This is a genomic window from Pseudomonas sp. GM41(2012) (assembly GCF_000282315.2).
In the GTDB taxonomy this organism is placed as follows: Bacteria; Pseudomonadota; Gammaproteobacteria; order Pseudomonadales; family Pseudomonadaceae; genus Aquipseudomonas.
Genome location: NZ_AKJN02000006.1, coordinates 568,849 through 625,044 on the forward strand (window position 1 = coordinate 568,849; position 56,196 = coordinate 625,044).

A 56,196-nucleotide genomic window follows, 5' to 3' on the forward strand; every position below is an offset into this window, starting at 1 on the left:
GGCGACACCAGGAAAATCACCGCCACTGGCACAAACGCCACCCAATCGAAGTTAAAGCCGTACTTGAACGGCACCGGCACGCTCATCAGGGGGACTTCGGGCAGGCTGGCGAAATTGACGTCACCCATCAGCCAGGCCACGAGATAGCCGAGGGTCAGGCCGATGACAATCGCACCGAGGCGCAAGAACGGCACATCGACCCGGTTCAACACCACAATCGTTCCGAGCACCAGGGCCGCCAGGGCCAGATGACTCCCCGCGCCGAGGTCCGCCGCACCGAAGCCACCGGCGATGTCGGTCATGGCGACTTTGATCAGTGACAGGCCCATCAGCGTGATGATCGTGCCGGTCACCACCGGGGTGATCAGCATCCGCAATTTGCCGATGAACTGGCTCAACACTACTTCGATGAAGGCAGCGAAAAAGCACACACCGAAGATGGTCGACAGGATTTCATCGGTGCCGCCGCCCCGGGCCTTGACCATGAAACCGGCACTGAGAATCACGCTGATGAATGAGAAACTGGTGCCTTGCAGACACAGCAGGCCGGAACCGATCGGGCCGAAACGTCGTGCCTGAACAAACGTGCCCAGCCCCGAGACGAACAGCGCCATGCTGATCAGGTACGGCACTTCACTTTGCAGGCCGAGAGCGCCGCCCATGATCAGGGTCGGGGTGATGATGCCGACGAAACTGGCGAGCACGTGTTGCAGGGCGGCGAAGACGGTGGCGGTCAGGTGCGGGCGATCGTCGAGGCCGTAGATCAGGTCGGAACGGGGCCGGGGTTTTGCGTGTTCGGATGAGGTCACGAGGAATGCGCCAAGGGGGCAGGTCAAAAAATGGAGGCGCAGGATGCCAGAAACCGGCAAAAGATCAAAAGATCGCAGCCTCCGGCAGCTCCTACGCCAATCTCCTGTAGGAGCTGCCGGAGGCTGCGATCTTTTGATCTTCAGGCAAACGCTGCCAACAAATCCTCTTCAAAGGCTTTCTGCGCATCCCCCGGTACCTGGGCGCGATGTCGGGCTAGATGGAATGCCACCTCGAAACTCATATCGGCACGGCGCACGGCGCGCAGCAATCCTTTGTCTTCCCAGCTGCGGGCAAAGTGTTCGGGTAAATAACCGACATGCTTGCCAGAGAGAATGAAGGCGAGGGTGCCTTCGACCTGTTCCGAGCGCGCCGAACACATCTTCCCCTGGAAGGGCTCGTCGCTGCGCAGGAAGCGGTAAGGGTGATCGACCCGATCGCAAGCCTGTAGCGCTTGATCGTCAGGCGCATCATGGGTGAACAACGGATGGCCGGCCGCGCAATACAGGTGCTGGGTTTCGGTAAACAGTTCGCGGTAGTCAAAAGCGCTTTGCACTTGTGAGAAATAGCCGATCGCCAGGTCCAGTCGTTGTTGCAGCAGCAACCGTTCCATTTCGCCGGGCATGGCGCTGATCAACTCGATGCGTACCGATTCGTCCCGACCACGAAAGCGTCGGATCGCATCGGCCACCCGTTGCAACACGGATTGATCGAGCGCTTCGGAGAGCCCCAGACGAACCTCGCCAATCAAGCGCCCGGCCACACCATTGGATTGATGGCGGAAGGCTTCGATGGACTCGAACAGGCTGCGAGTCGCACTCAGCAGTTGCTCGCCCTTGGGCGTGATCTTGAAACCACCCTTGCCACGACTGCACAGGCGATAGCCGAGTCGGGTTTCCAGTTTGGCCATTTGCTGGCTGATGCTCGACTGGCTCAAGCCCAACTCCCCCTGAGCCGCGCTGAAACCGCCGCACTCCACCACGTTGACGAACAGGCGCAGCAGTTGCAGATCGAGATCGTGGAGTTGGCTGAGCATCAAACATTATTCCAGGATAAAGTCAGGATAATTAACTTGGTATTTTACCAATGTATCCGACGACGCATTCTGCATCCACTTCATCTGGTCAGGTGTTCCGTCATGGCTCCCATGTTCAAGCTGTGTTTACCCGCGCTGTTCCTCGCCATGGCTGTATCGGCCCAGGCCGAGGAAAAAGTCCTCAATCTCTACAGTTGGTCCGATTACGTAGCGCCTGAAACCTTGCAGCGGTTCGAGCAGGAAACCGGTATCCACGTGCGCTACGACACGTTCGATTCCTCGGAGGTGCTCGAAACCAAGTTGCTCACCGGTGGCAGCGGTTATGACGTGGTCGTGCCGTCGTCCAGTGTGCTGGCCCGTGGACTGGCCGCCGGTGCGTTGAAAGAGATTCCCCACGAAGGCCTCAAGGGTTACGCCAACCTCGATCCGGATTTGCTGGAAAAACTCGCCGCCGTCGACCCCGGCAACCGTTACGGCGTGCCCTACACCTGGGGCACCCTGGGCCTGGGGATGAATGTCGAAGCGGTGAAACAGCGCTTGCCGAATGTGCCGCTCAATAGCCTCGATTTGCTGTTCAAGCCTGAGTACGCCAGCCAATTGAAGGACTGTGGCATCGCCATTCTCGATTCGCCTCAGGAAGTGTTTGGCCTGGCGTTGCATTACCTGGGTAAAGATCCCTACAGCACCGACAAGGCCGATCTGTCAGCCGCCGAGGCGTTACTGCATCAGCTGCAGCCGAATGTGCTGTACGTCGCGACCGGTCGGCAGATCAGCGATCTGGCCAATGGGGATGTTTGCCTGGCGCTGACCTACAACGGTGACGCCAGCATGGCCGCCGACCAGGCGCGCAAGTCCAACAAACCGTTCGAAGTGGCGTACCGGATTCCGAAAGAGGGCACGCTGGTCTGGCAGGACAACCTGGCGATCCCCAAGGACGCGCCTCACCCCGAAGCGGCCCGCGCCTTTATAGAGTTCATGTTGCGCCCGGACTCCGTCGCGGCACTGACCAACACACTGTTCTTTGCCACGGCCAACCAGGCAGCAACGCCGCTGGTGGATGAGGCGGTGCGCACCGACCCGGACATTTACCCACCCGCCGACGTTCGCGGTTTGCTGTACGCCGACCGCAGCATGAGCCTCAAGGACCTGCGCCAGCGCACTCGCTTGTGGACCACTTTCCGTAGCCGCCAATAAGCCAATAACAAGGAGCACCTGATGGACGTCCCGATGCAAAACGATCAGGCCATGACCCGCGACAGCCTCTACGGCACCGCCGCCGAAAGTACCTACGCCGGAATCACCAGTTTCATGCGTCGTCGCTACAGTCGCGACTTGCGCGGCGTCGACGTAGCGGTCAGCGGTGTCCCGTTCGACACCGCCACCAGCAACCGCCCCGGTGCGCGTTTCGGACCACGGGGCATTCGTGCCGCGTCCACCGGGATTGCCTGGGAACGCCATTGGCCGTGGGCCTTCGATCCGTTCGACCATCTGGCGGTCATCGACTACGGCGATTGCGACTTCGATTACGGCACACCGCAGTCGGTGCCGGAAAGCATCGAAGCCCATGCCGAACACATTCTCAACGCCGGCAGCGCGATGCTGACGTTCGGCGGGGATCACTTCATCACGTACCCGCTGCTCAAAGCCCATGCGCGTAAACACGGTCCGCTGTCGTTGATCCACTTCGACGCCCACAGCGACACCTGGCCGGACGAAGACGGCAAGCGCGTCGATCACGGCACGATGTTCTGGCACGCGGCCAAGGAAGGGTTGGTGGATCCGTCGCGTTCGGTGCAGATCGGCTTGCGCACCACCAATGACGATCACCAGGGCTTTCAAGTGCTGGATGCGCGGCAAGTGCATCGACGCGGTATTGATGCGATTGTCGAGGCCATTCGGGCGCGGGTCGGTGATCACCCGGTGTACCTGACGTTCGACATTGATTGCCTTGATCCGGCCTTCGCTCCAGGCACCGGAACGCCGGTGTGCGGTGGCCTGAGCACGGTGCAGGCGCTGGAAATCCTGGGTGGCTTGCGCGGGATCAATCTGGTGGGGATGGACGTCGTGGAAGTGGCGCCGGCCTACGACAGTGCGGACATTACCTCACTGGCGGCGGCGACGTTGGCGATGGAAATGCTGTGCCTCTATGCCGCGAAGCATAAGGTCGATCGGTAATACGCCATCGCGGGCAAGCCTTGCTCCTACAGGATTGTTGTCGAACACAAAGTGTGTGAACGCCACAAAACCTGTAGGAGCAAGGCTTGCCCGCGATGCTTTTTCAGGCAACCGGGATTTTTGGTAGATCCAACGTCTCAGTCCCGGTAAATCGCGCCATCGACCCGGCAATGGATTCATGGGGCACGCCCATCGCCACACCACTGACCCCATCAAGTCGCGACAACTGATCAGCACTCAATTGCACATTCAACGCCCCCAGCGTCGCATCCAATTGCTCACGGGTGCGCGAGCCGAGAATCGGAATCAGCGCCGTGGTCGAACGCTTGGCTTTTTCCCGCAGCCAGGCTACGGCCACGTGCGTCGGGCTGGCGCCCAGTTCTGCGGCGACGGCCAGCAAAGTGTCGAGCAGGGCGGTTTCACGGGCGCTTTTCTCGGCATGAATCAGCACGCCGAGTTTGGCGGCGCGGTTGTCGCCATCGTTGGTGCGGTACTTGCCGGTGAGGAACCCGCCACCCAACGGTGACCATAACGTAGCGGCCAGGCCCAAGGCTTCGGCCATCGGCAGTTGTTCACGTTCGGCGGTGCGTTCGGCGAGGCTGTATTCCACCTGAATCGCCGCAATCGGTGAGAACCCGCGAACCTCGGCCAGCAAATCGGCCCGAGCGATGCGCCACGCCGGGAAGTTCGACAGCCCGGCGTAATGAATCTTGCCGGCGCGCACCAGGTCGTCGAAACCGCGCAGGATTTCTTCCATGGGCGTCACGCCATCGCTCATGTGGGCCCAGAACAGGTCGATGTGGTCGGTGTTGAGTCGTTTCAGGCTTTCTTCCACGGCGCGAACCATGTTCTTGCGGTTGTTGCCGGTGTGGGAAATGCCCGCAGCCGGTGTAGTCCCCAAGGTGTATTTGGTGGCGATGACCAGGCGATCCCGTTCCGCTGCGATGAACTCGCCGAGCATGGCTTCCGACTGGCCCGCCTGATAGCCGTTGGCAGTGTCGATGAAATTGCCGCCGGCCTCCAGGTAGCCATCAAAGATACGTTTGGCTTCGTCGCGCTCGGCGCCATGACCCCAACCGGTGCCGAAGTTACCGGCGCCCAGCGCCAGTTCCGAGACCCGCAAGCCGGTTTTGCGGCCGAAGACTTTGTAATGCATAGGATGACTCCTGAAGGAAAAGACGTTGGGGTCGAATATAAATGTCTAGCGACATGTATTTAATATGATGCGAGTAATATTTACCGTCAAGGCGCTTTTCCGCTCACAAGAGAAAGGCCGACCACCGGCCTGATTGCTACTGCCACTTTCTGACAGAGTCCTCTGCTAAGCTCCGACAACTTTTACGGACAGAGCCTGCCGATCGTGTCGCGTACCACTCGTTTATTGACCTTGTTGCAAGTGCTGCGCGGCAAAAGTCGTCCGGTGACCGCGGCAACACTTGCCGGCGAATTGGAGATTTCTGAACGCACGCTGTACCGCGACATCGCCGAACTCACCGCCCTTGGCGCGCCAATCTATGGCGAAGCGGGGATCGGCTACGTGCTGCGCAGCGGTTTGTTTCTGCCGCCGCTGATGCTCAACGCCGATGAAACCGAAGCCATCGTGCTGGGGTTGCGCTATGTGGATCAGCGTGGGGATGAGGTGTTGAGCAAGGCTGCGGCGGATGCGCTGGCCAAGATTGCGGCGGTATTGGCGCCGGAAGCGCTGGACGCGTTACGCAACCCGACGGTGTTGCCGGGCCCGCCCGGCTATGGCTTTGCGCCCAACGCCGTGCCACTGAATGTATTTCGCCAGGCCATCCGCGATCAGGCCAAGCTGCACATCGATTACGCGGACGCCAACCAGGTGCCGAGTCAGCGGCTGATCTGGCCGCTGGCCCTGGGGTTTCTGAACGAGGTGCGAATCATCGTCGCCTGGTGTGAATTGCGCAGCGCCTATCGCACCTTTCGCACTGACCGGATCTCGGCAGCGAACGAGCAGGGCGAGCGTTATCCGGGGCGGCGCAGCGACCTGTTGCGCACCTGGCGCAAACAGATGCAACTGGACGAAGCAGGGCGCTTCACTCCTGACAAGAACTGACACAGGCTTGTTTTAGCATGGCTCCAGAATCAACAAACAAGGAGCCGTAACCATGTCCAATCCCGCCTCTTCACTGGCACCCGCCATCGCCGCCTACATTGCAGCCGCCAATGCCCGCGACACCTCACGGGTGGCCAGTTTTTTCGCTGAGGATGCCAACGTGTTCGATGAAGGCCAGCACCAGGTCGGCACCCAGGCCATCGCGCAATGGATGCAAGACACCGCCCAGCGTTACCAGCCACGGGTTGAAGTGCTCGACGTGCAACTGCGCACCGGCAAGGTGCTGGTGCATAACCTGATCTCCGGAACGTTTCCCGGCAGCCCTCTGGAATTGCGCTACATGTTTCGCCTGAATGAACAGGGCAAGATCGCCCGACTAGACATCTCTCTCTAATCGACAACGAGATCCCCTGTGGCGAGGGGATTTATCCCCGTCCGGCTGCGAAGCAGTCGTAAAACCTGAATGCACGATCTATCTGATGCAACGCGTTGTTTGAATTCACGACTGCTTCGCAGCCGGACGGGGATAAATCCCCTCGCCACAACGCAACTGCTACATGGACGTATACTGCCGCGCATGAATGTCGACTCCCCCTTAAGCGCCTGGCAACAGGCCATCGAACAGAAGGGCTTCGTCCAGGACGAAGCCCAGGAACATGCCGTGTGGGCGCTGCAGAAATGCTATGAGGCGCTGCATGAAGGGCGCACGCCGATCACTGGCGTGTACCTCTGGGGTCCGGTCGGGCGCGGCAAGACCTGGTTGATGGACCAGTTTTACCAAAGCCTGAAGGTCCCGGCCCGGCGCCAGCATTTCCACCACTTTATGGGCTGGGTGCATCAGCGTTCGTTTCAACTGACCGGCACCGCCGACCCGTTGAAGGCGCTGGCTCGCGAACTGAGCGAGGAAGTGCGGGTCCTGTGCTTTGACGAATTGTTCGTCAACGACATTGGCGACGCGATCATTCTCGGGCGTTTGTTTCAGGTGATGTTCGAGCAGGGTGTGGTGGTGGTCTGCACCTCCAATCAGCCGCCGGACCAGCTGTACGCCGATGGCTTCAACCGCGACCGGTTCGTGCCCGCCATCGAGGCCATCAAGAAACATATGCAGGTGATTGCGGTGGATGGCGGCGAAGATCATCGCCTGCACCCAGGCAAAGGTTTGCAACGTTACTGGGTGGCGGCACCGGGGCAACCCAGCGCTCTGGGAGAAGTGTTCAAGGCACTGACCGTCGGCCAGTCGGTGTCCAGTGACCCGATCAAGGTGGGCTACCGCTCACTCAATGTCGTGCAGGCCAGTCCAACCGTACTCTGGACTCGTTACGCCGACCTCTGTGAACAGCCGTTTGCCGCCATGGATTTCATCGCCCTGTGCGACACCTTCAGCGCTATTCTGTTGAGTGACGTGCCCAACCTCAGCGCGCAAAAGCGCGAAGGGCGCATCGCCCGAGGCACTGAAGACGGCGTCGAGCGGGTGGTGGCGGGCGATCGCGAGCTGCCGCAACTGTCGGTGCATGACGACGGTGTACGGCGTTTCATCGCCCTGGTGGACGAGTGCTACGACCGCAAGGTGCCGCTGTGCCTCGAAGCGCAGGTACCCATGGAATCGTTGTACACCGAGGGTTATCTGGAGTTTCCGTTCCGCCGCACCCTAAGCCGTTTACAGGAAATGCAGCTGCAACGTTTCGCTGAAGCTTGAACAAGGAGCCGCGAACATGAATCAGCCTCTGTCGCACCATTTGCTGACCATGGCCTATCAAAACGCCTGGGCCAATCATCGCCTTGCCAAGGCCTGGAGCCAGTTGAGCCCGGCCGATCTGGTGGCGCCGCGGGTCAGCTTCTTTCCCAGTCTGCGCGCTACCCTCAATCACATCCTGACCTGCGACTGGTTTTACGTGGATGCGCTGGAGCGGGAGTTGCGCGGCGATGACCCGCATCCCGAGTGCTACGTGTTTTTCAACCTGGATGAGCCGTTTACACAAGCGGTAGACCTCAAGCGCGAACAAGCGCTGGTGGACAGTCGACTAATCGCCTACTGCGAGCAAATGCGCGACGCAGACCTCGGGAAGATCGTGACCATCGCCCGGGACACGCCGCAACATGACAGCCGCTTGCGCCTGCTGTCCCATTTGTTCGAGCACCAGATTCATCATCGCGGGCAGGTTCACGCCATGCTCAGCGGCACCTCGGTCAAACCACCGCAACTGGACGAGTTTTTCTGCGCCGGTGAGTCAGGCTTGAGGGCTGAGGATTTTGCCGAGCTGGGGTGGACCGAGGCGCTGATCTGGGGCGCTTGAACGAAAAATTACAGCAGGATCCGGTTGTCGACACGGCTGTGCTCGCGATATTGTCGGGTGGCCTTTCAGAGCGAGATGCACTGGGGCAACTTAATGTGTGAACGAGGGTGGAAATGGAATCCGCAGAAATTCTTGTGCTTCAGGCCAGTTACACCAATCCGGTGCATGCCGAGGCTATTGGGCTGGTGCTGAATGCTTACGCCGAAGACCCGATGGGTGGCGGCCACTCGTTGCCCGCTGACTTGTTGAAGCAACTGCCGGCGGAACTGGCCAAACGTCCCCACGCGTTCAGCGTTCTGGCGTTTGTCGGTGGCGAGCCGGCCGGGCTGGTCAATTGCTTTGAGGGCTTCTCGACTTTCGCCTGTCGGCCGTTGGTCAACGTGCACGATGTGTGTGTGGTGTCGAAATTTCGTGGCTTGGGGTTGAGCCAGAAGATGCTGCAAAAAGTCGAGGACATCGCTCGCCAGCGCGGTTGCTGCAAAATCACGCTGGAGGTGCTGGAAGGTAATGCAGTCGCCCAGGCGTCCTATGGCAAGTTCGGTTTTGCTGCAGGCATGTTCGATCCGGCGCACGGTCGGATGTTGTTCTGGACCAAGGCGCTTTAAGGTAATACGAGCAATGAAAAAGGGCGTCCATCAGGACGCCCTTTGTCGTTACGGTTTGTAGTGCTCTGTCACTTGCGCGGTTTGATCATTTGGAACCCGGAGTTCATTGCTCTGGGTAACTTGGCCCTGGGCCTGTTGTTGGCTGAACCGCAGGCTCTCAAAGTAGTACCGCATGCGTTCAGCGCCACCTTCGGCGAATGCCGCGGTTGAACTGATCAGCATCAGGCCGGCGAGGATCATGGTTGTACGTTTCATGGTGTGCCCCACTACGAGTTGTCGGGTCCTTTCGTCCATGAAGCAATGTCGAAGAGACATTATCCGCCGATTCCGTCATATGGGAATTACCTGCGTCTAGAGCTTCCAGTCCAGGCTCAGGGTCACCGTGCGCGGGTCACCCCAAAACACACCGTTATAGAACCCGACGTTGTCGTAATACTTCTTGTCGAACAGGTTATCGACGTTCAGCGAGGCGGACAGGTGCTTGTCGAACTCATACCGCGACATCAGCTTGACCACGGTGTAGGCCTCTTGCCGGATGTTGCTCCTTTCGGTGATTACCGCACCGTTGGCACTTCGTCCCACCGGGCGGCTGGCGGCGCGGAACACATCGCTCTGCCAGTTCACCGCGCCACCCACGGTCAGGGCCTGCCAGTCGCCGGGCAGACGATAGGCCGTGGAGAGCCGGAACATATTCAGCGGCTGGTTGGTATTGGCGCGTTTCTTTTCGCCATTGACCGAGTGGGTGTAGGTGTAACCGGCCGTCATGTTCCAGCCGGCCATGACCTCGCCCGCGACCTCGGCTTCGAAGCCCTGAACCTTGTTGCCTTTACCGCCTGACTTGAAGAACTCCTCACCGGTCACCGGGTCCGGTGGCACCGAATCGTCGAGTTCGGCAACGTTGTCCTGTTTGCTCCAGAACAGCGCGGTGGCGAGGTTCAGACGTTCTTCAAGCAAGCTGCCCTTGAGCCCCAGTTCATAGTTACTGCCCACCACCGGTTCGAGGTATTTGCGATGGCTGTCGCGGTTGTCTTGCGGCTTGAAGATGTCGGTGTAGCTGACGTACGCGGTGTATTCGGGGGTGAGGTCGTAGAGGAGCCCGGCGTAGGGCGTCCACATGTCGTTGTGTTCCTGGCTGCTGGCATCGACGCTGCTCAGTTGCAGGTTGTTGTCGTACTTGTTGGTCTTGCTCGACACCTTCCAGCTGCCATAACGACTGCCGAGTACGGCGTGCAGGTCATCCGTCAGGCTCAGGCGAGTGGCCAGGTAACCGGCCTTCTGGCGGGTACTGTCTTTTGAACCTGAAAGGCGGGTGACCGTGTCGGGAAACTTGGCGATGTCGCCCATGTACTTCCAGTCGCGGATGTTTTCGTAATCCGCCGCCCTCGGGCCGTCCACCATGTAGGGGGAATCTTCCCGGCGCTCGGCCTCGCCGTAGCCGATCATCATTTCGTGTTCCTTTCCGAACAGCGAGTAAGGGCCTGCCACGTTGAAGTCATAAGCCTTCATTTTTTGCGTACTGAGCATGTGGCTGACGTTGGCGCTCATGCCACTGCGATCAGCTTCAGGGAACCCTCCGCCGCCGTAGTAGATCTTGCCATCGGTGTCGCTCTCGCGATGGGTGTAGGCGGCCTTGGCGTGCCACCCGGCACCCAATTGGTGTTCCAGCGTGGCGAACGCGGTTTTGTCCTTGAGCGGCCAGGAACTCCAGGAAGTGGCCATGTTGGTCGAGCGTCCGAGGTTGGCCTTGCCACCGTCGGCGTTCCAGTACGGCACCGTGCCCCAGGACGTGCCCTGGACGTGTTTGTTCTGATAGTCGTAACCCACGGCCAACACGGTGTCATCGGTCAGGTCGGCTTCGAGAATCCCGTAACCGACTTCCCGTTGTTGCTGGTACTTGTCGCGGAACGAATCGCTGTCGCGATAGGCCAGCACGCTGCGTCCGCGCAGGCGGCCGTCGAACGCCAGCGGGCCGCTGACATCCAGATAACTGTAGTAGTCGTCATAACTGCCGCCGCTGACACCGGTCTGGACTTGCCACTGCGACGTCGGCCGTTTACGCACCATGTTGATGGTGGCGGAAGGGTCGCCCGCGCCAGTGGTCAGGCCCGTTGCACCGCGAACCACTTCGATGCGGTCGTAGATGATGGTGTCGGAATCGGACTTCATGAAGCTGAAGGTGTTCAGCATGCCATCGATCTGGAAATTGGTGATCGAGTAACCCCGGGACGAATAGCTGACCCGGTCTGAATCGTTGTGCTGAACCACCACGCCGGTGGTCTGGCTCATGGCTTCGGACAGCGTGCCGAGCTTGAAATCGTCCATTTGCTGGCGCGTGACCACGGACACCGATTGCGGCGTTTCCTTGATCGACAGGTTCAAACGCGTCGCAGTGCTCATGGCGCCCGTGGTGTACGACTCGGTGTTTTCGGTGGTGCTGCCCAAGCCTTGGGCGGTGACATGGGTGGCGCCCAGTTCGAGGGTGCGGCCGGGCTCTTTCTCAGAGCCGGTTTCAGCCAGCAAGTCGGGGCACAGGGCGGCACTGCACAGGCCCAGGGTAAAAGTCATGGAACGGGTGATAGGCGCGAACATCGCAGCCGACTCCTTGTCTTCGAGGGAAAAATTCCGTTTGTTCAAAGACGAAGGGGAGGGGCAGGATTTAGCCGTAAACGAGAATAATTATTATCTTCGCGAGTGCCGGGTTTGTTCAAAAGGGGGGGATAGCAGGTCGGAAACAGCAGTGGGCTGTTTCCGAATCAAGCGAGGGGATCAGGCGTGAGGCACACGGTGAGTGACGGGCAAAGGCTGGGCCTGATTGCTTTGTGTCAACAAGCGCAATTGCGCGAGCTCCTGCTTCAACTGGTCACGCTCGTCTTTCAACTGGCGTAATTCATCGCGACGGATCGTGACGTAAAGGGTTTGTGCTGGCCGTGCTGCTTGTACTGTGCCCATTGCTCACCTCGCAAATGGCTGCCTCAACTGTAAACCTGCCCCCGCCATCGGGTGCTGACTTACTATCGGCGGTGATTTTGATTTCTTTTGCCCTGGAAGGGAACTTTTTTATTTTTAATGGTCGTTGTGTCTTCGGCTCGATTACCGACGTTATCAATCTGGATCGGGCACAATGCCCGGAAACTATGTGCCAGCGCTCTGGACTAACCCTCATTAGTCGCGTTTGGGCTATAACCTTTGACACACATTATTTGTAGTAGGGAGCATCAGAACATGCAACTCGGGATTATTGGACTGGGCCGCATGGGCGGAAATATTGCGCGGCGCCTGATGCTCAACGGGCACACCACCGTTGTTTACGACCGCAATACCGCCTTTGTCGACACCCTGGCCGCAGAAGGCGCCTCTGGCGTCATCGACCTGCCGGCGCTGGTCGCTGGCCTGGCCAAGCCACGTGCGGTGTGGGTCATGCTGCCGGCCGGCGCACCGACCGAAGACACCATCGACACCCTGAGCACCTTGCTCGAAGCGGGCGATACCATCATCGACGGCGGCAACACCTTCTATAAGGACGATATCCGCCGGGCGAAAACCCTCTCGGAAAAAGGCCTGCACTACGTCGACGTCGGCACCTCCGGCGGCGTCTGGGGCCTGGAGCGCGGCTATTGCATGATGATCGGTGGCGAAGCCGAAGTGGTTAAACGCCTTGATCCGCTGTTCGACAGCCTTGCACCAGGCCTGGGCGACATCCCTCGCACCAAGGACCGCCAGTCCGAAGATGATCGCGCCGAGCGCGGTTACATCCACGCAGGCCCGGCCGGTTCGGGCCATTTCGTGAAAATGATCCACAACGGCATCGAATACGGAATGATGCAGGCCTTCGCCGAAGGCTTCGACATCCTCAAGACCAAGGCCAGCACCAACCTGCCGGAAGACCAGCGTTTCGACCTGAACGTAGGCGACATCGCTGAAGTCTGGCGTCGTGGCAGCGTCGTGTCGTCCTGGTTGCTCGACCTGACCGCCGACGCGCTGGCCAGCGATCCGAAACTCGACGGTTACTCCGGGTCGGTCGCTGACAGTGGTGAAGGTCGCTGGACCATCGAAGCCGCCATGGAGCAATCGGTGCCTGTACCGGTGCTGTCGAACTCGCTGTTCTCCCGCTACCGTTCGCGCGGGCAAGGCACCTTTGGCGACAAGATTCTCTCGGCCCAGCGCTTCGGTTTCGGCGGCCACGTGGAGACTTCGAAAAAATGACCCGCTTGATCCGCAATAAATCCAAGGCAGAACCCGCACCACCAACCACGCTGTTTCTGTTCGGTGCCCATGGTGACCTGGTTAAGCGTCTGCTGATGCCGGCGCTGTACAACCTGAGTCGTGACGGTCTGCTTGGGGATGGACTGCGGATCATCGGCGTCGACCACAACGCCATCACCGATGAAGCCTTTGCGAAAAAACTCGAAGACTTCATTCGGGCCGAAGTGGCCGCCAAAGTCGGCAAGGGCGATCAAGCCCTTGATCCAGACTTGTGGGCCAAGTTGGCCAAAGGCATCAGCTACGTCCAGGGCGACTTCCTGGACGACAGCACCTATCAAGCCCTGGCGGCGAAAATCGCCGCCAGTGGCACTGGCAACGCCGTCTTCTACCTGGCCACCGCGCCACGTTTCTTCAGCGAAGTGGTGCGTCGTCTCGGCGCCGCCGGCTTGCTGCAAGAGGCGCCGGAAGCGTTCAGAAGGGTAGTGATCGAAAAACCCTTCGGTTCCGATCTGCCAACGGCCGAAGCCTTGAACGCTTGTTTGCTCAAGGTGATGACGGAAAACCAGATCTACCGGATCGATCACTATCTGGGCAAGGAAACCGTGCAGAACATTTTGATCAGCCGGTTCTCCAACAGCCTGTTCGAAGCGTTCTGGAACAACCACTACATTGACCACGTACAAATCACCGCCGCCGAAACCGTTGGCGTGGAAACCCGTGGCAGTTTTTATGAACACACCGGCGCCTTGCGGGACATGGTGCCCAATCACCTGTTCCAATTGCTGGCGATGGTTGCAATGGAGCCGCCGGCCGCCTTTGGCGCCGATGCGGTACGCGGCGAGAAAGCCAAGGTGGTCGGCGCGATTCGCCCCTGGTCGGTCGAGGAAGCGCTGGCCAATTCGGTACGTGGCCAATACACGCCCGGCGAAATCGACGGCAAGCCATTGCCGGGTTATCGCCAGGAAAACAACGTGGCGCCCGACAGCAATACCGAAACCTACGTCGCGCTGAAAGTCATGATCGACAACTGGCGCTGGGTCGGCGTGCCGTTTTACCTGCGCACCGGCAAGCGCATGAGCGTGCGCGATACCGAGATCGTCATCTGCTTCAAACCGGCGCCGTATGCGCAGTTCCGCGATACCGAGGTCGATGAACTGCAACCGACCTATCTGCGAATCCAGATTCAACCCAACGAAGGCATGTGGTTCGATCTGTTGGCCAAACGGCCCGGCCCGGCCTTGAAAATGGCCAATATCGAACTGGGCTTTGCCTACAAGGATTTCTTTGAAATGCAGCCGTCCACCGGCTACGAAACCCTGATCTACGATTGCCTGACCGGCGATCAGACGCTGTTCCAGCGCGCCGACAACATCGAGAATGGCTGGCGCGCCGTGCAGCCATTCCTCGACGCCTGGCAGCAGGACACGAGCGTGCAGAGCTATGCCGCTGGCGAAGACGGCCCACAGGCTGCAGAAGATCTGCTGACTCGCGATGGTCGCGTCTGGCACGGCCTCGGATGAGTGAGACAACGTCGCAACCCATCCGTTTTCTGCTCAGTGACATGGACGGCACCTTGTTGCTGCCCGATCACAGCCTCAGCCAACGCACGATTGACGCAGTTCGTTCCTTGCGCGAGGCAGGCGTGTTGTTCAGCCTGGCCACCGGCCGTCCACCCAAAGCCATGTTGCAGCAGATTGAAGCCCTGGGCGTCGACTTGCCAACGGCAGCCTTCAATGGCGGCACCATCGTCAATCCGGACGGCAGTTTGCTGGTCGCGCATTACTTGCCGGCGACGGCTGCGTTGACGGCATTGGCGCTGTTTGCCGACCGGCCGGACATCGAAATCTGGGTGTTCAGTGATGGCGACTGGTTGCTGAAAGATCCGAACGGCCCAATGGTGCCTCGTGAACAGTACGGCCTGGGTTATCCGCCAGTGGTGGTCGAGAGTTTTGAGCCGTACCTGGAACGCATCGACAAGATCGTCGCCACCAGCAACAACACGCAGTTGTTGATCGAGCTGGAAGCGCTCCTGCTGCCCAAAGTGGAAGGCCAGGCACAGGTCTCCCGTTCACAGCCGATTTATCTGGACGTGACCGCGATGCAAGCCAACAAGGGGGCGGCGCTGGCGACACTGGCCGAATTTCTCGGTGTACCGCTGGAGCAGACCGCGGCGCTGGGCGATGGCGGCAACGACCCGGCGATGTTTCACCGCGCAGGCTTGTCGATCGCGATGGGGCAGTCGGAAGAGGCGGTGAAGCGCCAGGCGGACGTGGTGACGGGCACCAACACCGAGGACGGCGCGGCGCAAGCAATCGAGCGCTACATCCTCCCTCACTAACAACACAAAACCCTGTAGGAGCTGAGCTTGCTCGCGATGGCGGCATTACAGTCAACATCAATGTTGAAAATGACGGCCTCATCGCGAGCAAGCTTTGCTCCTACAACGGGTGGTGTTACAACCAGTAGCTCACTGCATACCAGCCAAGAACACCCATCACCACGGTGTACGGCAACGCCATCCACACCATCCGCCCGTACGACAGGCGAATCAGCGGTGCAATCGCCGAGGTCAGCAGGAACAGAAACGCAGCCTGACCATTGGGCGTCGCCACGCTCGGCAGGTTGGTGCCGGTGTTGATCGCAATCGCCAGCGTCTCGAAATGCTCACGGCTCATGTGGCCAGAGATGAAGGCCTGTTTGACTTCGGTGATGTAAATGGTCGCGACGAACACGTTATCGCTGATGGCCGACAGCAAGCCGTTGGCAATAAACAGCATGCCCGGCTGTTGATCCGCTGGCAGCGCCAGCACCCACTGAATCAGTGGCGTGAACAGTTGCTGATCGTGAATTACCGCCACTACCGCGAAAAACACCACCAGCAGTGCTGTGAACGGCATGGCGTCCTTGAACGCGTTGCCGATACGGTGTTCGTCGGTGATGCCAGTGAAGGCGGTGATCAGCACGATCACCATCAAGCCGATCAGGCCGACCTCAGCAATGTGGAACGCTAGCCCCGCAATCAGAATCAGCGCTGCCAATCCCTGCACGATGAGCGCTGCACGTTGACGCGAGGTGCGTTCGGCATTGTCTTCGGCGGCGTAATTGGCCAGAACCGCACGCACGTTGTCCGGCAGCAGCGTGCCGTAACCGAACCAGCGAAGTTTCTCCAGCAGGACGCAGGTCACCAGGCCTGCCACCAGCACCGGCAATGAAACCGGGGCGACTTTCAGAAAAAACTCAGAGAAATGCCAGCCCATCTCGTGGCCGATCAGCAGGTTCTGCGGCTCACCGACCAGTGTGCAAACTCCGCCCAGTGCGGTACCCACGGCACCGTGCATCAGCAGACTGCGCAGAAAGGCGCGGAATTGTTCGAGGTCGGCGTGATGGAGTGTGGGCAGGTGCTGGTCATCGCCAAACTCACTGTCCTGACGCGGGTCGTTGCCGGAGGCGACGCGGTGATACACCGAGTAAAAGCCGACGGCTGCACTGATGATCACGGCGGTCACGGTCAAGGCATCGAGAAACGCCGACAGAAACGCCGACAGGAAGCAGAACATCAACGCCAGCAACGCCTTGGAGCGAATCCCGAGCAGCAGCCGTGAGAACAGAAACAGCAGCAGGTCTTTCATGAAGTAGATGCCGGCCACCATGAACATCAGCAGCAGAATCACCGGGAAGTTGTGCACCAGTTCGTCGTAGAGTGCCTGGGGCGTGGTCATCTTCAGCAACAGCGCTTCGATCAACAGCAGGCCACCGGGCATCAACGGATAACACTTGAGCGCCATGGCCAGGGTGAAGATGAACTCCAGCACCAGCAGCCAGCCGGCCACCACCGGGCCTACAGTCCACAGCGCCACTGCGTTGAGAATCAGGAAACCGACAATGCTTGCCTTGTACCAGCGGGGTGAATGCCCGAGAAAATTGTGCGCGAACGCCTGAGCCATTGAACCGGGCATCGGCTACTCCTTGTATTAAGAAGCGCGCAACTTGCCGTAAGCGGAAGGGAAGATCAAGTGTAGGAAACTGTGCGGGCCTACCCGAGATAGCGTACGACGACCGCTCGATAGTTGCCGTCCAGTGAATAGCCTCCGACGACGATGTTTCCATCGGCCTGCATGACCACTGAAGTCGCGGTATCCAGGCTGCGGCCAAGGCGGGTGCGAACCCAGCCGATGCCATTGCCGAATCTGCGATCGAGTTGCCCGTCGGGCAGATGCCGCGCCAGAATGAAATCCGCCTCGACGCCGCCAATCGTGGCTCCGACTGTGACTACGCTGCCGTCCGGCAGTGCCGTTGCGTCGGTCCACTGGCAGCCGCTGTGACCGATTCCCAGCAATCGGGCCTGGCCTCCATTGCAATGAATGTCCGGGCGGCCGTTGCTGTGTACTTTCAGTGCCAGGCAATGCATCGGGTCGCGGCTGCTGCCAAAACACTGCACATCGCCATTTTCGTGTTGGACGATCTGGCTGACCTGAGCGCTATACCCCTGTGCCTTGAAGGTCATGAAACCATCCACGGCGAAACAATCGTCGAGCCTGCCGTCGATGTGATAGCGGGCCAGCAGGCCTTCTTCAGGGAAGTTGATCGACCCGCCCACCAGAATCCGGCCGTCTCGTTGCACCATCAGGCTGCTGAGCCAGGTGTTCATCAACAAGTGCCTGACAATCACGAAGCCACGACCGTTGAAGGTGTTGTCCAAAGAACCGTCGGTGTTGAGCCGTATCAGCATGCCGACATGATCGGACAGTTCGAAGTGATGATTGGCCTGCAGCAGGATTCGACCATCCTCCTGCACGCAGACATCACAGGCTTCTGCGCCCGGTACGCCGGGGGGGAGCCAGGAGTCACGCACGCCTTGGGAAAGATCGCCCGGCAGGCGCACGACGCAGCGGCCATTGTCGCCAAAACATTGAGCCGGCCGACCATGCTGATCAAACAGGGCGAGGGCGGGCAGTGTCCGGTGAGCATTTTCGTAGTGCAGCCCGGCCACCAGAATGTGCCCATCGGGCAGTACGTGGACTTTGCCGGCCATGGCCTCGAAGCCGTGTTGAAATTGCCCGATGACGCTGCCTTGATTGCCGAACGCCAGATCCGCCGAGCCATCCTCGAGCAAGCGAGCCAGACCGAAGCGGCTGCCGCCTGGCGTTCCGACCTTGGCCGCGACTAACAACCTGCCACATGAATCAATCGCGACCCCGTTGGCGATGCTTGAGAGGCTGCCAGCGAAATACACCTGGGTTTTGCCAGACGAGGCAAAGGTTGTATCAAGTTTCCCGGCGTCACTCAGGGTTGCCGGTAATGCAAACGCGGTCTGGATTGACATGCACGCAGCTCCTTGCGAGTCGTCCTGAACCGGGAGTTTGGGTGGCGACTGTATAAGGAAACATTCAATCCCTGAACGCCTGAATGCACAACTGTCATAACTAACAGGCGGAGGGTCGCTGTGTGCCAGAACAGTGTCTTTTCGAACCACTGACAAGCCTGCCAAGTAGTTAGGCGCGTGCAAGTTCGAATAATAATCGGGGGAGGGCGCGGGTTACCGTTGGGCAACCCGCAAAACGCTTAGTGTGGCATCGACCACGATTGGAGTTTGTAACCCTCCTCGCTCAATTCCGCACGTGCCGCTTCAAGCAGGCATTCAAGTTGCGCAGGATCGGTATAGGCGCTGCTTGGGATCTGCTTGCGGCCGATGCTGCGGGTGTTGGTGCGATCGATAACGGTCAGGCTGAGTTCGCCATTGCCGTCTTGTGGGGCCCAGGCCACGCATTGGAACGGTTGGAATGCGCGGTCGGCAATCAAAAGAGCTTCGTTGATGCGGAGCGGGGCGTTCATGGGTTTTCTCTCTGTATGCCCAATCAAGTGATGTGCCGTCGGTTGGGCTTACCGTTCGGCTGGTTACTTGTACTGATGCCCGCAACCGGGGGGCGGGTCACATACGATTAAAAGAAATATCAACTTTCTTTCATTGGCTCAAGATTCGGACAGGATTTGAAAGCTGAATGAAAGGAAGGACTCGTCAGGTAACTGACTAAACGCTTCTTATAACTAATAACGCAACCGCTCTATAGTCAAACGGTACAAGGTCGCGTCAAATTATTGCTAACGTTACAGCCAGGTCTGCCAAACGACTGTTTTTAATAATATTCATAAATTTGGCGCCAAGGAACAGTCATGATCGAAGTGCCTGCCTTACGACGTCTGTTAGTAGTGGACCCTTGCGACGACTGTTATCGTCTGCTGCCGGGTTTGCGCTCTGTGGGTTGGGACGTTGACAGCTGCACCCTGGAAAACGTTGCCAACAAAACCTGCGATGTCGGCCTGTTGCGTTTGCAGCCCTTTCAACTCGAACACCCGGAAGCCGTCAAAGAGCTCATCAGCCGTAGCGGTACCGAGTGGATCGCCGTACTCAACCAGGAAGTCCTGCGATTGCAGAATGTCGGGGACTTTGTCTGCGAATGGTTCTTCGATTTCCATACCTTGCCATTCGATGTGTCCCGGGTTCAGGTGACGCTGGGCCGAGCGTTCGGAATGGCGCGCCTGCGTGGGCAGGGCACGGTTCACATTGATCAGCCTGAACACGAGCTGCTTGGCGACAGCAAACCCATTCGCGAACTGCGCAAGTTGCTGAGCAAGCTGGCGCCCACCGAGTCTCCGGTATTGATCCGTGGTGAAAGCGGTACCGGCAAAGAACTGGTCGCCCGCACGCTCCATCGACAATCCCAACGTCACAGCAAACCCTTTGTCGCGATCAATTGCGGCGCAATTCCCGAACACTTGATCCAGTCCGAACTGTTTGGCCACGAGAAGGGGGCTTTTACTGGCGCCCATCAACGCAAGGTCGGGCGGATCGAAGCGGCTAACGGCGGCACGCTGTTTCTCGACGAAATCGGTGATCTGCCCCTGGAGCTGCAGGCCAACCTGCTGCGTTTCCTCCAGGAAAAGCATATCGAGCGGGTGGGCGGCAGCCAGCCGATTCCCGTGGATGTGCGGGTGTTGGCCGCGACCCATGTCGACCTTGAGGCCGCGATCGAGAAGAAACGCTTTCGTGAAGATCTGTATTACCGTCTGAACGTGTTGCAGGTCGTGACCGCGCCCCTGCGTGAGCGCAATGGTGATCTGTCGATGCTGGCCAACCACTTTTCCCATTTCTACAGCCATGAAACCGGCCGCCGTCCGCGCAGCTTCAGTGAAGACGCCTTGATTGCCATGGGCAAGCACGACTGGCCGGGCAATGTGCGCGAGCTGGCCAACCGGGTACGTCGCGGGTTGGTACTGGCCGAAGGCCGGCAGATCGAAGCGCGAGACCTGGGGCTGATCAGACCGCAGGCCATTGCCGCGCCGATAGGCACACTGGAAGACTACAAGCACCGGGCAGAACGCCAGGCCTTGTACGATGTACTTAACCGCCACAGCGATAATTTGAGTATCGCCGCCAAGGTGCTTGGGATATCCAGGCCTACCTTCTACCGTTTGTTGCACAAGCATCAGATACGTTGAGCGATTACAGACAGCATAAAAAAACCCGCCGAAAAGCGGGTTTTTTGTGGGTGCCGGATTAGAAGTAGTACGGGAATTTCAGGCTGAAGGAAAAGTCTGGCGAGTCGTCGGTCAGGCCGATGGCCAGGTTGGGTACGATCGTCAGGTTATTGGTTGCTGCCAGGGTCATGCCGATGTTGAAGTTGGCCGAGTTGTAATCGCTGTTGGTAATCGACTGCCAATCGCCACCGTCCGGCTTGATTTTGCTCTTGCGGGCGAATTGATCGGTGAACGAGAACGACATACTCATCTTCTCGTTCAAGGCGAATGCAATGCCGGCGCCGACCTGCCAGGAATTGCCCAGTTTCACGTCCCCGGGCACCTTGGAGTTGACCTGAGGGCTGATGTCGCTGAAAGAGTCTTCAAGGTTGTAGGTGTAGGCCAGGCTGCCGAACAGCACGGCCGGGTCGAAGGTCTTGACCAGCGAGATACCCGGGGTGATCGACCAGACACCGTTGCCGGTTGGCAAGTCCTCAGGTACCGAGAGGTTATCGTTGTTCGATTCCTGGACCAGCTTGATGCCGTATGGATCCTTGCCGGTCGGCGCCTTGACGCGAAGTGTAACGACCGCATCGGGCAGGTTGACCGACTCATCCAGAAACTTGTAAGCAACACCAAAGTTCACATCGCCGATGGTCGGGTCGCGGGTAACGGTGGCGTCCGACGTCACCGGTCCTGCGCCACCGGCGCCACCGGATGAATACGTTGATTCGCGATAAACCACAGGAACGTTAATGTCGAACTGCCAGCGTTGTCCTGTGTTGTAGCGGGCGGTCAGGTCCAGGGTCCAGTTATCAGCCTTGATGCGGTCGATATCGATGTTGCCAAGAAAAATCGAGTCCAGTGCCAGAAAGCCATTGAGCGTCAGCGCACGGGTATCGTAGTGCGTGTAGGTCACGCCGGTTTCGAAGCTGAACTTGCCGCCACCGAAGAAGCCGCTGGCTTCGTCATACAGGTTGGAAACGCTTTGCGCAGGCTCCGAATCATCCTTGAGCGATTGGCCGTATGAACTGCCTGTGGTTCCCGGCGCACCGGCGGCCAACGTCTGGCCACCCTTGGGCGCTTCGGCAGGGGATTTGGTCAGGCGTTTGGGAGGCGGTGGCGCAGGTGTTTCTTCGACTTGGCGAACGCGTTGCTCGAGTACCATCAGCGCGTTCTGTTGTGCTTCGTAACGCTGTTTCAACTCCATGAGTTCTTGTTTTAGTAACTCGACCTGGGGGTCCGGTGCTGCGTATAGCAGTGTTGCCGGGGCCAGGCTACTCAAACAAACGATGGCTCTGAACGTCAACGATCGGTGCATGGGTTAGCCGTCCCTTCTGACTTCATGATGAGACTGAGCGTAGATCAGAATCCTTGAGTGCGAAGACCTTTGAGCTGGTCCAGGTTGCCGTTCAGCGAACCGCCTGTCGCCACGTTGTCACGCAGCACGACATTGAGGGACGTGAGGTTGCGGACCTCGTTGCCGCCGCCGAGCAACGTTGTGTTCTGCATCAGCCCACCCTGGGCGAGACGTTGTACGGTGCTGCCCTGGTTGTTGTTGGCCACGATGTTGAGTTGCACACCATTATGGGTCGAGGTAATGCTCAGCACGCCCGCGCCATTGGCGTCGGCCAGCGTCGAGCCTGCGGTCAATGCCTGGCCCTGCTGTTGCGTTGTTGGCGCCTGGTCAGCCCGTGTGACGTTGATATCAACGTTGTTGTAGGCAGTGTTATGGTCGCCGGCAGCACGCACGACTTGAGTGACGCCTTCGGTGCTGTTGAGGCCGCTGCCGCCAGTGACGGTGCCGGTGCCTTGCGAACTCGCTGAGCCATTACCTTTTTCATTGATGATCGACACATAGAACTGTGGCTGGATGGTCGATTGTTGAATTTGCATCGAGGACGTTGCCCCGATCACTTCACCGTTGGCATTTTGCCAAGTGCTGGTCATGACAATGCCGAAACTGATGATCCGTCCCGGCATGACATAGCGGCCTCGCAGGGTTGCCAGTTCGTGATCGTTAAGTTCAATGGGTTTGAACATCTGTGCCTGGGTCGGCAGGCTGGTGGCCAGGCAAACTACGGCCAGCCAGATTGGAGTCTTCATTGGAATGCTCCCGGAGCGTCGTGCTCCCTTGTTATTAGAAGAAGTCACTCTGGATGAATCCGAAATCCATCAACTCTGTGTCTTGCACCGGGCTGAAGGTGTTGATGCGGTTTTTGGCGGTCAATGGCAGGGGTGGGTCGAGCAACGCATTGGCTTTGTCGTAGCCCTGGCCGATGACGGCAAAGATGATGCCGTTCCAGCCTTTTACAAAGTCTTCAACTTTGTAACGTTTATGACCAAGTACCGGATCTCCGATATATACCCAGCCGTTATGAACTCGTTGCATGACCACAAAATGTTTGTAGCCACGGATATCCATGAGTACCACAACCGGAATTCTGATCTCCTTCAACGTTTCCGTTGCTACCCGGTAACCACGGGCCCGCATGCCGATACTTTCCACGTAGCGCTTCATGTCGAGCATGGAAAAGCCCTGCACGCGGACAAGATCCTGATCGGAGTGAGCCAGCATGCCTTCGATGATTTGTTCTTCGTTCACATCCAGCCAATAGGCCTGGCGCAATATCGTCGCCAGCGCAGCTGCGCCGCAACTGAAGTCGGTTTTCTGTTGCACCAGGTCGGAAAATTTGCGCTCGCGTATGCTCTGGATCGGCTTATACACCACCGCGCCGCCCGGCAGGACGGCAAGCGGCAGTTGTGCAGCCTCGATCACACTGGCCACGCAAAGCAAAAATGCCAAGGCGATAATGCGCATAGTGGGATGCCTTCTGGTGGTGTTGAAAAAGGCCCCCATAAGGGGGCCTCCAGAGACAGCATTAGAACGACTGGTTGGAAATGGCCAGCGAGTTGCTTTGTTGGTTGCCCACACCGGCAGCCACGTTGACGCCCAGGTTGCCACTGCCACCATTCACCGAACCACTCAGGGTTGCAGTGTTGGTCACAGGGTTAGCCCAGCCAGTTGGAGTCAGCACTTGATAGGAGTAGGTGTTGCTCAAATCAAAGGAACTGCTTTCACTGAAGCTTCCCGCTTTTGCGAACTCGGATTCAGACGATTTCGAACCCGATTTTTCGAACGAGGAGGAGGACGATTTCTCGAACGATTTATCGAACGATTTTTCGAACGAGGAATCGCGCGATCTGTCGTACGAGGAGTCGCGCGATCTGTCGAACGAGGAATCGCGCGATCTGTCGTACGAGGAGTTGCGCGATACGTCAAGCGATGCGTCAAGCGATGCGGTCAGCGATGCATCGGCACTCCTGCTGCGGGTGCGATCGCCATTGCCATTATTGAAGGTAACGGAACTGGAAGCCGCCGCAGCAGCGTCCAAACTAGCGCTCAAGGAAGCACTCAAGGATGCACTCGAAGAACCGCTTGCAGAACTGCTGTTAGAACCGCTCGCAGAACTGCTGTTTGATCCGCTCGCACTGCTGCTCTTCGAACCGCTTACATCAACGCTCAGAGAACCGCTGGAATCAGCGCTCCTGGAACCAGCTGCGGCCCAGCTCGAAGAAGCGCTTTCACTGCCGCTAACTTCGAACGACTTATCTTTAGAGAAACTACCGCTGGCTGTGTTGGTCACCGTAATCGTATCGACACGGTAGGTCCGATCAGCGTAGTTATTCACTGTCAGGCCAGGACCGCTTTGATTGGCAGAGGCGCTGGCTGATGCGTTACCCAACGGAGCATTGGAGTTGGCAATTGCCATGGTGTTTTTCTGTTGGTTGAGGTCGCCGCCAGCAATGTTGATCCCCATATTGCCGCTGCTGCCATCGCCCGATCCGCTCATCACGGCAGAGTTTTGAGTGCCATAGTTCCAGACCTTGTTGTTGTTGCTGTATTGCGTGACTCGAGCGGTGGCTTCGGAATTGCCAAACACGAAGCTGTTATCGAGACTGGAGGTGGAGCCAGCGTTTGCGATGGCGGCCGCGTTGTCTTGTTGGTTGCCGGCGCCTGCTGCCACGTTGATGCCGACGTTGCCGCTCGCGCCTGAGCCAGAGCTGCTCATCTCGGCTGAGTTCTCAGTCCCTTGGTTGAGGATGCTGTTGCCGGTGCTGCTCTGCCTGTCGTTCGCATTGGCGGTCGCGTCGGTATGGATCCATGTTGGAGGAGGAGTGTGGTGATTGTTGTGATGACCATTATGGTGACCACGCCGATCGTTCTGTCCAGCTTGTGCAGCAACAGCCAAGACCGCAGCGATTGCAAAAACCAGAGGTTTTATTGCCATCGAAGGTTTCATGGTGGTTCTCCGTACTTATTTTAGGTTAAGTGTTGTACCTACCTGTTTGGGTCAATCCGTGACCCGTACGCTCAGGGTGTTGGCCGTTCGGTTTCCCACCCCGGCGCTCTGATTCAACTGAATCACCCCACGGCTACCGGTGAAGGCCTGATCGCTGGTAGCGACCTGGCGATAGCCTGGTGCAGAGTCAGTTGGATCGGAGTTGTTGATCAGCGCCACGTTCTGTTGCCTGAGGACGCTGTCGTCGATACTTTGCGGCTGTGTGCCGATGCTTATACGCAGGGCATTGGCTTGCTGGTTGCTGGCGCCCGCGCTCTGGTTGACGCCCAGTACACCGTTGCCGTGGCTGAAGGAATCGCCTTGAATGCTGGATCGAGCATCGATTCTGGGGTCGACCACCGTACGCAGCCGTTGGCGAATCTGTGTGGTCGCGCTGGCTTCATGGCCAACGGCGATGGCCCGGGCGTTAGCCTGTTGCTGGAGATCGCCGGCAGCCTGGTTGACCGCGAGATTGCCCTGGTACTGCGTGCCCGAGCCGTCGATGTCGGCGTTATTGATGACGGGAGATTGGGCAAAGGTCGATGCACTGCAAAACATGGCGATAATCAGCAGCGTACGATTCATCTTAACGGTCTCCCGTTATGACTTTCATAGCACCCAGGCCTTGCTGGACGCTTGAATTGACCATGTTGGCAATACCGCCGCCAGCATTTCCCGAACGTCCGGCGGGGAGGTTGGAAAGCTGGGTCTGGTTGGTGATATTGCCGCTCAGGTTGCTGGTGCCTTGGGCGACCAGTCCTGTGATGCTTGAACCACTGGCGACGCTGGCAAAGTCACCGTCGCTCAACTCGTTCGTTTGACTCATGATTTGTTTGGACGGGTTGGCATTGGCGGTCGTGGGGCTAGGGTCGGGCATCACCGGCGCACGCGTTGCCATGCGTGGTTGGACATCACGTTTGATAATGATGATGCCGTTGTCAGCCTGTACCGGCATGCAGACACTTGAGCCCAGTGCACATCCGATCAGCAGGAGGCTAAAAATTTTGTTATCAGGTTTCCCCACGGCGGCAATTCCTTCTGTGAGCGGAGCGCTGGCCCTTATCAGCGTTGCGAGGAAGAGAGCAGAAGGTGTGCCGGTTTTTGTTTTTCTTTTGAAAACAGTTGGTTGGATTTAACTGTCGAGGTAGTCAAAAAATTTTGTAACGCCACTGAGACAGGGCCACGCAAAAACGCCGCCGAGGGTGGCGGCATTGCTCGCTAAGGGCGCTGAAGGCAGGTTGTATCAGTGGGTTAACATTTTCTTGCTAGAGTGCTTGAACCGCTTTAGCTCACGGGTTTGCACAGGGATGGGTGTTTCAGGAGTGGACATTTTCGGCGGGGCGCGAGGGGGCCCCTGTCAGGCCTTGAGCAAGTGCGTCACAGCTTCGAATGCTGCGTCTTTGCGTTGTTGCCAATCACCTTGCAGCACCTGGCAAGGCTGGTGGTGCAGGTCAAGCCATTGGCGGCTGGCCTGGAAAAACGCCTGGCGTTCTGCCAGTTGCGGTTGGCAACGCTGCCCGTCGTCATGCCAGGCCACGGTTTCAGGGCTCAGCAGCAAATGCAGGTCGTAGTGCCGTGCCAGCAATGCTTGCTCGATCCACGTCGGGCAAGCGCCAAACAAGGTCTGGCTCCAGAGCATGTTGCTCAGCAAGTGAGTGTCGAGAATCAGCAAATGCGGCTGCCGGGCGCGTGCCTCGTCCTCCCATCTCAGCTGGCCATCTGCTATTGATGCAATGTCATCGTAGCAGGTTTCGCGAGCTTCGCTTTCGATGAAGTGCCTAACGTACTCACCGACCAATATGCCGCCGAAATTGGCGTGAATCTCACTCGAAAGCCAGCTTTTTCCGCTGGATTCCGGCCCTGCCAGCACCAGCACCTTCATGTGCGCAACGCCGGATCGGCCCGCCATTCCCGCCAGCCTTGCACGGCAATCAGGGCGAACAACGCATAAAGCCCGGCGGTCAGGTACAGGCCTTTGTAGATAAACAGCCCGACGAAGATCACATCCAGGGTGAACCACAGCGGCCAGCATTGAACGCGTTTTTGCGCCATCCATAACTGCGCTACCAGGCTGAAGCCAGTCAGTGCCGCATCGAGCCAGGGTTGTGCGGCGTCGGTCCAGTTCGCCATTGCAGCGCCCAGCAACAGACTGCCGACCGCGCCAATGACCAGACCGATAGCAACCGATTTACCGTCGAGCAGGCTGACCTGCCGACCTTGGCGCGCGCCCCCCGCATGTGTCCACTGCCACCAGCCATAGAGCTGCAATGCGGCGTAGATCACCTGCAGGAGCATGTCCGAGTAGAGCTTCACCTCAAAAAAGATCCAGCTATAAAGCAGCACCATGACCAGACCGATCGGCCAGCACCAGGGGTTCTGTTTGACCGTCAACCAGACGGCAATGACACCGAGGGCAGCGGCAAACAGTTCAAGCCCGGACATGGAGGTTCCTTGGGAAAATCGAAGAGGGTGCGGATTGTAACGGGAAGAAGCGAAGTTTGAAGATCAAAAGATCGCAGCCTGCGGCAGCTCCTACGCCGAATGCATTTCCCTGTAGGAGCTGCCGCAGGCTGCGATCTTTTCGGGTTACACCCGGAACTGCTTGAGCAGCCCGTTCAACTGCTCACTCAATTCCTTCAGATGAACGCTGGCCACGCTCGACTGTTCAGCCGCCAGCGCCGTGCTGTGGGACAAACCAGCGGCCTGGGTGACGTTCTGGTTGATGTCCTCGACCACATGCGCCTGTTGCAAGGTCGCGCTGGCGATGGAGGCGTTCAACCCGTTGAGGTTGCGCAGCGCCTGGGCAATGGCATTCAGGCTTGCGCCGGCCAGGCCCGCCTGCTCGATGGTCAACTGCGATGCACGGCTGCTGTCGCCGATCACTTTGACCGCCGCTTCGGAGTGGCTTTGCAGGCGTTCGATCATCGACTGGATCTCGGCCGTGGACTTCTGGGTACGCTGGGCCAGCAGTCGTACTTCATCGGCCACCACTGCAAAACCGCGGCCTTGCTCGCCGGCCCGGGCAGCTTCGATGGCCGCGTTGAGGGCCAGCAGGTTGGTTTGCTCGGCGATGGAACGGATGACTTCGAGAACGCTGCCGATCTGCGTGCTTTCGGCGGCCAGGGTGCGAATCACTTCCACCGCTTGATCGATGGTGGAGGACAGCTTGTCGATCTGTTGCAGGCTGCCATCGATGTTGACCTGACCTTGCTGCGCCTGAGACTCGGCATCACGCATTTCACTGGCGGCGTGCTCGGCGTTTTTCGCGACGTCGTGTACGCCATACGTCACTTCATTGATTGCCGTGGCCACCAGTTCCATTTGCTGGGATTGTTGCTGACTGCGTTGCTGGGCCTGGGCGGCGTCGTTGCCCAGTTCACTGGAAGACTGGCCCAGGGCACTGGCGGACACTTGCAGTTCTTTGATCACCAGTCGCAGCTTGGCAGTGAAGGCGTTGAAGTGGCGTGCCAGTTGCGTGACTTCGTCCTGGCCATGGGTATCGAGGCTGTGGGTCAGGTCGCTCTCGCCGCTGGCGATGTTGGCCATGGCGTCCACGGTTTCCTGCAGTGGACGCACGATGCTGCGGGCAATCAGGATGACCAGCAGCGCCATGATCAGGGCAATCACCAGCCCCACGAACGAGGCCTTCCAGACCTGGCCATAGAACTCGGCCTGCATGTCATCGATGTACACGCCCGAACCGATCACCCAACCCCAGGGCTCGAAGAGTTTGATGTAGGAGGTTTTCTCTACCGGCGCGCTGGCGCCCGGTTTCGGCCAGCGATAGTCGACGGTGCCGGCACCCTTGGTCTTGGCGACGGCGACCATTTCGTTAAACAGGGCAAAACCGTCCGGGTCGCGGATCGCCGAGAGGTTCTGGCCATCAAGTTTCGGGTTAGCCGGGTGCATGATCATCACCGGCGTCAGGTCATTGATCCAGAAGTAGTCATTCTGGTCATAGCGCAGGCCGCGAACGGCGCTCAGCGCCTGCTTTTGTGCGGCGTCGCGGGTGAGGGTGCCGGCCGTTTCGAGGTCGTGGTAATAGGTCAGAATACCGCTGGCGGTTTGCACCACATGCTGGGTCTTCTGAGCCTTGGCGTGGTACAGGTCATCGTGAATCTGCTTGAGCATCAAGACGCCCAACGTCATTAGCATCAGGACGGCCACGATCAAGATGAGCCACAAGCGTCGGCTGATCGACATACTGCGCAAGCTGTTCATAACGCTGTCACTCCAGTTTCTTTTTCTTGTAATAAATGATCGCCAGCATCCAACCACACTTTGCCAATCGGTCATATCCGACCCAAGTCCAATAACGCGGCAGCGTTAATCAGACTTGTCTGATAGGATTTCGGCCCCGCACGGAAAAACCTGAATCCAAGTTGATTTTTCACGGAATTTTTATGGTTTCGGCTGGATTCTATGCGCGCGGTTCAGCAGCGACGCTGACCGCAGTCAACGTTCTGAAAAAATATTAACGGGGCATGCCGTGGCGCATTGCTTCTTGGGGGATTGATGGATCTTTGGACTGCCTTTTCGGCGTTAATTCTTGGGGTTGTAGAAGGGCTGACGGAGTTTTTGCCGATTTCGAGTACCGGTCACCAAATCATTGTCGCGGACTTGCTCAACTTCGGTGGCGAGCGGGCCATCGCTTTCAACATTATTATTCAGCTGGGGGCGATTCTGGCGGTGGTGTGGGAGTTCCGCCGCAAGATCATCGATGTGGTGACCGGTTTGCCAACGCAGCCCGGCGCTCGCCGCTTTACAGCAAACCTGTTGATTGCTTTCATGCCGGCCGTGGTACTGGGGGTGATTTTTTCCGATTTGATCCACGAGTACCTGTTCAACCCGATCACCGTTGCAACGGCGTTGGTGGTGGGCGGGATCATCATGTTGTGGGCCGAAAAGCGTCAGCATGAAGTGCATGCCGAAACCGTTGATGAGATCACGTGGAAAGACGCCCTGAAAGTCGGCTTCGCCCAGTGCCTGGCGATGATTCCCGGGACGTCACGCTCCGGCTCGACGATCATTGGCGGCTTGTTGTTTGGGCTGTCACGAAAGACCGCTACCGAGTTCTCGTTCTTTCTGGCGATGCCGACCATGGTCGCTGCAGCGGTTTACTCGGGCTACAAATACCGCCACCTGTTCGTCCCGTCGGATTTTCCGGTGTTCGCCATCGGCTTCATCACGGCGTTCATCTTCGCGATGATTGCCGTCAGAGCCTTGCTCGTGTTCATCGGCAGCCACAGCTATGCGGCGTTTGCCTGGTATCGCATCGCGTTCGGCCTGGTCATCCTGGCCACCTGGCAGTTCGGCTGGGTTGACTGGAATGCGGTCAAGCCATGAATGACGCCAGTGCGCGCAAGAACCCCGGACGCAAGCCCGCAGGAGAGGTCCGCAATCTCCAGCTGAAACTGTTGGTGTTTGCGGTCCTGTGCGCGCTGCCGTTGTTTGGCTCGATGTCGTTGTGGCTGCGCGGGGTTTCCGTGATTCCCCTGGCGGCTTACGGGGTCGTCAGCCTGCTGGCGTTCTTGCTGTACTGGAGCGACAAGCGCAAGGCGCGCGCCGATCATTGGCGCACACCGGAGAACGTGTTGCATGCGGTGGAACTCGCCGGAGGCTGGCCGGGCGCCTTACTGGCGCAGCAGCTGTTTCGGCACAAGACGCGCAAGCTCTCGTTTCAGCTGGTGTTCTGGATCATCGTGCTGATGCATCAGGTGTTCTGGATCGACCAGCTGTTTCTCGGCGCCCATCTGTTCGCGCTGCTTTAAAGCAGCAGTCCGACCTGGGTGCGCTTGGGCAACTTGCTCACCACCAATTGATGGGAACGCTGTAACAAGCCTTGCAGCTCTTCAGGGCCCAACGGGTAGGGCGTTTCCATGATGATCCACTGAGCCCGCGCCAGATACGGCGCCGGGCGGATTCCCGGGCGGTCGCAATGACCGAGAAACAAGTCCTTGTCGACCTTGAAGGCCAGGGATTCGCCACGCAGATTCTGCAACGCAAACATCTTGTTCCCGGCAATCGAAAACACCCGTACGCCACCCCACTTGTAGTCTTCCCGCGCACCCGGCAGCGCGAGACAGAATTGCGCGACATCCTCTTCGCTCATACGTCCAGCCTTCATATCAGTCGGTCTCCGCAGGCATTGAATGATTCGATCAAATGGTCGAGCCAGGCGCGTACGGCCGGCATCACCCCGCGCCGGTGAGGGTAGACCGCTTGCAGCCAGCCGCCCGGCAACGACCAGTCGGGCAGCAACTGTACCAGCGAGCCGTCTTCCAGTTCCTGCTCGCAATACATCATCGGCAGCATGGTAAAACCCTGGCCGGCGAGGGTGCAGGCCTTGCGCACGATAAAGTCATCGATGCCCAATCGCGCTTCGAGGGTGAGATCGTAGCTTTTGCCCTGTTGGTCGAGGATGCGGATATGCACCAGGCGGTCGGCTTCCAGGGCGCCGAGCACGGGCAGGTTTTTCAAGTCTTCGGGGTGGTTGATTTCACGTCCGTGTAAAAAACCGGGGCTGGCGACCATCGCCATCTGCGCCTGGCGCAAACGTCGGGTGACCAGAAGCGGATCCTCATCGCCCAACTCACGCACCCGCAGCGCCACATCGACGCCCTCGGTCACCAGGTCGACGCGGCGGTTGAGCAGCATGACCTCCAGTTGAACATGAGGATATTTCTCAAGGAAATCGCTGATCACTGTCGGCAGAATTTCGTGGGCCAACCCGACGGGGCAAGACACCCGCAAACGCCCGCGAGGTTCGCTGGACATGCTGGCAACGGCTTCGTCGGCCATTTCGGCTTCCAGCAGCATTGCCTGACAGTGCCGCAAATAACGTTCACCCACGGCGGTCAGCTTCAGTTGTCGGGTGGTGCGTTGCAGCAGGCGCGCGCCAAGACGCTCTTCCAGTTCGGCGATGCGCCGCGACAACCGCGACTTGGGAATTCCGAGCAAACGCCCGGCCGCGGCGAAGCCATCGGCTTCAACCACCTTGGCGAAGTAGTAGAGATCATTGAGGTCTTGCATGGTGGACGCTCGATTGTTCTATCAGTGGGACGAACTATCGCATTGTTGCCGACTAATCAGCTATTGGTTTCGTCTGTAGGATTCTCCCCAACAGATCGCCACGTAGCGATCCTCACCTGGAGATCCCACATGAAACTGCTGCATATCGATTCGAGCATTCTTGGTGACAACTCGGCTTCCCGTCAGCTGAGTAGCGAAGTCGTTAAAGCCTGGCAAACCGCCGAGCCGACTGCCGTGGTGACCTATCGCGACCTGGCCGCCGATGCCATCAGCCATTTCTCTGCCACGACCCTGGTTGCCGCCGGCACCACCGCTGAACTGCGTAACGCCGCGCAGCAACACGAAGCCGAGTTGAGCGCCACCACCCTGGCCGAATTCCTCGCCGCCGACGCCGTGGTGATTGCAGCCCCGATGTACAACTTCACCATCCCGACCCAACTCAAGGCCTGGATCGACCGCATCGCCGTTGCCGGTCAGACCTTCCGTTACACCGAAGCCGGTCCTGAAGGCCTGTGCGGTGGCAAGAAAGTCGTCATCGTTTCGACTTCCGGCGGTCTGCATGCGGGTCAGGCGACTGGTGTTGCTCACGAAGAGTACTTGAAGGTGCTGTTCGGCTTCATCGGTATCACTGACCTCGAGTTCGTCCGTGCCCATGGCCTCGCCTACGGTGACGAAGTCCGCACCAAAGCCATGAGCGACGCTCACACGCAAATCAGCGAGCAGTTGTTCGTCGCTGCGTAAGGCTTCTGTAAAGAAAATCAAACAGCTCGGGCAATACCCAAAAAACTCTGTATTCTGATCACGCAAGTGTCAGATACGGAGTTTTTTGTTTCTGGCTATTTCGGAACTTCATTGAATAGTGGCCCGAGTTATGCAATCGAGGGTTACCGTCTCCGGTCCAGCAACAAGGTAGGGCATCCCATGGTGCGTCTTTGTGCAATCTTACTGATTTGTCTGCTCAGCAGCCTGAACTCAGTGCACGCCGCGCCTGCGCCGCATCCTTACTGGAGCGTCGGCTTCCATGAGATGAGTTTTCTTGACCCTCTGGACTTGCAGCCGATGCGCGCCATCGCCTTCTACCCCTCCAGCGAGAAGGAACACTCCAGCCTCCTGGAGGGCTACACGGTCGAAGCGGGCGAAGACACACGAGTCGCCATCGGTCGTTTCCCGATGCTGATGCTGTCCCACGGCAACATCGGAACCCCGCTGGCCTTGCACGACCTCGCCACGTCGCTGGCACGCAAAGGGTTTGTGGTGGTGGCGGTGATCCATCCCGGTGACAACTCCAAAGACCACAGCCGCCTCGGTACGTTGAGTAACCTTTACGGTCGGCCCATCCAGATTTCCGAAGCCATTACCGCGACACTGGGCGACCGAATGCTCGCGCCCTTCGTCAATGCCGATCAGGTCGGTGTGATCGGTTATTCGGCGGGCGGGGAGACGGCGCTGATTCTGTCCGGCGCAACGCCCGACCTGGACCGTCTGCGCCGCTATTGTCAGGAGCGCCCGGACGACCGCGATGCCTGCAACACCCAAGGCGAATTGATTGCTGACCGTGATGACTTGCAACCGGTGGCTGACCCGCGGGTTCGCGCCTTGCTGCTCATGGCGCCACTGAGCCTGAAGTTTGGCCGTCATACCCTGGCCGATGTGCATGTGCCGGTGCTGCTCTACAGCGGCGACGGCGACAAACTGGTGGCGTTCGACAAAAATGCCGCCGCCCTGGCGCGCAAACTGCCGATCGCACCGGACTTCAAGTTGCTGGTCGGGGCAGGGCACTTTGTGTTCCTGGCGCCTTGCAACGAAGAGCAGATCATCGCCATGCCGGCGCTGTGTACCGATGCCGATGGCGTCGATCGCAAAGACATTCATCGCAACATGATTTCCGAAGCCGGGCGTTTCTTCTCTCATGCGCTTGGCAAACCGACCCGGGCCGGAATGCAGACTGCCGATCAATAAGATATTCCTTGTAGGAGCTGAGCTTGCTCGCGATGGCGGTGTCAGATTCAACATGGATGTTGGCTGACAGACCGCCATCGCGAGCAAGCTCAGCTCCTACAGGGGGGGCGGTGTCAGACCATCGCGCGGCGTTTCAGTAACAGGGTCAAACCGAGGCCAGTCACTGACAACAACGCCGCGCTAAAGAATATCCACGAGTACCCCAGATTCAACGCCACGGCGCCCATCAACGGCCCGGCAATCGCCAGCGCCAGATCGAAAAACACCGCGTAAGCACTCAATCCCGCCCCGCGACTGGAATTGGGCACTTGCTTGATCGCTTCGACCCCCAGCGCCGGATACACCAGCGACAGACCGAACCCGGTCAAGCCTGCGCCGATCAGCGCATAACCGGTCGAAGGCGCGAGCCACAGCAACACCAGGCCCACCGTTTCAATGCTCATGCAGACAATGGCCGAGGTGAACCCACCGAAACGGCTGATGCTGGAGATGAACAACAATCGCGCCAGAATGAAACACACGCCGAACACCGTCAGGCAGTAAGCCGCGCCGGCCCAGCCACGGCTGACGTAATACAGGGTAATAAAAGTGGTTAACGTGCCGTAACCGATGGAGGCGAGGCTCAGGCTCGCGCCGAACGGCGCAATGCGCCCGAACACCGCCCAGAACGGCAGGCGCTCGCCGCGAATCACCGGCACCGAGGGTTTGTTTCGGATCAGCAACAACGCCGCCAGCGCCAGCCCCGACAGCGCGATCCCAAGACTGGCGAACCCCAGCTCGCCAACCATCACCACGCCCAGCGGCGCACCAATGGCGATGGCGCCGTAGGAGGCGATGCCGTTCCAGGAGATCGATCGCGCGGTATGTTCAGCGCCCACCTGACCCATGCACCAACTGATGGTGCCGACCCCGATCAAGCCCTGGGCAATCCCCAGCAACAAGCGGCCGGCGATCAGGATCAACAGGCTCAGCAACGGAAGACTTTGCAGCAGCGTTGAAATCAACGTCAGCACGCCGCTCAGCACAATCCCCGATAACCCGTAAACAATCGCCCGCTTGGTGCCGATGCTGTCCGACAGGCGCCCGGCCATCGGACGGCTGAGCAGGGTGGCCAGGTACTGCGAGCCGATGGTCAGCCCCGCAATGATCGCGCTGAAACCCAGCTGTTCGTGGACATACCCCGGCAACACCGCAATCGGCAGGCCGATGCAGAGGAAGGCAATAAAGGTATAAAAGACGATGGAGACGATCTGCAGGGTGATCGCCATGGAGCTTTGTGGTGGCAGTTGCTGCACTGACATGAGGGCTCGTTCGCGGGCGGCGGTAGGAGAACTGCATCATGGCGCGGGCGCAAAATAAAAGAAAGCAGGCTAACTATATTCATCGGCCTTGAAGGCCTCATCGCGAGCAGGCTCGCTCCCACAGTGGATCGCAATCTAATGTGGGAGCGAGCCTGCTCGCGAAAGTTTCAGCACCAACGCATTCCTTGACCATGAAATGCAAAAAGCCCCGTCACATGGACAGGGCTTTTCAGTTTCAGCAGCTATTTAGAACACAACGCCCTGGCTACGCAGGTAGTCGTCATAGGTGCCGCTGAAGTCGATCACGCCACTAGGGCTCAACTCGATAATGCGGGTGGCCAGGGACGATACGAACTCACGGTCGTGGCTGACGAAGATCAGCGTGCCCGGGTAGTTCTCCAGCGCCAGGTTCAGCGCCTCGATGGATTCCATGTCCAAGTGGTTGGTCGGTTCGTCCATGATCAGCACGTTCGGCTTTTGCAGGATCAGCTTGCCGAACAGCATGCGACCTTGCTCACCACCGGAGATGACCTTGACCGACTTGAGGATCTCGTCGTTGGAGAACAGCATACGGCCGAGGGTACCGCGAACGATTTGCTCGCCGCCCTGAGTCCATTGGCCCATCCAGTCGAACAGGTTGCAGTCGTCTTCGAAGTCGTGAGCGTGGTCCTGAGCGTAGTAGCCCAGTTCCGCAGCGTCGGTCCACTTCACAGTACCGGCATCCGGGGTCAGTTCGTTGACCAGGGTGCGCAGCAGGGTGGTTTTACCAATACCGTTCGGGCCGATGATCGCCACGCGCTCGCCGGCTTCAACCTGGAAGCTGAAGTCCTTGAACAGTGTCTTGCCGTCGAAGCCTTTGGCCATGCGCTCGACGATGACCGCTTGACGGTGCAGCTTCTTGGTTTGTTCGAAACGGATGAACGGGCTCACGCGGCTCGAAGGCTTGACCTCGGCCAGCTGGATCTTGTCGATCGCCTTGGCGCGGGAAGTCGCTTGCTTGGCTTTCGAGGCGTTGGCCGAGAAGCGGCTGACGAACGATTGCAGTTCGGAGATCTGCGCTTTCTTCTTGGCGTTGTCCGACAGCAGTTGCTCGCGGGACTGGGTCGCCACGGTCATGTACTCGTCATAGTTGCCCGGGAACAGGCGCAACTCGCCGTAATCCAGGTCAGCCATGTGGGTGCACACGCTGTTCAGGAAGTGACGGTCGTGAGAGATGATGATCATCAGGCTGGAGCGCTGGGTCAGGATGTTTTCCAGCCAGCGGATGGTGTTGATGTCCAGGTGGTTGGTCGGTTCGTCGAGCAACAACACTTCAGGATCGGAGAACAGCGCCTGAGCCAGCAATACGCGCAGTTTCCAGCCTGGGGACACTTCGCTCATCGGGCCGAAGTGCTGCTCGATGCCGATACCCAGGCCCAGCAGCAATTCACCGGCACGGGATTCGGCGGTGTAGCCGTCCATTTCGGCGAATTCGGTTTCCAGTTCTGCAACGGCCATGCCGTCTTCTTCGGTCATTTCCGGCAGCGAGTAGATGCGGTCGCGCTCGGCCTTGACCTTCCACAGCTCTTCGTGACCCATGATCACGGTATCGATCACGGTGAATTCTTCGTAGGCGAACTGGTCCTGGCGCAATTTACCCAGACGCACGTTCGGCTCGAGCATGACCTGGCCGCCGGACGGCTCGAGGTCGTCGCCGAGGATTTTCATGAAAGTCGACTTGCCGCAACCGTTGGCGCCGATCAGGCCGTAGCGGTTGCCCGCGGCGAATTTGACCGAAACGTTTTCGAATAGCGGCTTGGCGCCGAACTGCATCGTGATGTTAGCTGTAGAGATCAAAGGTTTTTCCTGCGAAGCATTCAGAGTAGCTAGGGTTGCGGCAGTACCGATTCAGTACCCGTTTCCGTTATTCGAACCACAGGAAATGCATCCCGGTCAGAAGCGGAAGGTCCATCTGGCAATAAGTGGACAGCAGCATATGGAGCGCTTGGCCCGAGTCGAAGTGCGCTGAGACGGGGTTCATTCCCGTCATCAACCAAGGGGGGCGCGTAATGTTTGGCGGCGATTGTACTGGTCTGGCTCTTTAAACGATAGGGCGTTAAGGCCGCACGGCCACTTTGGCAGCACCAGTGGACAGATTTTCACCGTTGAAGGTTAACTATTGGTTACAAACTGTGGCTAAAATGCCATCTATCACCTGATGCCGACAGGCGGCATAGGCTCAAGAACGCGCCATTCGGGACTGCTGTTCTTAATTCAGACGCTGCACAAGACCCTTGGGCCGATTGGCTGGCAAGGGGCGCAGCTTGTTCACTTCTGACATGTGACGATTGTTGTGAAATTGATCATTGTTGCTGTTTACGTTGTCTCCATTGCATACGTCCACCTGCGCGGACGCGTGCGCCACAAGCTGGGCCGTCAACTGAGCGACCACTCGACATTTCTGGCGCCGATCAACTGCTTCCTTTATCTGTTCTCGAAAATCCCCAACAAGCCTTACCTCAACCCGGCCGAGTTTCCTGATCTGAGTCCGTTGCAGGACCATTGGGAAGAAATTCGAGCCGAGGGCCAGAACCTGCTCAGGGCCGGGGAGATCAAGCGCTCGAATCAATACGACGACGTCGGCTTCAACTCGTTCTTCAAGACGGGCTGGAAGCGTTTCTACCTGAAGTGGTACGGCGATAGCCATCCTTCGGCCATGAAACTTTGCCCGCGCACCACGGAATTGGTGCAAAGCATCGGCTCGATCAAGGCGGCGATGTTCGCCGAGCTGCCACCGGGTTCGAAACTGGTCCGTCACCGCGATCCGTATGCCGGTTCCTACCGCTATCACCTGGGCCTGGCGACCCCGAACGATGCCGGTTGTTACATCAACGTCGATGGCGAGAACTACCACTGGCGCGACGGTGAAGCGGTCATGTTCGACGAGACCTTCATTCATTACGCCGAAAACACCACCGGGCAGAACCGCATCATTCTGTTCTGCGACGTTGAGCGGCCGATGAAGTATCGCTGGGCGGCGGCGTTCAATAGCTGGTTCAGCCGTCAGGTGATGTCGGCGGCGGGCGCACCGAACGATGCGGGTGACAAGACCGGCGGTATCAACCGCTTGTTCGCCAAAATCTACAAGATTCGCCTGCGTGGCAAAGCCCTCAAGAAGCGCAATCGCAAGCTTTACTACCTCGAAAAGTGGGCGATTTTTGGTGGGCTGCTGGCGATTTTCGTCTTGATCTGAAGACGCCTTCGCGGGCAAGCCATGCTCCTACAGGGATCGTGTGATCAACAGCATTTGTGGTGAACAACACAATACCTGTAGGAGCATGGCTTGCCCGCGAAGAGGCCATAAAACTCACCGCAACTCTTCAATCAACCGCTAGACCGTTTAGTAGCCTTCTTCGCTGTCGTCGCTTTGGCTGCCGGTTTACTCGGTTTTTTGCCCGTGCTCTTGCCCCCAAGGCTACGTTTAAGCAGCTCGGTCAAATCGATAACGTCTGCGGTTTTACGCTCCTCTTCGCCAGTCGCCGTTTCGACATCTTCGATCTTGCCTTCATTAGCCTTCTTCTCCACCAAGGCCATGATCTTGTCTTCAAAACTGTCGCGATAATCCTCGGGTTTCCAGTCTGCGCTCATGTCCTGAACCAGTCGCTTGGCCATATCGAGTTCACCTTTGGCCAGGTCGGGCTTGGTGACTTCACTGCCCAACTCAAGCGTATCCAGACTTCGCACTTCGGCGGGCCAGCGCAGCATCACCAGTACCATCGCCGACTCCAGCGGCATCAGCGCGGCGAGGTGCTGGCGCGTGTGCAGCACAACATGAGCCAAGGCGACTTTATTGGTTTTGCTTAACGTTTCGCGCAACAGCGCATAGACCTTGCCACCGCGTTTATCCGGCGCGAGGTAGTAGGGTGTATCAATGTTTTGCAGGGGGATCTGCTCGCTGTCGACAAAGGAAAAGATGTCGATGGTCTGAGTGGACAGCGGGTGCGCCGACTTGATTTCCTCTTCGCTGAGGACCACATACCGACCCTTTTCATACTGCACACCTTTAACGATGTGTTCCTTGGTCACTTCCTTGCCGGTGACTTTGTTGACGCGCTTGTAGCCCACCGGGTCCATGCTGCGGCTGTCGAGCCAGTCGAAATCCACCCCATGTGAGGACGTCGCCGAGACCAGCGCCACAGGGATATGCACCAGACCGAAACTGATCGCGCCTTTCCAGATTGCCCGTGCCATGGTCGTCTTCTCGCGAGTGATGTTCAGGTGACCTGTGGCCCGGCGCAAAAGTTTCAGTGGCTTGTGGCCCGGTCCAGTGGGGGATCAGCGGCGTCCTCAACTTCGTGTTACATCTTGCCGGGGAGGTTTTAGTTAACAAATCCGAACCCCGGGCGTAGCGTGATATCGAAGTTTCTATCCACGCTGATGTCGAGAGGCTCCCCATGAACAGATTTGTGCTCGGCTGCACCGCGTTGGCATTGAGTGGCGTACTGAGCAATCTGGTCCAGGCCGCCACCGCGTCGCCACCTTCTTCATTGCTGTTGGCCCAGAGCCCGACAGGCAATGCCAGCAATCCTTACAACAGCCCGATTCGCCGGGCCAATCCCAACAGCATGCAAGGCACGCAACCCAGCGCGCCGGCCATCCGTGGGCCGAACACAGTGCCCGTGCCACGCCCTCCGACGCTTGACAATGGTGGCGTCGGCAACCGCTATCCCCAGGATCGCTCGCCTCCCGCCACCCCACCGAAATTCATTCCCAATCCACCTCATCGAGACGCAGACACCAGCAACCGTTGAACGGCACGACAGCGTTCTTGCCAGCCATTCGAACGACAAAAGGAATCGTGCATGTTGCGTAAAACCCTTCTGGCTACTCTGTGTGCCAGCGCACTGATCACCGTCACGGCGCCCGTTTTCGCAGCGCCAACCCAGAATTTCAAAAGCGAACAGGGCACCCTTGAGGTGACGACAATAACCAAGGGGCTCGAACATCCTTGGGCCTTGGCGTTTCTTCCCGATCGCCAAGGGATGCTGGTGACCGAACGGCCCGGCAACCTGCGGGTGATCAGCGCCGACGGTAAACTGTCCGCTCCGCTCAGCGGCGTGCCACAGGTCTGGGCCAAGGGGCAGGGTGGCTTGCTGGATGTAGCGTTGTCGCCCGACTTCAAGCAAGACCGCACGGTCTACTTGTCGTATGCCGAAGGTGGCGGTGAGGGCGACAAGGCCGGGACGGCGGTTGGTCGCGGACGTCTGTCTGACGACCTGACAGCCATCAACGATTTCAAAGTGATCTTCCGCCAGGAGCCCAAGCTTTCGGTCGGTAACCACTTTGGTTCGCGCCTGGTGTTCGACCGCGACGGCTATCTGTTCATCACCCTCGGCGAGAACAACGACCGGCCGACGGCTCAGGACCTCGACAAGCTGCAAGGCAAGATCGTACGGATCTACCCGGACGGCAAGGTGCCAGATGACAACCCCTTTGTCGGTCAGGCCGGCGTACGCCCGGAAATCTGGTCCTACGGCCAGCGCAATCCGCAAGGCGCGGCGCTCAACCCCTGGACCGGCACCCTTTGGGAAAACGAACACGGTCCCCTGGGTGGCGATGAAATCAACATCATCGAGCGAGGCAAGAATTACGGCTGGCCGCTGGCAACCCATGGCATCAACTATTCCGGCCAGCCAATTCCGGAAGCCAAGGGCAAGACAGCCGAAGGCACCGTCGCTCCGCACCATGTCTGGGAGAAGTCCCCCGGACTCAGCGGCATGGCGTTCTACGACGGTGACCGCTTCAAGGCCTGGCAGCACAACGTGTTTATCGGCGCGCTGGTGAGCCAGGAGTTAATCCGCTTGCAGTTCGATGGCGACAAGGTCGTTCACGAAGAGCGATTGCTGAGCGAACTCAACAGGCGCATTCGCGATGTGCGGCAAGGCCCGGACGGGTATTTGTATGTGCTGACCGATGAGGACGACGGAGCCCTGTACAAGATCGGACTGAAGTAACCGATTCCTGCAGCTGGCGAAGCCTGCTGCTACAGGGTTGTGAAGCTCATTATCGGGCGGCGGGCGTGCCATGGTGGGTTTCGTATCCGCTGATTTTGACCGCGATGGCGTTAGGGGCGGGGGGGATGGTGCTTGGGCTGAGGGGCTTGGCTAAGTAACTTCGGTGGCTGTGAGATTGCCATCGCGAGCAGGCTCGCTCCCACTTCAGATTTTCTGTGAACACATAATTTGTGAATGCCAGAGATTAAAGGTGGGAGCGAGCCTGCTCGCGAAGGCGATCTCAACGGCACAACAACTCCTGGATCAAACCTGTTGAGTCGCAGCATCAGATTTCCTGCGGCTTTGAAATCCCCGCGCGACCAAATACAACAATGGCCCGATGGAGACAAAGATCGCCGTAATCAGCAGATAAGGAACCACCGACCACCCCGACTGCCCGCGTTTACGCGCATCCGTGTACATCCAGATGCCCGCGAGCGTCGCCAGCAGATACAAATCAATTACCACCTGCGCCGTGTCGGGGCGCGACATCAGGCTGATGCCGAAGTCGATCAATGACTGTTCGGCCTGCAGCATCACCGAAACGGTGTAGCCGGCGAACGCAATCAGGGCAATGAGGGGCAGGGCGACAGACTTCATGGTTTCCTTCCTTGGGACGATGAGCAGAGTCCTCAGACTACAGAGGCCGAGTAAAATTGGCCATTGACTTGCCATCAGCGTCCGGCTAATTTCCGGGCATGACTTCCACTGTATTGCGCTGCCAGCCAAGCATTATTACCGCCATTCCTTATTTGGCGGGCTAGCTCACGACTGCAGCACCCAACCCGCCCTAGAGGCGGGTTTTTACTTTCTGCCTCCTGGGTCTTGAATCAACGCCGACCGGCGTAGGAGCTGCCGAAGGCTGCGATCTTTGATCTTGCTTTTAAAAGCAAAAGTAAAAGATCGCAGCCTTCGGCAGCTCCTACGCGGTCGGTGTACGACAGGAGACAACCATGAGCATCCCCGCCCAGCAGACCTTGCTTGAGCATTACGTGAAAAAGATCCTCGCCGCGCCCGTGTATGAGCTCGCGGTGCGTACGCCGCTGCAGGAAGCACCGGCACTGTCCGAGGTTTTGGGTAACCAGGTCCTGCTCAAACGCGAAGACCTGCAACCGACCTTTTCCTTCAAGATCCGCGGTGCCTACAACAAACTCGTGCAGTTGAGCGATGAACAAAAGGCACGCGGTGTGATCACCGCTTCGGCGGGCAATCATGCCCAGGGCGTGGCGCTGGCGGCTCGTGAATTGGGGATCGCCGCGACCATTGTGATGCCGTGTACGACGCCGGAACTGAAGGTGCTGGGTGTACGCAGTCGGGGCGCCGACGCCGTGCTGCACGGTGAGAGTTTTCCGTTTGCCCTGGACTATGCGCTGAACCTGGCACGGCAAACCGGTCGCACCTTTGTCTCGCCCTTCGACGACCCGGATGTGATCGCGGGGCAGGGCACCGTCGCCATGGAAATCCTGCGTCAGCATCAAGGTCCACTGGACGCGATCTTTGTCCCGGTGGGTGGTGGCGGACTGATCGCCGGCATCGCGGCGTACGTCAAATACTTGCGACCTGAAGTCCGCATCATCGGCGTCGAGTCGGAGCATTCCGCGTGTTTGTCCGCGGCATTACAGGCCGGCGAGCGAGTTGTCCTGCCAGCCGTAGGCACTTTCGCCGACGGTGTCGCCGTCGCACAGATCGGTGCTTATGGTTTCGAAGTCTGCCGGTTTTGTGTCGATGAGGTGCTGACCGTCAGCAACGACGAACTCTGCGCCGCCATCAAGAATATCTACGACGATACCCGCTCGATCACCGAACCTTCCGGTGCCTTGGCCGTGGCCGGAATCAAAAAATACGTGGGGCAGACCGGTGCCCGTGGTCAGACCCTGATAGCGATCGACTCGGGCGCCAATATCAATTTCGACAGTTTGCGCCATGTGGCCGAGCGCGCCGCAATGAGCTGCGCCCCGGCGTGAGCGGTATCAGGCCAGCAGCGGGCGCAGGAAGGTCCGCTCATAGCTGACGATAAACTTCTTCTCCACCAGCGAAGCCACCAGCGCGGCGCTTTCGGCGTCAGTCATCGCGATATGCCGGTAGCTTTCGTAGTCCGCCAGTGACGGAAAGCTAAACAGGCAGTAGGCGATATTGCTCGCACCCTCGGAAGGCAGGAAGTACCCGTGGTGCGTACCGCCCAAACGTTCGACGATGCCGAGCCAGGCTTTGGCATAGGCTTCGAATTCGCTGAGTTGATACGGATCGATCACTTTGACGTGGCAGGTAATCAAAATGGCGCTCCTGTAGCGGGACAGAACGGTTATTCCTGGACGGCTTTCTCGACCTTGCTCGACGCCGACCAGATCCGGTAGCGGACTTCGACGTCTTTGGGCACGTAGAGCACGATCGGAAGTTTGCTGTTGTAGCGCAGCATGAAACCGTCACCGACCACCGGCACGAAGTCCTTTTTGCTCTTGCCGTCCGGGCAGGCCATCTGTGTACTCATCGGGCCGATGACTTTTTCCAGTCGGTAGAACGGGTAGCCCCAGCCTTCGAGGTTTTTCTCCTCGAGAATGCCGCCCAGGCGTTGGCGATTACAGTCAACGGTCAGGGTTTTGCCGGCGAGAATTTCGACCTGGTAGCCGTCTTCTTGAGTCTGTGGGGCAAGGTGAATGACCTGGCGGGTGAAACCGCTCTCGGGTTTGGGGAACGGCGCGACTTCTTCGAGTTTCGCGGCGTGCGCTACGCACGACAGCCCAGCAACTATTAGCCCAACGGTATTGATTTGGATCAACGAACCCATGATGCCTCCTTGCGTGCGTGTGGGGTTGGCGGATAGTGATTTGACTGGCCGCATTCTTACTGGCGTCGTCGGCCAATGCAAACTTGTCGCGGGATGTATGCAGATTGCAGGGGCACCACAACGCCTTTCTTGCAGATTGCATGAGGCTATTTAGCAGTCGTTTGGCTAAATCGTTGATTTGCCGATGAGCTGCAGTGCGAAATTCCAGGCATGTTTTATGCTCTAGCTGGTCTTGAGCTGACCGGGGATTTCATTGCGTCAGTATCGATCGTTGATTGGCAGTCTCACATTAAGGAGAGGGTCGCCATGTTTCTTTCTGCCTTGGAGCTCCGCAATATCATTGAAAGCAGTTTTTTGCCGAAACGTTGTCAATGCACGCTGTCGCCGGACCTGTCGATGACCGTCAAGGTGTATTCCGATCGTGAAACCGATCACCTCGATCTAATAAAAACAGGAATAAATGCCAAACGGCTAAATGGTTGTAGAGAAATCAATGACCTGATCGCTGGACTGCGCTCTGACATGCAGCACCAGACCGTTGCCCAGACGCTGCATCCAGACAGAAAAGCGCTTTAACCCACGGTTTCGAGCTCCATCGACACGCGCTTGGTCTGGAGAAACGCCAGGCCCAGCGCCAGTTCGACCACCACCGCAAGCAAAATGCCCGGACCGGCATGGCCATTGAGCCATTCACCGAAGCCCAATGCTGCCAGTCCCCAGCAGCCGACCATGAAACCATTGCTCAGTGCATGGCGGGTGGTCGAAGGCGACTCGTTTCGAACCAGATAAAACATCACACCCAATGCCGCGAACAGCATTGCACTGCGCCGCGCGACAACGCCCACCGTCAACGAGTATTCAAGACCCCAGATTGACAGTAACCAGTCGGGCATCAAACCCTAGACCAAGGCCAGCAGAAAACACAGCGCGGCGGTAAAAGTCGACAAGGCACGAAACGATAACTGCATGGCGAATCCTTGCGGCAGTGGGGGGAGGCGCTAGAGCATAGCGCCAGAACCCCTCACAGGAATACCGCAAAGCGTTGAATCAGACCTTTCCGTCAGTTTTGATAACTGCAAGCGTCAGAAAGTTTACGGTAGGAGATTTCCGCAGGTTTGCCCGAGGCGCTATCGATGTACTTCATGTCGGCTGTGACCACTTTGCAGTCCAGCGTCGACGGTTCGGTCAAGGTAATGACCTTGCCCACGTGCAGCGGCATACCGTAGTGGTATGGCACCGCCTGGGAGCTCGAAGTGTCATTGGCCTGGGCCAGACCGGCAAACGCGGTGCAGGCGAGGGCGGTGGTGATCAGCAAGGTGCGCATGTTCATGAACGATCTCCGGTGCGGGAGGGAAGTCAGCTCGACGTATTGGCGTCGAACCTGCCGCACTGGGCGTCAGAGAACTCTGAGGGCGTGCGGTCCAGTAAAGTTTTGGACCGCGGGGTTAAGCGATGGTTAACCCGACTGAATGCCGCCTGTCGTGAGGAGGTTTCTGACAGAGGTTTCATGTAGGTAAAAAAACTAGGGGGAGCTTCGGCGAGGTCCTACACGCTTGGACTCTTTGTCGTCTTTCGTCGGCGAGGTGCCAGCGTTTACTGTTTGACCTCGCTGCAAAATCAGCGAGCAGGTTTGGTCACCTGATGCCATCACACATATGTGTGCCATCATTCGCGCTGCGAACATCTATGTTCTCGTAGTGCGTTGCAATGGCGGCTGTGTGCTGGACGCCTTCGGGCGAACCGATTTGATGGTGTCGGTTGACCAAGCCTGCACACAGTCCGCCTCCCATCGTTTGGTCACGGTACTGGCGGTTATTTACTAATCATCGAGTAATTACCATGCCAACGCTAAATCCATTCCCCGATCGCTATCGCTCAATCAAAAGCAGCGTTACCGAGACAAGCCCAATGGTCATCGACACCGAGGCCAATCCCCAAGACATTCTCGAAGCCGCTTTGCAGCGTGTCCGAGCCGCCAGCCAGTTACTTGAAACGCTCCATTGCCAATGCTTCAAGAACGGTGATGTTCAAGATATTCCACACATTACTCACGCGCTTTATCTGCTGACGCAGGATGGGTGCGATTTGCTGGTGGTTGCGCAGCAGCAGATGATGGGGTGGAAGGCGCCGGCCTGACGCTATGCGGTAAGGATGGGAAGCAGGAGATACGGTTTATATTGATCGTTGCGAATCAATTCCTCCGTTTACTGCTTCCAATTCTTAGGCGAGGGTTGAGTACTCACTGGACCTCGTAGGTGAGGTTCCAAAAAATACTAGCGGCTCAGCTTGTCTGGGAAAAAAGATAAGGGCGGATGAGTGGCCTTCCAGTTTTTTGCAAATTCGTTAGCTTCTTTTATTTGCTTGGGTGTCATTTTGGCCGCTATTTCAGGTAGTTTTTCTTCAAGGTAAACCTGAGCGCTGCCTCCGCCATCAAGTTCCTTCAAAAGGGACACCAGTCCGTAACCTTTCACCAGGTCTAAAGGGTAACCGACCCTGTCAGGAGTGTGAGTCAAATAGGCGCCATAGGTACTTACAGCATTCTGTTCTCCAGTTTTTGCCACCTCTTCCAGCCAATGACGGACCCCTGCCATGTCACCTTCTTTGTACAGGACCGCAACGTAAGCCATCATTGCTTTAGGGTAGCCTCCTTCAGAAGAAGCTTTTAGCCACTTGGCAATAGATTCTGAGCGCTTCCAAGGCAGTAGAAAAACCCCACTCCCTTCTTGCTCACCAATTGCCATCCAATATTGTGCAATGGCGTTACCGGCATTTGCGGACTTCTCTAACCAGTCTTGATCTATCGTAAGTTGATACATTATGAACATGGCTTCAGCGTCGCCTTGCTCGGCTTTCGGCTTGGCCAAACGCTGCGCTTCATTTAGCCATTCAATGGGCGCTTTTTTGCGAGTAGGGCAGTCCTGCGAGAGTTCGCATAGATTCTTTTCGCTGCGCCCAAGCTGAATCATTGCGTACAAATCATCTTGAGCAGCAGATGCCTCGTACCACTTCCGCGCTTCAGCATTCATGTAGTGATTTTTCTTTCTGAGGCATTCCCCCAGAAAATATTGTGCCTCGTGATCCCCTGCCTCAGCGGCGACTGTAAGGAAGGGGGCAGCAGAAACAGCTTTGTTTTGATTGTAGAGAATCAATCCTTGTTCTTTTGCTGCTTGTTGTTCCAAGGATGTTTGCGCGAATGCACTACTTGAAAGGGCAGTAATTAACAACGCGCATACTAAGTGGGTGCTCATTGAAGTTAGCGACTCAACTTGTCAGGAAAAAATGATAGGGGTGGATGGGTGGACTTCCATTTTTTTGCAAACTCCTTAGCTTCTATTATCTGTTCAGGTGTCATTTTTGCAGCGATTAGAGGAAGTTTGTATTCGACATTGACTTGCATTCCGCCGCCACCATCAAGCTCGGAGAGTAAATATACAAGTGCATAGCCCTTTATGATATCGAGCGGGAATCCATAGGTGTCGGGTTCATGCGCTATATCAGATCCGTATCCATAAACCGTATCCGCGTAACCGACCAGCGCTGCTTGTTCATTCCAATGCCGAAAACCTTCAACATCCCCACTTTCAAATAGTATTGCGGCGTATTCCATCATTGACTTTGGATAACCACCTTCGGCGGAAGCTTTAAACCATTTCGCCACGACCTCTCCACGTTTCCATGGCAGGAAAAAACCTTCACCTTGTTGGTAACCTACCCCCATCCAGTATTGAGCAAGTGCGTTACCTGCCATGGCAGCCTTTTCAAGCCAGGCGTCGTCTAAAGTTAACTCGTACAATATATACATAGCCTCCGCATCACCCTGAATTGCTTTGGGCATGGCTATATTTTTAGCTTGATTCAACCACTCAATGGGTTTTTTTTGATCAGGAGGGCAATCATTTGAAAACGTACATAGATCTTTTTCGCTACGCCCAAGCTGAATCATGGCGTAAAGATCCCCTTGTGCGGCAGAGGCCTCATACCATTTTCGTGCTTCAGGATTCATATAATGATTTTTCCTCCTGAGCGATTCACCCAGATAATACTGTGCTTCGTGATCGCCGGCTTCCGCAGCAATGGTCAGGAAGGGGGTGGCAGAAACAGATTTGTATTGATTGTAGAAAGTTATCCCTTGCGTTTTTGCTGATAGCTGTTCCGAGGAAAGTTCGGCGGACGCTGGATTTGCAAACGCAATAATCAACAGCGCGGTAAATAGACTTTTCTTTATCAACGTTAACGGCTCAATTTTTCCGGGAAAAACGACAGAGGGGGATGAGTGGCCTTCCAGCTCTTTGCAAAATCGTTAGCTTCTGAAATTTCATCTGGTGTCATTTTTTCGGCAATTTCCGGAAGGGTTTCATTTACGTAAACCTGTACATCTCCGCCACCGTCAAGTTCAGATAGTAGCGAGGTCAACGCATAACCTTTAACCCTATCTAATGGGAAGTCGTAAAGCGATGGTGAATGGGCTGAGTATGCGCCGTAACTGCTAACGCCTGACTCGTACCCTTTATTAGCTGCTTCGACAATCCAATGGCGAGCGACTGTTAAATCACCTTGGTCTTCATAAATAAACGCAGCGTATTCCATCATTGCAGGGGGGTATCCTCCTTCTGCAGATAGTTTCAGCCAATTTCCAATTGCCTCATGCCGCTTCCACGGCAAGAAGAAACCGTCTCCTTGCCTAGTTCCAATTGCCATCCAGTATTGAGCTAATGCATATCCAGAATTTGCAGATTTCTCCAGCCATTCATCCTTAAGCGTTAGTTCATACATTAAGTACATCGCTTCGGGATCACCACTTTCAGCAACTGGTTTCGTCAAATCTAGCGCGCCTTTCAACCATTGCGCCGGTGTTTTTGTACTTTCAGGACAGTTGCCCATGTTGACGCAGAGATTATCATCACTTCGTCCGAGCTGTATCATCGCATAAACGTTATTTTGGTTTGCTGATTCCTCGTACCACTTTTGAGCGTCCTCGGTCATGTAGCGTTTTGTATTTCTAATTGATTCAGCTAAATAGTACTGGGATTCCGCATCCCCACCTGTTGCGGCTATCGTCAAATACTGTATTGCAGGCGCCATCTTGTACTGATTGTAAAGAACTATTCCCGTTTGCTTGGCTGCATTCAATTCAGCTGTAGGTTTTGCAAACAATTGGCAAGAAAAAAGCAGCGAAAAAACTGCAGTAGCGAGTGTGAATTTTTGGCGCATGTGTTGTCCTCAGTTTCTACTGGTCTGGAGCAATGTACTTGGCTTTGCCAGCGGGTATATATGTTCGGCCATAAAATTGACTGCGCTGGCAGTAATTATCACTATTTGAGCCTAATAATTTCACATGTTGAGCATATCGAGTACGCATTTGATCGTTTCTTGGGTTGGCAAGTCTTAGAACAGCGTCTGACATAAAGTTATCAAGCGCCAGCCGATTTTCGCAATAAAATTGCCTTTCATTCGCTGGCTTTAATCCAAAGCGATTCATGCGCATGCAGATCTCCTCAAACTGGCTCTGGGCTTTATCGACGGTATTCTGTTTTTTTGCGTTATCTAATATCCATCTAAGAATACGCTCAATAGCTTTTTGTTGTATCAAGTGCGCTTGGCTTTTGTCGTATTTGCGTTCTGCTTTCGCTGTATCGCCCGATGAATTGGTGCTGCTAATACTGAATTCGTCTGCAGGGCTAATTAAAGTCATTAATAGCGGGCCCAAAGCACCCGGAATCGCGTTAACGCACCATTCCTCCAATTCTGCTTGGTTCGCATAATAAATAATAGTATCTGCAATCGGCCCTCCCTTGCCGGTAGCGGTCAAACTCTCATAAAGGGCCATGACTGCATCCACTCCCATGATATAGACCATAGGGATATCAAAGCCGCAAATGGCCAAGGCATTTAGCTTGGACATGTAATCGTTTGTATTTTTATCGATGGAAAAGAAAGGATTTTGATTGTTTTTATAAAGCTCGCGGCGGAACAAGTTGATCAACTCTGTCACTGCGTCGTAACCCACTTCGAACTTGAAAGCGCCACCCACCCCAGGGCCGGCTACCAACGAAGCCTTCAGTACCAAAATCAACCGGCCGTCATGCAACGAAATACTCGCTTCGCCCTTTGCCCCCAAACCTGCGGCCACATTTAGTTCGGCGGTCAAACGAGCGAGGCTGAACCACTCGTTGGTCTTCATCGAGTCTTTGGACCCCGATGTGGGTGCCCGTTGTAGCATGGCGACTTCGGAGGGCGGGGCCCAGTTCAAGGCGCCGGTCACCATGATTCCCGATTGCAAACCGGCGAATAAATTGAAGGCGGCTTTGCCTCCATTCTGCACTTGCAGGTTTGTATTGACTCCCTTGATTTGATCGCTGGTTTCAGTGTGGACGAAATCGCGTTTGTCTCCGGTCCGTACCACGGGTTCTGGCGGAGCCAAATGGAATCCCGCGTTGCCGACGTCCAGCGCTATCTCGGAGGAAAGCAGCAGCGAGGCGCCGGCATAGCCCCAGGCCTTGGCGCCGAGATACAACGAAAACCGGCCCAGATTGAGTGTTTGTTGGACGCTATTACCGTCCAGATAGGTAAACGTGATTTCTTTGGCTTTGCTGCGTTCAGGCAGATCGACTTTAAACAGTTCGACTTCACCACGGGCGAGGTCGACGCCGAATGACGCTTTGGCCGAGGCTTTAAATCCTTCCGCCAGGCTAAAAGCGGGGCCTTCGACTTTTGTTGACCCGTGAATGATCTCAGTGGATGACGACGTCAGGCAGCGAACCAGTTGCGCTTGGGGGCTGATATCAAAAATGCGAAAGGTCTTGCGCACGTTGTCTTTGAACAACACCTGTTGCAGGCGTACTCCCCATTCCTTGCGGCTGCCGGCACTATCAAGGGCAGTGACTTTGTAATTCTTGGTTTGCAAAAAGGTGTAAAACTTTTCGATCTCGAACCAGCCTTCGGGGGAAAACCAGTCGCTTTCCTGGTCCTTGATCCGCAGAGCGCCTTCCTGTTCGAGCCATTGGCCGAACAAATTCAGTTCACTGTCGGTGGCGGCTTTGCCTGTGCTGTTACCTGGGCGCTTGGTCAAGTCTTTGACTTTGGCGCCGACCTTTTTCCAGTCGTTCTTGACGGTGGCTTGAAGTCTTGGAAGCGAATACATGCTCAGGTAAGTCAACGGTTTCTTGAGGTCATCCAGCATGCTCATTTCATGAAGCGGAAAACCATCCTTGACCAGCCGATCCATCGGCTTGGCCTGGAACTGCTCGGGCTCCCACAACAGATGCCGACGAACAGGTGCGGTTTCCATGTTTTTCTCGGCCTGCAGTCGTAACTTTTCTTTATCTGCCTGCAGGCGATCCCATTCGGCGCGCTCGAGGGAAACTAGGTTGGCCGGCGCTTTGGCCTGCCGGCCGCTTGCTTCGATCCAGCCTTTATATTTTTTGCTAAGGCGTTCGTTGACCTCTGTCTGCTTTTTCTCAAGCGCCAGGTATTGTTTGAACAGGTCTACGCCGCCTTCGACCGAAGCACCGTTCGCGGGAATCAGGGCGAATTCGGGTAAGGCAATTCCGTATTGAGCAACACTGGTAATGGACTCAAGGTAAGCAACATAGATCGCTTTTCTTTTTAAACGCTGTGCTTCCTGATCGCGCACGTACGTACAAAGAGGGAGTTGGTTATTCGCCCCGCAAGTCGCGACCTCGTCTAGTCGCTTTTTGTCTTGAGCCAGCAGCGGCGCGAGTTCAGCCGAGCCTAATGTGGCCAGGTCTTTTTCTTTAAGTAAGGTTTCTCGAGCTTTGAGGTATTTCTGAACGCCCTCGCGCGCTGCAATGGATTCAGGGGAGTACAGACCTCCACTTTCGTAGGCGTAACCCTTTTCTTTAGCAGCGACGATGGCCGTGCGCTTCAACTTTTGCCATTCAGCATGAACGCCGTGCACCCGCGTTGCGTCTTGTTGCGCTGCCATCCACTCGGACTTTTTGATGTCATCTTGTTCAAGTCGGGATAGAGGCGTCGAGGGCGCCGGAGCCGGTGGCGCTGCAGCCTTTCTCTGTTGCTGCGCCTCCAGCAACGTGGCATCCAGGTCACTGATGCTTGGGTATTGCGCTTCAATCTCGAGCATTCGCGCTTGCTCTTCGCCCGCGAGAAAGTTGCCCAATTTGGGTTCGAGGAAGTATTCAAGCAACCCTGTGCTGTAGAGGCCTTTTTTGCGCTCTTCGGCAGACTTGCTTGAACTTACTTTTTGGTCCAGGTCATTGGCCGCTTCTTTAAGCGCCGAAGTCGTGCGTTCCGGCAGTAGCCAGAACGATTCATTTTCGGTGTCATAAATCGCGCTGCCGTAGGTTGTTGAACACGGCGTTTTTACTTTGTCATGAGAGCCGGGCGTTTCATCAGGTGCATCGGGCTGCTCACCGAGATCCCGTGGCGGCTTCGCGCAGGTTTCTTCGGCTGTTGGTGCAGTAGGTACAGCACTGGTATTGGATTCCATAAATGCTTCCATTCATTCGTTACGCGGACGGGTTCATCAGGCGGCGCTGGTAGCGAGTTGCTTCAGCTGTTCAACCTTGATGAACGACTCTTCCCTGGATTGCAGGATGGCCATGGCCTGGGGCTGTGTTTCGAGCCGCGGGCCATTGGCGATGTTGGCCAGTTTGAGCAAATGCCGGCCTTCGTAGATGTTGTGATTGACCAGCACATCAAGGTTTTCCGCGACGTTGGGCAGCTCTTCGTCAGTCGGCTCGCCAAATGCGGCGTATTGCTCATCGACCCAGTAGACCCAGCCCAATCGCTCTTGAACCTTTGGTGCATCGTCCGGGATGTTGAACGCTGAGGCGTCGCCCAGCCAGTCGAGTTCCGAGACCGGGCGCCAGCTCAACCAATTACCGTTGCCAGCACCGAAATGAGTCGGCGCAGGGGTGTAGACGAGATGCCACGGACCGAAGAGCTGGTGCGAGGTTTCGCCAGCGGTATAGGCCAGTGCGGCCCACAGGCTTGGCTTGTGATAGCTCAGCAGGCTTTGTCCGCCGGAGCCGTCATTGGCGCGTAACAGCCAGCGCGCATGGGCTAGTGCTTTGGCTGGGTCGTCAGTGGTCAGGGCGATGCCGGAAAAATTTTCCTCACAAAGCTTTGCGGCTTCGGCGGCCAGGCGACTGCCCCATGGTGCGTTGAGCCACAAGGGGCCGTCAGCGGCGATCTCGGCGAAATCGGTGCCGATGAACAAGCCTTGGGAGTTCATCGGTTCGCCGACGCGGTAGAGGCGGCTCATGGCCTCAGGCTGGCGGGTGCGGTCGATGATGAAGCACAGTGTCTGGCTCGACGGTTCTCTCGGCAGTTGCTCGAACGAATGGCGGGGTTCGGCGAGGAGGGCGTTCAACGCTTTTACATGCATGTGCAATCCTTACGGCTGCAGGCGCCGTTGCTTTGTTTGCCGCACAACGGCGTGATGCCGGACTCGTTCAGGCGTTTTGGCAGCGGTATCGGGACTTTGCCGGCCTTATCCGCATCCGCGACCTTCATCGGCCCCGGCAACAACGGCGCAGCAGGCGTCCCCGAGCCCGGCCCACCGCCCGAGTTAACCTTGACCTGCGCACCACTAATCGTTACGCCCCCGGCATCCACCTTCACAAAGCTCCCGCCAGCCTTGGCCGTGAGCTCCATGCCGCCCTCAACCACAACTTTTTCCCCTGCGTTGTAGTGAATCTCCTGCCCAGCCTCGACAAACTGCGCGGTCCCAACCTTTACATGCTGAGTCACGCCAACGGTGAGGTGATCATCCGCCCGGGTTTCAGTCTTGCGGTCGAGGTGGGTGATGCGATGTTCTTCAACCTTGAATTCGCTTAAAACATTGGCCTCAACGGTGTCGTGTCGCTCGTTGCCGACGCGAATCTTCTGGTCATGCTCAATGTTTTCATCCCAATCGCGCTGGGCGTGCAGGTAGATCTGTTCTGCGCCTTTCTTGTCTTCAATCCGAAACTCGTTGTAACCGTTGCCGCCCGGTGAGCTCAGGGTTTTGAAGGTGCTGCGGGTCTTGTTCGCCGGCAGGTCGTAGGGGACGACGTTTTCCTTGTGGTACAGGCAGCCGGTGATCAGTGGCTGGTCGGGGTCGCCTTCCATAAACGACACCAGCACTTCCATGCCGATGCGCGGGATGGCGATGCCGCCGTAGGCACTGCCGGCCCAGCCGGTGGCGACGCGCAGCCAGCAACTGGTCTTGTCGTCGGCCTGGCCTTCGCGGTCCCAGTGGAACTGGACTTTGACGCGACCGTATTCGTCGCAATGGATTTCTTCACCCGCAGGGCCGGTGACGATGGCGGTCTGGCTGCCGAGGACTTTGGGTTTCGGGTGTTCGAGGGCAGGGCGGAAGTGCGCGTCCCACGGGGTGGCGAGGAAGCGGTTGCGGTAGCCCTGGTGGAAATCGTCTTTGTTCTGGGTGACGTCGCTGGTGACGTTTGCGCCGAGCACTTGCGGCTGTTTGCCTTCGTGTTGCACTTCCAGCAGCAGCCAGAGGTCGTTCCACTCGGCGCGCGGGTGCTCGCTCAGGGCCATGAAGTGGCCGCTGACGAGGGTGGGCTCGTCGCCTTTGCCTTCGGCCAGTTTGTAGTCGCTGCGATGGCGTTCCAGGGCGCGGGTTGCCAGTTGCTTGCCGCGCTCGCGGTCGGTGAAGCGGCCGGGGTAGTCGTAGTCTTCCAGGTCCGGGGCGAATGTGCTTTTGGCGGAGCCCTCCGGCAGGATGCGCGGTTTCTCGAAGTCGTAATCGCGACGGCTGACGCGGGTGGTGCGGGTTTCCAGGCGCAGGTTGAAGCGCTTGATCACCGGTTTCTCGGCGGCCATGCCGGAATCTTGCTGATAGCTCACGGGCGCGAGTTTGCGGAACACCGTCTGGTCATCGCCGAACACCAGTTTGTGGCCGCTGGCACTGTGCTGGAAGTGGAAGTGAATGCCTTCTTCTTCGCACAGGCGCTGGATGAAATGCAGGTCGGATTCGTCGTACTGCACGCAGTAATCGCGTTCCGGGTAGATCGCGCCGAGCTGGAAGCTGTAGGCATCAGCAAGGATGCCGCGCGCTTCGAGGACCTGAGCGATGATCTTCGGCACACTTAAATGCTGGAATATCTGCTGGTCATGGTTGTGGCGCAGGTAGGCGAGTTGCGGCACCAGGCTGATGCTGTAGCGGGTCAGGCTTTTGCCGGAATCGCCTTGCTCGATGCGATACACCAAGCCGTGGATGATGCCTTTGCCGGTGGCGCCGAAGGTCAGGCAGCCGGGCTTGTGCAGCAACTCTTCGAGTTTCAGGTCGGGGCGCGCGCTGACCAGTTCGATGTCGAAGCAGAACGGCTGGTTGAGGGTTTCGCGACCGACGAAGCTGAGTACCTGAAGGTCAACGGAAACGCCTTCCAGCGTCAGGGAAATATGGGTTGCGTTCGCGTCCAGCATGCCTTTAATTCCGTCCTTTGAATAAGCTGGGGCGGATGGTGCAGGATTAAAGCGCCTCGTTCAAGGAAACGAACCGTCATTTACCGACTAAAGTCGTCTGTAGCCCGTAACAGCCTTCTGCCATCATCGCCGCTCACTTCTTTGTGTCCACTTCATCCTGGCAAGTTACTTGTCCGGGGCGAAGGCTATTTCTTTGGCTTATTGCGCCTTGCGCAAACGCTGCACTGTTGGAGCTTTTTTTCATGCGTCCCCCCTTTACTCTCATCACCGCGCGCCAGTCACTCGGCTTCGGCGCTTTAGTCCTGTGCGCCGGTTTTACCGAGTCGGCTTTCGCGAGCGGTTTTATCGACGACACCACGGCGAAACTCGAGTCGCGCACGGTGTATTTCAATCGCGACTTCCGGGATGGGCACACGTCCACCGAGCAGGGCGCTTCGAAGCGTGAAGAGTCGGCCCAAGGTTTTATTCTCAACCTGCAATCGGGTTACACCGAAGGCACCGTCGGTTTCGGGATCGACGCCTTGGGCATGTTGGGGCTCAAGCTCGACTCCAGCGCCGACAGCAGCAACAGCGGTTTGCTGCCGTCCACGGGGCAAGATCCGCGCGGGTCGAAAGACGAA

The 56,196-nt window shown here is 57.4% G+C and carries 54 protein-coding genes and 3 pseudogenes (2 of these 57 cut by a window edge); 23 read left to right on the top strand and 34 right to left on the bottom strand.

Going from position 1 to position 56,196, the window contains the following annotated elements:
• Together PMI27_RS23000 and PMI27_RS22995 are read right to left on the bottom strand one after the other, a co-directional pair.
• Nucleotides 1-809, bottom strand: partial view of a nucleobase:cation symporter-2 family protein gene (locus PMI27_RS23000; protein ID WP_008149907.1) — the 5' portion only. 640 nt of this gene lie to the left of the window's left edge; 809 of the gene's 1,449 nt are visible here — the first part of the coding sequence; its start codon is at nt 807-809; its stop codon lies beyond the left edge, outside the window.
• A 140-nt stretch (nt 810-949) separates the two neighbouring features.
• Nucleotides 950-1,843 carry a LysR family transcriptional regulator gene (locus tag PMI27_RS22995; protein WP_008149908.1) on the bottom strand — a complete coding sequence of 298 codons (894 nt, stop codon included), beginning with the start codon at nt 1,841-1,843 and terminating at the stop codon, nt 950-952.
• Between the two features lie 102 nt (nt 1,844-1,945).
• Here PMI27_RS22995 and PMI27_RS22990 point away from each other — a divergent pair, with 102 nt between their 5' ends.
• A complete protein-coding gene (locus tag PMI27_RS22990) occupies nt 1,946-3,037 on the top strand; it encodes a polyamine ABC transporter substrate-binding protein (RefSeq protein ID WP_008149910.1) in 1,092 nt (363 codons plus the stop codon).
• A 21-nt stretch (nt 3,038-3,058) separates the two neighbouring features.
• Entirely contained in the window at nt 3,059-4,018 is a 960-nt protein-coding gene (speB, locus tag PMI27_RS22985) for an agmatinase (RefSeq protein ID WP_008149911.1), read from the top strand.
• 103 nt (nt 4,019-4,121) lie between these two features.
• Here speB and PMI27_RS22980 read toward each other — a convergent pair whose 3' ends face one another.
• Nucleotides 4,122-5,174: an aldo/keto reductase gene (locus PMI27_RS22980; protein WP_008149912.1), complete on the bottom strand. Its 1,053-nt coding sequence runs from the start codon at nt 5,172-5,174 to the stop codon at nt 4,122-4,124.
• 204 nt (nt 5,175-5,378) lie between these two features.
• On the opposite strand from PMI27_RS22980, the gene PMI27_RS22975 reads away from it, so the two are divergent.
• From PMI27_RS22975 to PMI27_RS22955, 5 genes are all read left to right on the top strand, one after another.
• Complete coding sequence (locus PMI27_RS22975) at nt 5,379-6,095, top strand: helix-turn-helix transcriptional regulator (protein WP_008149913.1); 717 nt, start codon at nt 5,379-5,381, stop codon at nt 6,093-6,095.
• Nucleotides 6,096-6,147: 52 nt separating this feature from the next.
• Nucleotides 6,148-6,489 carry a nuclear transport factor 2 family protein gene (locus PMI27_RS22970; RefSeq protein WP_007897370.1) on the top strand — a complete coding sequence of 114 codons (342 nt, stop codon included), beginning with the start codon at nt 6,148-6,150 and terminating at the stop codon, nt 6,487-6,489.
• Nucleotides 6,490-6,672: 183 nt separating this feature from the next.
• Nucleotides 6,673-7,791, top strand: a complete 1,119-nt coding sequence (zapE, locus tag PMI27_RS22965) for a cell division protein ZapE (RefSeq protein ID WP_008149914.1) — start codon at nt 6,673-6,675, stop codon at nt 7,789-7,791.
• A gap of 16 nt (nt 7,792-7,807) precedes the next feature.
• Complete coding sequence (locus tag PMI27_RS22960) at nt 7,808-8,389, top strand: DinB family protein (RefSeq protein WP_008149915.1); 582 nt, start codon at nt 7,808-7,810, stop codon at nt 8,387-8,389.
• A gap of 113 nt (nt 8,390-8,502) precedes the next feature.
• Entirely contained in the window at nt 8,503-8,994 is a 492-nt protein-coding gene (locus PMI27_RS22955; protein WP_008149916.1) for a GNAT family N-acetyltransferase, read from the top strand.
• Between the two features lie 48 nt (nt 8,995-9,042).
• Here the strand turns inward: PMI27_RS22955 and PMI27_RS0229205 are convergent, their stop codons facing one another.
• The 3 genes from PMI27_RS0229205 to PMI27_RS22945 form a co-directional block, all read right to left on the bottom strand.
• Nucleotides 9,043-9,249: a hypothetical protein gene (locus PMI27_RS0229205; RefSeq protein ID WP_033053089.1), complete on the bottom strand. Its 207-nt coding sequence runs from the start codon at nt 9,247-9,249 to the stop codon at nt 9,043-9,045.
• 96 nt (nt 9,250-9,345) lie between these two features.
• Nucleotides 9,346-11,583, bottom strand: coding sequence for a TonB-dependent siderophore receptor (locus PMI27_RS22950; protein ID WP_008149919.1), 2,238 nt, complete (start codon nt 11,581-11,583; stop codon nt 9,346-9,348).
• Between the two features lie 177 nt (nt 11,584-11,760).
• Complete coding sequence (locus tag PMI27_RS22945; protein WP_008149922.1) at nt 11,761-11,943, bottom strand: DUF6026 family protein; 183 nt, start codon at nt 11,941-11,943, stop codon at nt 11,761-11,763.
• Between the two features lie 273 nt (nt 11,944-12,216).
• On the opposite strand from PMI27_RS22945, the gene gnd reads away from it, so the two are divergent.
• From gnd to PMI27_RS22930, 3 genes are read left to right on the top strand one after another with little or no spacing between them, the layout of a single operon-like run.
• Nucleotides 12,217-13,197, top strand: coding sequence for a phosphogluconate dehydrogenase (NAD(+)-dependent, decarboxylating) (gnd, locus tag PMI27_RS22940; protein ID WP_008149923.1), 981 nt, complete (start codon nt 12,217-12,219; stop codon nt 13,195-13,197).
• Complete coding sequence (gene zwf / locus PMI27_RS22935; protein WP_008149924.1) at nt 13,194-14,717, top strand: glucose-6-phosphate dehydrogenase; 1,524 nt, start codon at nt 13,194-13,196, stop codon at nt 14,715-14,717. The genes gnd and zwf overlap by 4 nt, the downstream gene beginning before the upstream one ends.
• Nucleotides 14,714-15,535: a Cof-type HAD-IIB family hydrolase gene (locus PMI27_RS22930; RefSeq protein WP_008149926.1), complete on the top strand. Its 822-nt coding sequence runs from the start codon at nt 14,714-14,716 to the stop codon at nt 15,533-15,535. Before zwf ends, PMI27_RS22930 begins: the two co-directional genes overlap by 4 nt.
• A 115-nt stretch (nt 15,536-15,650) precedes the next feature.
• Here PMI27_RS22930 and nhaB read toward each other — a convergent pair whose 3' ends face one another.
• The 3 genes from nhaB to PMI27_RS22915 form a co-directional block, all read right to left on the bottom strand.
• Nucleotides 15,651-17,153: a sodium/proton antiporter NhaB gene (nhaB, locus tag PMI27_RS22925; protein WP_008149928.1), complete on the bottom strand. Its 1,503-nt coding sequence runs from the start codon at nt 17,151-17,153 to the stop codon at nt 15,651-15,653.
• 77 nt (nt 17,154-17,230) lie between these two features.
• Entirely contained in the window at nt 17,231-18,520 is a 1,290-nt protein-coding gene (locus PMI27_RS22920) for a hypothetical protein (RefSeq protein ID WP_008149929.1), read from the bottom strand.
• Between the two features lie 239 nt (nt 18,521-18,759).
• The gene (locus PMI27_RS22915) at nt 18,760-19,029 is read right to left on the bottom strand and encodes a hypothetical protein (RefSeq protein WP_008149930.1); all 270 of its coding nucleotides are present in this window, start codon (nt 19,027-19,029) and stop codon (nt 18,760-18,762) included.
• Nucleotides 19,030-19,368: 339 nt separating this feature from the next.
• On the opposite strand from PMI27_RS22915, the gene PMI27_RS22910 reads away from it, so the two are divergent.
• Nucleotides 19,369-20,694 (top strand): sigma-54 dependent transcriptional regulator, encoded by a 1,326-nt coding sequence (locus PMI27_RS22910; protein ID WP_008149931.1) that lies wholly within the window; start codon nt 19,369-19,371, stop codon nt 20,692-20,694.
• A gap of 58 nt (nt 20,695-20,752) precedes the next feature.
• On the opposite strand, the gene PMI27_RS22905 is transcribed toward PMI27_RS22910, so the two are convergent.
• The 9 genes from PMI27_RS22905 to PMI27_RS22865 all read right to left on the bottom strand — a co-directional run bounded on the left by PMI27_RS22905 (nt 20,753) and on the right by PMI27_RS22865 (nt 29,276).
• A complete protein-coding gene (locus PMI27_RS22905) occupies nt 20,753-22,033 on the bottom strand; it encodes a transporter (RefSeq protein WP_008149933.1) in 1,281 nt (426 codons plus the stop codon).
• 44 nt (nt 22,034-22,077) lie between these two features.
• Nucleotides 22,078-22,818, bottom strand: coding sequence for a hypothetical protein (locus tag PMI27_RS22900; RefSeq protein ID WP_008149934.1), 741 nt, complete (start codon nt 22,816-22,818; stop codon nt 22,078-22,080).
• 34 nt (nt 22,819-22,852) lie between these two features.
• Entirely contained in the window at nt 22,853-23,533 is a 681-nt protein-coding gene (locus PMI27_RS22895) for a C39 family peptidase (protein ID WP_033053091.1), read from the bottom strand.
• A gap of 61 nt (nt 23,534-23,594) precedes the next feature.
• On the bottom strand, nt 23,595-25,016 hold the full coding sequence (locus tag PMI27_RS22890; protein WP_008149937.1) for a hypothetical protein: 1,422 nt from the start codon (nt 25,014-25,016) through the stop codon (nt 23,595-23,597).
• 51 nt (nt 25,017-25,067) lie between these two features.
• Complete coding sequence (locus PMI27_RS22885; protein WP_008149938.1) at nt 25,068-25,640, bottom strand: hypothetical protein; 573 nt, start codon at nt 25,638-25,640, stop codon at nt 25,068-25,070.
• Nucleotide 25,641: 1 nt separating this feature from the next.
• Nucleotides 25,642-26,079 (bottom strand): hypothetical protein, encoded by a 438-nt coding sequence (locus PMI27_RS22880; protein WP_008149939.1) that lies wholly within the window; start codon nt 26,077-26,079, stop codon nt 25,642-25,644.
• A 333-nt stretch (nt 26,080-26,412) separates the two neighbouring features.
• Nucleotides 26,413-26,937 carry an AAA family ATPase gene (locus PMI27_RS22875; RefSeq protein WP_008149940.1) on the bottom strand — a complete coding sequence of 175 codons (525 nt, stop codon included), beginning with the start codon at nt 26,935-26,937 and terminating at the stop codon, nt 26,413-26,415.
• Nucleotides 26,934-27,497 (bottom strand): nicotinamide riboside transporter PnuC, encoded by a 564-nt coding sequence (pnuC, locus tag PMI27_RS22870; RefSeq protein ID WP_008149941.1) that lies wholly within the window; start codon nt 27,495-27,497, stop codon nt 26,934-26,936. Before pnuC ends, PMI27_RS22875 begins: the two co-directional genes overlap by 4 nt.
• A 144-nt stretch (nt 27,498-27,641) precedes the next feature.
• Complete coding sequence (locus PMI27_RS22865; RefSeq protein ID WP_008149942.1) at nt 27,642-29,276, bottom strand: methyl-accepting chemotaxis protein; 1,635 nt, start codon at nt 29,274-29,276, stop codon at nt 27,642-27,644.
• Nucleotides 29,277-29,570: 294 nt separating this feature from the next.
• Here PMI27_RS22865 and PMI27_RS22860 point away from each other — a divergent pair, with 294 nt between their 5' ends.
• Together PMI27_RS22860 and PMI27_RS22855 are read left to right on the top strand one after the other, a co-directional pair.
• Complete coding sequence (locus PMI27_RS22860) at nt 29,571-30,401, top strand: undecaprenyl-diphosphate phosphatase (RefSeq protein WP_008149943.1); 831 nt, start codon at nt 29,571-29,573, stop codon at nt 30,399-30,401.
• Complete coding sequence (locus tag PMI27_RS22855) at nt 30,398-30,826, top strand: DUF1294 domain-containing protein (RefSeq protein WP_008149944.1); 429 nt, start codon at nt 30,398-30,400, stop codon at nt 30,824-30,826. Before PMI27_RS22860 ends, PMI27_RS22855 begins: the two co-directional genes overlap by 4 nt.
• Here the strand turns inward: PMI27_RS22855 and PMI27_RS22850 are convergent.
• Both PMI27_RS22850 and PMI27_RS22845 read right to left on the bottom strand, forming a co-directional pair.
• A complete protein-coding gene (locus PMI27_RS22850) occupies nt 30,823-31,182 on the bottom strand; it encodes an MmcQ/YjbR family DNA-binding protein (RefSeq protein WP_008149946.1) in 360 nt (119 codons plus the stop codon). The genes PMI27_RS22855 and PMI27_RS22850 overlap by 4 nt on opposite strands.
• Nucleotides 31,179-32,087 (bottom strand): LysR substrate-binding domain-containing protein, encoded by a 909-nt coding sequence (locus PMI27_RS22845; RefSeq protein WP_008149947.1) that lies wholly within the window; start codon nt 32,085-32,087, stop codon nt 31,179-31,181. Before PMI27_RS22845 ends, PMI27_RS22850 begins: the two co-directional genes overlap by 4 nt.
• Before the next feature lie 129 nt (nt 32,088-32,216).
• Here PMI27_RS22845 and PMI27_RS22840 point away from each other — a divergent pair, with 129 nt between their 5' ends.
• Both PMI27_RS22840 and PMI27_RS22835 read left to right on the top strand, forming a co-directional pair.
• Nucleotides 32,217-32,828, top strand: coding sequence for an FMN-dependent NADH-azoreductase (locus PMI27_RS22840; RefSeq protein ID WP_008149949.1), 612 nt, complete (start codon nt 32,217-32,219; stop codon nt 32,826-32,828).
• Between the two features lie 180 nt (nt 32,829-33,008).
• Nucleotides 33,009-34,046 (top strand): alpha/beta hydrolase family protein, encoded by a 1,038-nt coding sequence (locus tag PMI27_RS22835; protein ID WP_008149950.1) that lies wholly within the window; start codon nt 33,009-33,011, stop codon nt 34,044-34,046.
• A gap of 113 nt (nt 34,047-34,159) precedes the next feature.
• On the opposite strand, the gene PMI27_RS22830 is transcribed toward PMI27_RS22835, so the two are convergent.
• Both PMI27_RS22830 and PMI27_RS22825 read right to left on the bottom strand, forming a co-directional pair.
• Nucleotides 34,160-35,347 (bottom strand): MFS transporter, encoded by a 1,188-nt coding sequence (locus tag PMI27_RS22830; protein ID WP_008149952.1) that lies wholly within the window; start codon nt 35,345-35,347, stop codon nt 34,160-34,162.
• Between the two features lie 246 nt (nt 35,348-35,593).
• Nucleotides 35,594-37,183 carry an ABC-F family ATPase gene (locus PMI27_RS22825; protein ID WP_008149954.1) on the bottom strand — a complete coding sequence of 530 codons (1,590 nt, stop codon included), beginning with the start codon at nt 37,181-37,183 and terminating at the stop codon, nt 35,594-35,596.
• A gap of 496 nt (nt 37,184-37,679) precedes the next feature.
• On the opposite strand from PMI27_RS22825, the gene lpxO reads away from it, so the two are divergent.
• The gene (gene lpxO / locus PMI27_RS22820; protein WP_008149955.1) at nt 37,680-38,579 is read left to right on the top strand and encodes a lipid A hydroxylase LpxO; all 900 of its coding nucleotides are present in this window, start codon (nt 37,680-37,682) and stop codon (nt 38,577-38,579) included.
• Between the two features lie 131 nt (nt 38,580-38,710).
• Here lpxO and ku read toward each other — a convergent pair whose 3' ends face one another.
• Nucleotides 38,711-39,577, bottom strand: coding sequence for a non-homologous end joining protein Ku (ku, locus tag PMI27_RS22815; RefSeq protein WP_008149956.1), 867 nt, complete (start codon nt 39,575-39,577; stop codon nt 38,711-38,713).
• Nucleotides 39,578-39,780: 203 nt separating this feature from the next.
• Here ku and PMI27_RS22810 point away from each other — a divergent pair, with 203 nt between their 5' ends.
• The 3 genes and pseudogenes from PMI27_RS22810 to PMI27_RS32040 form a co-directional block, all read left to right on the top strand.
• A complete protein-coding gene (locus tag PMI27_RS22810) occupies nt 39,781-40,137 on the top strand; it encodes a hypothetical protein (protein WP_008149958.1) in 357 nt (118 codons plus the stop codon).
• 51 nt (nt 40,138-40,188) lie between these two features.
• A complete protein-coding gene (locus tag PMI27_RS22805) occupies nt 40,189-41,340 on the top strand; it encodes a PQQ-dependent sugar dehydrogenase (protein WP_008149960.1) in 1,152 nt (383 codons plus the stop codon).
• 59 nt (nt 41,341-41,399) lie between these two features.
• Nucleotides 41,400-41,498 (top strand): annotated as a pseudogene (locus PMI27_RS32040) (magnesium transporter CorA family protein); the annotation flags it as partial.
• 145 nt (nt 41,499-41,643) lie between these two features.
• Here the strand turns inward: PMI27_RS32040 and PMI27_RS22800 are convergent.
• Nucleotides 41,644-41,979: a DUF2834 domain-containing protein gene (locus PMI27_RS22800; RefSeq protein WP_008149962.1), complete on the bottom strand. Its 336-nt coding sequence runs from the start codon at nt 41,977-41,979 to the stop codon at nt 41,644-41,646.
• 353 nt (nt 41,980-42,332) lie between these two features.
• Here PMI27_RS22800 and ilvA point away from each other — a divergent pair.
• Nucleotides 42,333-43,325, top strand: a pseudogene (ilvA, locus tag PMI27_RS22795) (threonine ammonia-lyase, biosynthetic); the annotation flags it as partial.
• Nucleotides 43,326-43,349: 24 nt separating this feature from the next.
• Here ilvA and PMI27_RS22790 read toward each other — a convergent pair.
• Entirely contained in the window at nt 43,350-43,652 is a 303-nt protein-coding gene (locus PMI27_RS22790; protein WP_008149966.1) for an NIPSNAP family protein, read from the bottom strand.
• Between the two features lie 29 nt (nt 43,653-43,681).
• Entirely contained in the window at nt 43,682-44,164 is a 483-nt protein-coding gene (gene eco, locus PMI27_RS22785) for a serine protease inhibitor ecotin (protein WP_008149969.1), read from the bottom strand.
• Nucleotides 44,165-44,470: 306 nt separating this feature from the next.
• On the opposite strand from eco, the gene PMI27_RS22780 reads away from it, so the two are divergent.
• On the top strand, nt 44,471-44,740 hold the full coding sequence (locus PMI27_RS22780; protein ID WP_008149972.1) for a DUF1652 domain-containing protein: 270 nt from the start codon (nt 44,471-44,473) through the stop codon (nt 44,738-44,740).
• Here the strand turns inward: PMI27_RS22780 and PMI27_RS22775 are convergent.
• Together PMI27_RS22775 and PMI27_RS22770 are read right to left on the bottom strand one after the other, a co-directional pair.
• A pseudogene (locus tag PMI27_RS22775) lies at nt 44,737-45,132 on the bottom strand (hypothetical protein). The gene PMI27_RS22780 and the pseudogene PMI27_RS22775 overlap by 4 nt on opposite strands.
• 92 nt (nt 45,133-45,224) lie before the next feature.
• Nucleotides 45,225-45,494 (bottom strand): DUF2790 domain-containing protein, encoded by a 270-nt coding sequence (locus PMI27_RS22770; RefSeq protein ID WP_008149978.1) that lies wholly within the window; start codon nt 45,492-45,494, stop codon nt 45,225-45,227.
• 509 nt (nt 45,495-46,003) lie between these two features.
• Here PMI27_RS22770 and PMI27_RS0229210 point away from each other — a divergent pair.
• Nucleotides 46,004-46,300, top strand: a complete 297-nt coding sequence (locus PMI27_RS0229210) for a hypothetical protein (protein WP_033053094.1) — start codon at nt 46,004-46,006, stop codon at nt 46,298-46,300.
• A 137-nt stretch (nt 46,301-46,437) separates the two neighbouring features.
• On the opposite strand, the gene PMI27_RS22765 is transcribed toward PMI27_RS0229210, so the two are convergent.
• From PMI27_RS22765 to PMI27_RS22745, 6 genes are read right to left on the bottom strand one after another with little or no spacing between them, the layout of a single operon-like run.
• On the bottom strand, nt 46,438-47,412 hold the full coding sequence (locus tag PMI27_RS22765) for a tetratricopeptide repeat protein (RefSeq protein ID WP_008149981.1): 975 nt from the start codon (nt 47,410-47,412) through the stop codon (nt 46,438-46,440).
• Nucleotides 47,413-47,417: 5 nt separating this feature from the next.
• Nucleotides 47,418-48,389, bottom strand: coding sequence for a sel1 repeat family protein (locus PMI27_RS0229215; protein WP_081757413.1), 972 nt, complete (start codon nt 48,387-48,389; stop codon nt 47,418-47,420).
• Nucleotides 48,390-48,394: 5 nt separating this feature from the next.
• A complete protein-coding gene (locus PMI27_RS22760; RefSeq protein ID WP_008149989.1) occupies nt 48,395-49,375 on the bottom strand; it encodes a tetratricopeptide repeat protein in 981 nt (326 codons plus the stop codon).
• 16 nt (nt 49,376-49,391) lie between these two features.
• Nucleotides 49,392-52,631: a hypothetical protein gene (locus PMI27_RS22755; protein WP_008149991.1), complete on the bottom strand. Its 3,240-nt coding sequence runs from the start codon at nt 52,629-52,631 to the stop codon at nt 49,392-49,394.
• Between the two features lie 36 nt (nt 52,632-52,667).
• Nucleotides 52,668-53,531, bottom strand: a complete 864-nt coding sequence (locus tag PMI27_RS22750; protein WP_008149993.1) for a DUF4123 domain-containing protein — start codon at nt 53,529-53,531, stop codon at nt 52,668-52,670.
• Entirely contained in the window at nt 53,522-55,576 is a 2,055-nt protein-coding gene (locus PMI27_RS22745; RefSeq protein ID WP_008149995.1) for a type VI secretion system Vgr family protein, read from the bottom strand. Before PMI27_RS22745 ends, PMI27_RS22750 begins: the two co-directional genes overlap by 10 nt.
• Nucleotides 55,577-55,818: 242 nt before the next feature.
• Here PMI27_RS22745 and PMI27_RS22740 point away from each other — a divergent pair, with 242 nt between their 5' ends.
• A protein-coding gene (locus PMI27_RS22740) for an OprD family porin (RefSeq protein ID WP_008149998.1) crosses the window boundary here: on the top strand, nt 55,819-56,196 show its 5' end (the start). Its footprint extends 924 nt past the window's final position; the window shows 378 of its 1,302 coding nt (coding positions 1-378); it begins with the start codon at nt 55,819-55,821; its stop codon lies beyond the right edge, outside the window.

Coding starts and splice junctions, on each gene's coding strand:
- PMI27_RS22860 (WP_008149943.1), top strand. CDS start 29,571: ATGGATCTTTGGACTGCCTTTTCGGCGTTAATTCTTGGGGTTGTAGAA.
- PMI27_RS22900 (WP_008149934.1), bottom strand. CDS start 22,818: ATGAAGACTCCAATCTGGCTGGCCGTAGTTTGCCTGGCCACCAGCCTG.
- PMI27_RS22780 (WP_008149972.1), top strand. CDS start 44,471: ATGTTTCTTTCTGCCTTGGAGCTCCGCAATATCATTGAAAGCAGTTTT.
- PMI27_RS22995 (WP_008149908.1), bottom strand. CDS start 1,843: ATGCTCAGCCAACTCCACGATCTCGATCTGCAACTGCTGCGCCTGTTC.
- PMI27_RS22840 (WP_008149949.1), top strand. CDS start 32,217: ATGAAACTGCTGCATATCGATTCGAGCATTCTTGGTGACAACTCGGCT.
- PMI27_RS22990 (WP_008149910.1), top strand. CDS start 1,946: ATGGCTCCCATGTTCAAGCTGTGTTTACCCGCGCTGTTCCTCGCCATG.
- PMI27_RS22910 (WP_008149931.1), top strand. CDS start 19,369: ATGATCGAAGTGCCTGCCTTACGACGTCTGTTAGTAGTGGACCCTTGC.
- PMI27_RS22955 (WP_008149916.1), top strand. CDS start 8,503: ATGGAATCCGCAGAAATTCTTGTGCTTCAGGCCAGTTACACCAATCCG.
- PMI27_RS22810 (WP_008149958.1), top strand. CDS start 39,781: ATGAACAGATTTGTGCTCGGCTGCACCGCGTTGGCATTGAGTGGCGTA.
- PMI27_RS22970 (WP_007897370.1), top strand. CDS start 6,148: ATGTCCAATCCCGCCTCTTCACTGGCACCCGCCATCGCCGCCTACATT.
- PMI27_RS22930 (WP_008149926.1), top strand. CDS start 14,714: ATGAGTGAGACAACGTCGCAACCCATCCGTTTTCTGCTCAGTGACATG.
- PMI27_RS22770 (WP_008149978.1), bottom strand. CDS start 45,494: ATGAACATGCGCACCTTGCTGATCACCACCGCCCTCGCCTGCACCGCG.
- PMI27_RS22800 (WP_008149962.1), bottom strand. CDS start 41,979: ATGAAGTCTGTCGCCCTGCCCCTCATTGCCCTGATTGCGTTCGCCGGC.
- PMI27_RS22865 (WP_008149942.1), bottom strand. CDS start 29,276: ATGAACAGCTTGCGCAGTATGTCGATCAGCCGACGCTTGTGGCTCATC.
- PMI27_RS22845 (WP_008149947.1), bottom strand. CDS start 32,087: ATGCAAGACCTCAATGATCTCTACTACTTCGCCAAGGTGGTTGAAGCC.
- PMI27_RS22835 (WP_008149950.1), top strand. CDS start 33,009: ATGGTGCGTCTTTGTGCAATCTTACTGATTTGTCTGCTCAGCAGCCTG.
- speB (WP_008149911.1), top strand. CDS start 3,059: ATGGACGTCCCGATGCAAAACGATCAGGCCATGACCCGCGACAGCCTC.
- PMI27_RS22805 (WP_008149960.1), top strand. CDS start 40,189: ATGTTGCGTAAAACCCTTCTGGCTACTCTGTGTGCCAGCGCACTGATC.
- PMI27_RS22755 (WP_008149991.1), bottom strand. CDS start 52,631: ATGGAATCCAATACCAGTGCTGTACCTACTGCACCAACAGCCGAAGAA.
- PMI27_RS0229210 (WP_033053094.1), top strand. CDS start 46,004: ATGCCAACGCTAAATCCATTCCCCGATCGCTATCGCTCAATCAAAAGC.
- PMI27_RS22960 (WP_008149915.1), top strand. CDS start 7,808: ATGAATCAGCCTCTGTCGCACCATTTGCTGACCATGGCCTATCAAAAC.
- ku (WP_008149956.1), bottom strand. CDS start 39,577: ATGGCACGGGCAATCTGGAAAGGCGCGATCAGTTTCGGTCTGGTGCAT.
- PMI27_RS22750 (WP_008149993.1), bottom strand. CDS start 53,531: ATGCATGTAAAAGCGTTGAACGCCCTCCTCGCCGAACCCCGCCATTCG.
- PMI27_RS22830 (WP_008149952.1), bottom strand. CDS start 35,347: ATGTCAGTGCAGCAACTGCCACCACAAAGCTCCATGGCGATCACCCTG.
- PMI27_RS22850 (WP_008149946.1), bottom strand. CDS start 31,182: ATGAAGGCTGGACGTATGAGCGAAGAGGATGTCGCGCAATTCTGTCTC.
- PMI27_RS22890 (WP_008149937.1), bottom strand. CDS start 25,016: ATGAAACCTTCGATGGCAATAAAACCTCTGGTTTTTGCAATCGCTGCG.
- zapE (WP_008149914.1), top strand. CDS start 6,673: ATGAATGTCGACTCCCCCTTAAGCGCCTGGCAACAGGCCATCGAACAG.
- PMI27_RS22950 (WP_008149919.1), bottom strand. CDS start 11,583: ATGTTCGCGCCTATCACCCGTTCCATGACTTTTACCCTGGGCCTGTGC.
- PMI27_RS22905 (WP_008149933.1), bottom strand. CDS start 22,033: ATGCACCGATCGTTGACGTTCAGAGCCATCGTTTGTTTGAGTAGCCTG.
- gnd (WP_008149923.1), top strand. CDS start 12,217: ATGCAACTCGGGATTATTGGACTGGGCCGCATGGGCGGAAATATTGCG.
- pnuC (WP_008149941.1), bottom strand. CDS start 27,497: ATGTCCGGGCTTGAACTGTTTGCCGCTGCCCTCGGTGTCATTGCCGTC.
- PMI27_RS22885 (WP_008149938.1), bottom strand. CDS start 25,640: ATGAATCGTACGCTGCTGATTATCGCCATGTTTTGCAGTGCATCGACC.
- PMI27_RS22745 (WP_008149995.1), bottom strand. CDS start 55,576: ATGCTGGACGCGAACGCAACCCATATTTCCCTGACGCTGGAAGGCGTT.
- PMI27_RS22980 (WP_008149912.1), bottom strand. CDS start 5,174: ATGCATTACAAAGTCTTCGGCCGCAAAACCGGCTTGCGGGTCTCGGAA.
- zwf (WP_008149924.1), top strand. CDS start 13,194: ATGACCCGCTTGATCCGCAATAAATCCAAGGCAGAACCCGCACCACCA.
- PMI27_RS22920 (WP_008149929.1), bottom strand. CDS start 18,520: ATGTCAATCCAGACCGCGTTTGCATTACCGGCAACCCTGAGTGACGCC.
- PMI27_RS22915 (WP_008149930.1), bottom strand. CDS start 19,029: ATGAACGCCCCGCTCCGCATCAACGAAGCTCTTTTGATTGCCGACCGC.
- PMI27_RS22875 (WP_008149940.1), bottom strand. CDS start 26,937: ATGAAGGTGCTGGTGCTGGCAGGGCCGGAATCCAGCGGAAAAAGCTGG.
- PMI27_RS0229205 (WP_033053089.1), bottom strand. CDS start 9,249: ATGAAACGTACAACCATGATCCTCGCCGGCCTGATGCTGATCAGTTCA.
- PMI27_RS22765 (WP_008149981.1), bottom strand. CDS start 47,412: ATGAGCACCCACTTAGTATGCGCGTTGTTAATTACTGCCCTTTCAAGT.
- PMI27_RS22895 (WP_033053091.1), bottom strand. CDS start 23,533: ATGCGCATTATCGCCTTGGCATTTTTGCTTTGCGTGGCCAGTGTGATC.
- PMI27_RS22760 (WP_008149989.1), bottom strand. CDS start 49,375: ATGCGCCAAAAATTCACACTCGCTACTGCAGTTTTTTCGCTGCTTTTT.
- PMI27_RS22855 (WP_008149944.1), top strand. CDS start 30,398: ATGAATGACGCCAGTGCGCGCAAGAACCCCGGACGCAAGCCCGCAGGA.
- PMI27_RS22945 (WP_008149922.1), bottom strand. CDS start 11,943: ATGGGCACAGTACAAGCAGCACGGCCAGCACAAACCCTTTACGTCACG.
- nhaB (WP_008149928.1), bottom strand. CDS start 17,153: ATGCCCGGTTCAATGGCTCAGGCGTTCGCGCACAATTTTCTCGGGCAT.
- eco (WP_008149969.1), bottom strand. CDS start 44,164: ATGGGTTCGTTGATCCAAATCAATACCGTTGGGCTAATAGTTGCTGGG.